The sequence below is a fragment of the Alteromonas marina genome, from assembly GCF_000808575.1.
Lineage (GTDB): Bacteria > Pseudomonadota > Gammaproteobacteria > Enterobacterales > Alteromonadaceae > Alteromonas > Alteromonas marina_A.
On the sequence record NZ_JWLW01000015.1, the window covers coordinates 1 to 57,671 of the forward strand.

Annotated in this window: 43 protein-coding genes (1 of these 43 running past the window's edge); 15 read left to right on the plus strand and 28 right to left on the minus strand. The window is 44.6% G+C overall.

Annotation, left to right across the window (positions count from 1 at the left end):
- Positions 1-63 precede the first annotated feature (63 nt).
- The 3 genes from RJ41_RS09430 to RJ41_RS09440 form a co-directional block, all read right to left on the minus strand.
- Positions 64-348 carry a hypothetical protein gene (locus RJ41_RS09430; RefSeq protein ID WP_039219774.1) on the minus strand — a complete coding sequence of 95 codons (285 nt, stop codon included), beginning with the start codon at positions 346-348 and terminating at the stop codon, positions 64-66.
- Between the two features lie 6 nt (positions 349-354).
- Positions 355-1,536: an alpha/beta hydrolase-fold protein gene (locus RJ41_RS09435; protein ID WP_039219778.1), complete on the minus strand. Its 1,182-nt coding sequence runs from the start codon at positions 1,534-1,536 to the stop codon at positions 355-357.
- Between the two features lie 140 nt (positions 1,537-1,676).
- Positions 1,677-3,380 (minus strand): ATP-binding protein, encoded by a 1,704-nt coding sequence (locus RJ41_RS09440; protein WP_039219780.1) that lies wholly within the window; start codon positions 3,378-3,380, stop codon positions 1,677-1,679.
- 236 nt (positions 3,381-3,616) lie between these two features.
- Here RJ41_RS09440 and RJ41_RS09445 point away from each other — a divergent pair, with 236 nt between their 5' ends.
- Positions 3,617-4,621: a 5'-methylthioadenosine/S-adenosylhomocysteine nucleosidase family protein gene (locus RJ41_RS09445; protein WP_039219783.1), complete on the plus strand. Its 1,005-nt coding sequence runs from the start codon at positions 3,617-3,619 to the stop codon at positions 4,619-4,621.
- Between the two features lie 207 nt (positions 4,622-4,828).
- Here the strand turns inward: RJ41_RS09445 and RJ41_RS09450 are convergent, their stop codons facing one another.
- Together RJ41_RS09450 and RJ41_RS09455 are read right to left on the minus strand one after the other, a co-directional pair.
- On the minus strand, positions 4,829-7,639 hold the full coding sequence (locus RJ41_RS09450; RefSeq protein WP_039219784.1) for a bifunctional aconitate hydratase 2/2-methylisocitrate dehydratase: 2,811 nt from the start codon (positions 7,637-7,639) through the stop codon (positions 4,829-4,831).
- Positions 7,640-8,030: 391 nt separating this feature from the next.
- A complete protein-coding gene (locus RJ41_RS09455; RefSeq protein WP_039219787.1) occupies positions 8,031-9,266 on the minus strand; it encodes a PQQ-dependent sugar dehydrogenase in 1,236 nt (411 codons plus the stop codon).
- Between the two features lie 146 nt (positions 9,267-9,412).
- Between RJ41_RS09455 and RJ41_RS09460 the strand changes: the two genes are divergently transcribed.
- The 5 genes from RJ41_RS09460 (at position 9,413) to RJ41_RS09480 (ending at position 17,236) form a co-directional block, all read left to right on the plus strand.
- On the plus strand, positions 9,413-9,889 hold the full coding sequence (locus tag RJ41_RS09460; protein WP_039219788.1) for a hypothetical protein: 477 nt from the start codon (positions 9,413-9,415) through the stop codon (positions 9,887-9,889).
- Positions 9,890-9,998: 109 nt separating this feature from the next.
- Positions 9,999-11,567, plus strand: a complete 1,569-nt coding sequence (locus tag RJ41_RS09465; protein ID WP_039219790.1) for an AMP-binding protein — start codon at positions 9,999-10,001, stop codon at positions 11,565-11,567.
- A 206-nt stretch (positions 11,568-11,773) separates the two neighbouring features.
- Positions 11,774-12,859, plus strand: coding sequence for an FIST signal transduction protein (locus tag RJ41_RS09470; protein ID WP_240485769.1), 1,086 nt, complete (start codon positions 11,774-11,776; stop codon positions 12,857-12,859).
- A complete protein-coding gene (locus tag RJ41_RS09475) occupies positions 12,856-16,161 on the plus strand; it encodes a PAS domain-containing hybrid sensor histidine kinase/response regulator (protein ID WP_039219796.1) in 3,306 nt (1,101 codons plus the stop codon). Before RJ41_RS09470 ends, RJ41_RS09475 begins: the two co-directional genes overlap by 4 nt.
- Positions 16,148-17,236, plus strand: a complete 1,089-nt coding sequence (locus RJ41_RS09480) for an HD domain-containing phosphohydrolase (RefSeq protein WP_039219799.1) — start codon at positions 16,148-16,150, stop codon at positions 17,234-17,236. The genes RJ41_RS09475 and RJ41_RS09480 overlap by 14 nt, the downstream gene beginning before the upstream one ends.
- A gap of 134 nt (positions 17,237-17,370) precedes the next feature.
- On the opposite strand, the gene RJ41_RS09485 is transcribed toward RJ41_RS09480, so the two are convergent.
- From RJ41_RS09485 to phoB, 11 genes are all read right to left on the minus strand, one after another.
- Positions 17,371-18,696, minus strand: coding sequence for a tetratricopeptide repeat protein (locus tag RJ41_RS09485; RefSeq protein WP_039219802.1), 1,326 nt, complete (start codon positions 18,694-18,696; stop codon positions 17,371-17,373).
- 6 nt (positions 18,697-18,702) lie between these two features.
- Entirely contained in the window at positions 18,703-19,311 is a 609-nt protein-coding gene (locus RJ41_RS09490) for an energy transducer TonB (RefSeq protein WP_014948290.1), read from the minus strand.
- Between the two features lie 3 nt (positions 19,312-19,314).
- On the minus strand, positions 19,315-19,722 hold the full coding sequence (locus RJ41_RS09495; protein WP_014948289.1) for an ExbD/TolR family protein: 408 nt from the start codon (positions 19,720-19,722) through the stop codon (positions 19,315-19,317).
- A 32-nt stretch (positions 19,723-19,754) separates the two neighbouring features.
- Positions 19,755-20,273 (minus strand): MotA/TolQ/ExbB proton channel family protein, encoded by a 519-nt coding sequence (locus tag RJ41_RS09500; protein WP_039219806.1) that lies wholly within the window; start codon positions 20,271-20,273, stop codon positions 19,755-19,757.
- 2 nt (positions 20,274-20,275) lie between these two features.
- On the minus strand, positions 20,276-21,640 hold the full coding sequence (locus RJ41_RS09505) for a MotA/TolQ/ExbB proton channel family protein (RefSeq protein ID WP_014948288.1): 1,365 nt from the start codon (positions 21,638-21,640) through the stop codon (positions 20,276-20,278).
- Between the two features lie 13 nt (positions 21,641-21,653).
- Positions 21,654-22,412, minus strand: coding sequence for a DUF3450 domain-containing protein (locus RJ41_RS09510; RefSeq protein WP_014997333.1), 759 nt, complete (start codon positions 22,410-22,412; stop codon positions 21,654-21,656).
- Positions 22,413-22,588: 176 nt separating this feature from the next.
- A complete protein-coding gene (locus RJ41_RS09515; protein ID WP_039219809.1) occupies positions 22,589-25,237 on the minus strand; it encodes a TonB-dependent receptor domain-containing protein in 2,649 nt (882 codons plus the stop codon).
- Between the two features lie 117 nt (positions 25,238-25,354).
- Positions 25,355-28,123, minus strand: coding sequence for a hypothetical protein (locus tag RJ41_RS09520; RefSeq protein ID WP_039219811.1), 2,769 nt, complete (start codon positions 28,121-28,123; stop codon positions 25,355-25,357).
- A 425-nt stretch (positions 28,124-28,548) separates the two neighbouring features.
- Entirely contained in the window at positions 28,549-29,580 is a 1,032-nt protein-coding gene (locus RJ41_RS09530) for a PstS family phosphate ABC transporter substrate-binding protein (protein ID WP_084081833.1), read from the minus strand.
- 16 nt (positions 29,581-29,596) lie between these two features.
- Positions 29,597-30,898, minus strand: a complete 1,302-nt coding sequence (phoR, locus tag RJ41_RS09535; protein ID WP_039219814.1) for a phosphate regulon sensor histidine kinase PhoR — start codon at positions 30,896-30,898, stop codon at positions 29,597-29,599.
- 100 nt (positions 30,899-30,998) lie between these two features.
- Entirely contained in the window at positions 30,999-31,688 is a 690-nt protein-coding gene (phoB, locus tag RJ41_RS09540; protein WP_014948281.1) for a phosphate regulon transcriptional regulator PhoB, read from the minus strand.
- Between the two features lie 265 nt (positions 31,689-31,953).
- Between phoB and RJ41_RS09545 the strand changes: the two genes are divergently transcribed.
- Positions 31,954-33,687 carry a sensor histidine kinase gene (locus tag RJ41_RS09545; RefSeq protein ID WP_039219818.1) on the plus strand — a complete coding sequence of 578 codons (1,734 nt, stop codon included), beginning with the start codon at positions 31,954-31,956 and terminating at the stop codon, positions 33,685-33,687.
- Between the two features lie 128 nt (positions 33,688-33,815).
- Positions 33,816-34,727 carry a recombination-associated protein RdgC gene (gene rdgC, locus RJ41_RS09550; RefSeq protein WP_014948279.1) on the plus strand — a complete coding sequence of 304 codons (912 nt, stop codon included), beginning with the start codon at positions 33,816-33,818 and terminating at the stop codon, positions 34,725-34,727.
- A 220-nt stretch (positions 34,728-34,947) separates the two neighbouring features.
- Here the strand turns inward: rdgC and RJ41_RS09555 are convergent, their stop codons facing one another.
- Entirely contained in the window at positions 34,948-35,511 is a 564-nt protein-coding gene (locus RJ41_RS09555) for a helix-turn-helix domain-containing protein (RefSeq protein ID WP_039219821.1), read from the minus strand.
- A 184-nt stretch (positions 35,512-35,695) separates the two neighbouring features.
- On the opposite strand from RJ41_RS09555, the gene RJ41_RS09560 reads away from it, so the two are divergent.
- Positions 35,696-36,886 carry a benzoate/H(+) symporter BenE family transporter gene (locus RJ41_RS09560; protein ID WP_039219822.1) on the plus strand — a complete coding sequence of 397 codons (1,191 nt, stop codon included), beginning with the start codon at positions 35,696-35,698 and terminating at the stop codon, positions 36,884-36,886.
- A 111-nt stretch (positions 36,887-36,997) separates the two neighbouring features.
- Here the strand turns inward: RJ41_RS09560 and RJ41_RS09565 are convergent, their stop codons facing one another.
- Entirely contained in the window at positions 36,998-37,834 is an 837-nt protein-coding gene (locus tag RJ41_RS09565; protein ID WP_039219824.1) for an HDOD domain-containing protein, read from the minus strand.
- A gap of 444 nt (positions 37,835-38,278) precedes the next feature.
- Between RJ41_RS09565 and RJ41_RS09570 the strand changes: the two genes are divergently transcribed.
- Positions 38,279-39,973 (plus strand): dipeptidyl-peptidase 3 family protein, encoded by a 1,695-nt coding sequence (locus RJ41_RS09570; RefSeq protein ID WP_039219825.1) that lies wholly within the window; start codon positions 38,279-38,281, stop codon positions 39,971-39,973.
- A gap of 83 nt (positions 39,974-40,056) precedes the next feature.
- Here RJ41_RS09570 and RJ41_RS09575 read toward each other — a convergent pair whose 3' ends face one another.
- The 4 genes from RJ41_RS09575 to folB all read right to left on the minus strand — a co-directional run bounded on the left by RJ41_RS09575 (position 40,057) and on the right by folB (position 42,259).
- Positions 40,057-40,428, minus strand: coding sequence for a histidine triad nucleotide-binding protein (locus RJ41_RS09575; RefSeq protein ID WP_014948274.1), 372 nt, complete (start codon positions 40,426-40,428; stop codon positions 40,057-40,059).
- A 174-nt stretch (positions 40,429-40,602) separates the two neighbouring features.
- A complete protein-coding gene (locus RJ41_RS09580; protein ID WP_039219828.1) occupies positions 40,603-41,403 on the minus strand; it encodes an undecaprenyl-diphosphate phosphatase in 801 nt (266 codons plus the stop codon).
- 8 nt (positions 41,404-41,411) lie between these two features.
- The gene (folK, locus tag RJ41_RS09585; protein ID WP_039219830.1) at positions 41,412-41,906 is read right to left on the minus strand and encodes a 2-amino-4-hydroxy-6-hydroxymethyldihydropteridine diphosphokinase; all 495 of its coding nucleotides are present in this window, start codon (positions 41,904-41,906) and stop codon (positions 41,412-41,414) included.
- Positions 41,906-42,259 carry a dihydroneopterin aldolase gene (folB, locus tag RJ41_RS09590; protein WP_039219834.1) on the minus strand — a complete coding sequence of 118 codons (354 nt, stop codon included), beginning with the start codon at positions 42,257-42,259 and terminating at the stop codon, positions 41,906-41,908. The genes folK and folB overlap by 1 nt, the downstream gene beginning before the upstream one ends.
- A gap of 285 nt (positions 42,260-42,544) precedes the next feature.
- On the opposite strand from folB, the gene plsY reads away from it, so the two are divergent.
- Complete coding sequence (gene plsY / locus RJ41_RS09595) at positions 42,545-43,147, plus strand: glycerol-3-phosphate 1-O-acyltransferase PlsY (protein WP_039219837.1); 603 nt, start codon at positions 42,545-42,547, stop codon at positions 43,145-43,147.
- Here plsY and RJ41_RS09600 read toward each other — a convergent pair.
- Together RJ41_RS09600 and tsaD are read right to left on the minus strand one after the other, a co-directional pair.
- Positions 43,137-44,453, minus strand: a complete 1,317-nt coding sequence (locus RJ41_RS09600; RefSeq protein WP_039219841.1) for an alkaline phosphatase family protein — start codon at positions 44,451-44,453, stop codon at positions 43,137-43,139. The genes plsY and RJ41_RS09600 overlap by 11 nt on opposite strands.
- A gap of 192 nt (positions 44,454-44,645) precedes the next feature.
- The gene (gene tsaD / locus RJ41_RS09605; RefSeq protein ID WP_039219843.1) at positions 44,646-45,671 is read right to left on the minus strand and encodes a tRNA (adenosine(37)-N6)-threonylcarbamoyltransferase complex transferase subunit TsaD; all 1,026 of its coding nucleotides are present in this window, start codon (positions 45,669-45,671) and stop codon (positions 44,646-44,648) included.
- A gap of 524 nt (positions 45,672-46,195) precedes the next feature.
- Here tsaD and rpsU point away from each other — a divergent pair.
- From rpsU to rpoD, 4 genes are all read left to right on the plus strand, one after another.
- Complete coding sequence (rpsU, locus tag RJ41_RS09610) at positions 46,196-46,411, plus strand: 30S ribosomal protein S21 (RefSeq protein ID WP_012517258.1); 216 nt, start codon at positions 46,196-46,198, stop codon at positions 46,409-46,411.
- A gap of 239 nt (positions 46,412-46,650) precedes the next feature.
- A complete protein-coding gene (locus tag RJ41_RS09615; protein WP_012517256.1) occupies positions 46,651-47,097 on the plus strand; it encodes a GatB/YqeY domain-containing protein in 447 nt (148 codons plus the stop codon).
- Between the two features lie 189 nt (positions 47,098-47,286).
- Positions 47,287-49,065 carry a DNA primase gene (gene dnaG / locus RJ41_RS09620; protein ID WP_039219851.1) on the plus strand — a complete coding sequence of 593 codons (1,779 nt, stop codon included), beginning with the start codon at positions 47,287-47,289 and terminating at the stop codon, positions 49,063-49,065.
- Positions 49,066-49,559: 494 nt separating this feature from the next.
- On the plus strand, positions 49,560-51,392 hold the full coding sequence (rpoD, locus tag RJ41_RS09625) for an RNA polymerase sigma factor RpoD (protein ID WP_039219853.1): 1,833 nt from the start codon (positions 49,560-49,562) through the stop codon (positions 51,390-51,392).
- A 168-nt stretch (positions 51,393-51,560) separates the two neighbouring features.
- On the opposite strand, the gene RJ41_RS09630 is transcribed toward rpoD, so the two are convergent.
- From RJ41_RS09630 to RJ41_RS09645, 4 genes are all read right to left on the minus strand, one after another.
- Entirely contained in the window at positions 51,561-53,180 is a 1,620-nt protein-coding gene (locus tag RJ41_RS09630; protein ID WP_039219856.1) for a methyl-accepting chemotaxis protein, read from the minus strand.
- Between the two features lie 143 nt (positions 53,181-53,323).
- Positions 53,324-54,505, minus strand: a complete 1,182-nt coding sequence (locus tag RJ41_RS09635) for a topoisomerase IV (RefSeq protein ID WP_039219859.1) — start codon at positions 54,503-54,505, stop codon at positions 53,324-53,326.
- Between the two features lie 34 nt (positions 54,506-54,539).
- The gene (locus RJ41_RS09640; RefSeq protein ID WP_039219861.1) at positions 54,540-54,944 is read right to left on the minus strand and encodes a type 2 periplasmic-binding domain-containing protein; all 405 of its coding nucleotides are present in this window, start codon (positions 54,942-54,944) and stop codon (positions 54,540-54,542) included.
- A gap of 500 nt (positions 54,945-55,444) precedes the next feature.
- Positions 55,445-57,671, minus strand: the 3' portion of a protein-coding gene (locus tag RJ41_RS09645; protein WP_039219863.1) for an efflux RND transporter permease subunit. The gene runs 881 nt beyond the window's last position; the window shows 2,227 of its 3,108 coding nt (coding positions 882-3,108); its start codon lies off the right edge, out of view — the gene reads right to left on this strand; its stop codon occupies positions 55,445-55,447.

Below are 57,671 nucleotides of genomic sequence, written 5' to 3' on the forward strand. Positions count from 1 at the left end.
ACTCTGCCTTCTTTGTTTTTATAACTGTACGTAGGAAGGTTTTTTCGCTTAATTGAAACTGCTCTAGTCGGTAATAATATCAATAACTGAGATCAGCACATCTTCAGCAAAGGCTTCACCTACCGTTTTTTCATTATCGCGTCGTAGTTTATAGGTTTCTAAGCAAGCATTTAGCTGCTCATCGGCGGTGTACACCCCATGAACATCTGCGTTATTAGCTTGCTCAATACAGTGATCGGTTTGTCCTGTCGTGACGGTACTGCACCCGCTCGTTCCCAAGGTAATTCCAACCATAAAAGCCGCAGGGGCGATCCAGTTTACGTGTTTAAATATTCTTTTGTGGTTCAAGATAACTTAATCCTTCAATAAAGACTGCAAGCGTTTTTGTCTATTAACATAGACCTGATGGCCATCGTGCTCAGACGTAGAAAGTGCTAAAGCTTGGTTCACGCTTTCCAGCGCTTTTTTGTACTCGCCCATCTGCTCATAACCATAAGCTAAGCCATTATATGCGTCTGGCGTTTGAGGATACTCAGCAATATCGTATTTAAACAAGGCGATGGCTTTGTCGTAGTTTTGTTTACCCACATAGTGATAACCTAACTCGCGAATAACCCATTCCGGCGCGTCGAGTTTCTCGCCTCGCTGCTTTGAAACACGGGCGTAATAATCTTTAATACTTTTAATATCTCCACTGAACTGCTGCGGCCTTAAATAAGCTGATAAGAACAAATGATGGTAAGCGCTGAAAGTTGACGCAGCTGAGACCAAATTGTGCGTAACCCCCTCGTAGGCTTCGTTCTCCCATCTTAATCCGGCAGGTTGATTTGCCCGCATTCCAGAAATCATATCGTTGTAATACGGGCGCATGGGCGCGCCTTCATTGCCGATAGACGTGTAAATGAAGTGGTCTAAATGATTGGCAGATTTTAAGAATGCAACCGTACTTTTTGCAGATGCGCCATAGTTCCACCACACCGCAGCACTGTAAGTCAGCGCGGCGTTAAAAAGCTCAGGCTTCTGGGTAAGTGCGTACAGCGCGAATACACCTCCGGCTGATGCACCCTCAATCACTCGAAAGTCATGCACGCGATATTTCTTCTCTACCATTGGCATAAGCTCAGTGGTTATAAAGGAAAGAAAGTTTGCACCGCCACCGCCGTAGCCTACAGGCCCGTTTGGATCTTCATTTGCTGTGGGATATAGATCGCGAAGTCGGTCGGTATTTTCAATGGCGACTATAATGACTTCAGGTGCAGCATTCTGAGATTGAAGCGATTCTAGTACTGCATTCATCATAGTAAGGTTTCCCGCACCATCTAGACGATAAATAACGGGGTATTTCTTGTCGGGGTTTTCGGCATAACCTTTTGGAAGCTGAACGACCACTTCTCGTTGCTCGTTTAGCACTTTAGATTTGAGTTTCTCTACCTTCAATTCGTAACGCTGGCTGTCGCTGTCTGTTTCGCTGTTAGCCGAAAGGCTCGTGAAAGCAAGAAATAGCAGGGCAATTATAATATGTATTTGTGACTTCAAACTTAAATCCTTTTATAATACGCTTTGCTTTTCGCAGTAATACTATCTACTTGATTGGACCAAGCGAACTTTTATTATTATCTATTGTATAACAGAGGCTTATCCGGATTAATGACACTTTCAGTGCCACATTACTCTGTCTATTCCCCTTTAGCAATACAGGAACTTTCTGTAGACATTTCTCCGCCCAAATGTTTAGTCAGCACAGCGTGTAGTTCCGTTTTATTGACTGGTTTTGTGAGATATCCATTCATCCCGGATGCTAACGCTTTATCTATTTCTTCGGCAACCACCGCAGCAGTGAACGCGATAATAGGAATAGTGATGTTAGCTTTTCGCAACGCCAAAGCGGCTTCAGAGCCGTTCATTTCAGGCATGTGTAAGTCCATCAATATAAGGTCGAAATGCTGCTTTAGTGCAATCTCTACTGCTTCTTTACCATTATTAGCAAGCGCAACTTTCAACCCTGTATCTTCTAACAAGGATTTTGCTACGACCTGATTAATGTCATTATCTTCTGCCACCAAAATAGTAAGGTTTGAGAACGACGGTGTGCTTTCCTGTTCTTTAGCGCCAATTACACTACCTGCAATTTCAAACGGTAGCTCGAAATAAAATTCACTCCCCTGACCTACCACGCTTTTCAGATAAACCGTGCCGCCCATAGCTTCAACCAAGCTTTTTACTATCTGTAAACCAAGTCCCGTTCCCCCGTGTATTCGATTAATGCTGCTGTTGGCTTGGGTAAATGCATCGAATACGCGCTCTTGTTTAGAAGCATCAATCCCGTCCCCCGTATCCTTAACTGAAAACCTGACAAATTGATGGGTCTTTGACGCTTCACCTTTCGATAGCCCTAAAGTGACACTGCCCTGATGCGTAAACTTTATCGCGTTGCTCACTAGGTTGTTTAACACTTGAGAGAGGCGCGTTGCGTCCCCTACAACACAAGTATTTAATGCTTTATCTACTTCTATTCTCAGTGAAATACCTTTGTTCTGTGCCAATTGTGCATAAAACGCCACGCAATCTTTAGCAGTACTTTTTAGATCAAAGGGAATGATCTCCAGCGCAAGTTTTCCCGCATTCAGTTTGGAGAGATCTAATATGTCGTTCAAAATGCGGTTTAGCGAGAGTCCTGAACGCTGAATCTTCTCTAGGTTAGGCCGTGCACTTTCCGAAATATCATGAGAAAGCACTACATCGGTCAATCCCAAAATACCGTTTAATGGCGTGCGTATCTCGTGTGACATAGTGGCAAGGAATCGTGATTGTGCAGCCGACGCTTGCTTTTCGCTCGCAAGTGCCCTGTTTAGTTCAAGAGTTTTGTTTTTACTCTCTACAAGGGCTTTCTCTAATTGGCTAGCTAGAGCATAGATAAGAAGGGACACAACAAGGTTGGTCACACAAAGCCTCAGCCAAAGGCCCTTGTCATAATCCCCTTCGTAAAGCGGCACAAGAAAAGTACAGCACGCGAGTACTACCATTGCACTTATTCGCCAACCATTAGAAAGCAGTAAAATGGGGAAAATAGTAGCAATTGGAACTAAGGTTGCAGGCATGAGACCATTGCTTATTACAAGGTAAGGCGCGACGGGAATGGTGAGTATTGCCCACAATTTCGCCAAAGGTTCTTTGTAGTTAGAAAAGATAATTCCCGCTACCGAAATTGCACACCAAGACAGGCCGAAAAATACTGCCACATACACATTTTGGGGTTGGGCTATGACGATTACCGCTAAGATGAGTAAAGAAAAAACCAGCAGAATTTTGAAACCAGCTTTTTGCAAGGCCGATGTGACTTCGCCAAATGATTCAGGTGCTGTGGTGTACTGCTGCGACATTCGCGCCCTAAAGATCAGTAAACAATTGATAAAACAGTATAAGTACTAAACAGCGATTTTGCATAACAATAATAGGGTCAGGGTCATGATTCTGCCCCTATTATTGGCCCGAACCTTGCGAATATATTAAATATTATTGCAGCTAGGCTTGCCTATAGGACGCCAAGGCTCTTAGACTCGTTCTTTTTTCATTGTCCGCACCTGTTTGGTGCATAAATAGATTAAATAAGGTCACTATGCGCTTAAGTAGTTTTGTTTTATTCGTGTGTATATCGTTTTCGTGTCTCGCCAAAGACGATAGCATCCAATATGGTCCAAAAGATTTTTCCAATGTTGTAAATAAATGGACAGCCGTGGTTGCTGCTTATGAGCCAGAAATTGAAGCCATTGACGCCGCATTTGCAACTATGGACGACGCTCAAATTACGCAAACAGTTTATATTAAAGGGGTTAAGTATCAGTTAGGCACTTATAAAGGTGAGCCCATTGTTGTATTTAGCACGGGCGTCAGCATTACCAACGCAGCAATGACCGTACAGATGGCACTGGATTATTTCCCTATTGATAAGCTGGTTATGATGGGTATTGCTGGGGCCATAAACCCCAAATACACACCTGGCGATATCGCAGTACCTGAACGTTGGTATTTTCACGACGAGTCAGTCTATATCAACCCGAAAAAAGATGACGCCAGCGCCTACGAGCTTCCAGACTATTACGCTAAACAGCTTGAGTATTACAAAGCACGACGCGATACAGATAAGCACGCACCCAACTACAAAAACATTGGTTTTATTCATCCTACCGAGGTGGCAGTAGTTAAAGAGGGTTGGGACACTCGCAGAAGAATGCCCTATTTTACTGCCGACAAAACGTTATTGGAAATGGCAAAACGCGCGCTCACAAAGATCCCACCTATCACGATGCCGTCAGGTAAAGAAATTTTGGTAGACATCGGCGGTAACGGTGTTACAGGCTCAGTATTCGTAGACAACGCTAAATACCGCGAGTGGCTGCGCGACGTCTACACCGCTGATGTAGCAGAAATGGAATCAGCAACCGTCGCACAGGTGAGTTTTGTTAACGACGTAGATTGGTTAATTATCCGCTCAATTAGCGACTTAGCGGGCGGTCAGCACGGTAAAAATGTGGAGAATGTATTTGACGCAATAGCTTCTGGCACCGGCACCAACCTGCTACTTGGCATACTCGACGAACTCGTAGCAACCGACCCCAAATAACAAATAAGTGGGGTCAGAGTACATTTCTTCGAGTCAATGAGTAAATAGGGTCAGAGTACATTTTTCGGCTATTAAGCAGAGTAGGTTTCAAAGAAATGTACTCTGCCCCCAATCTTCCTAGTTAATGTACTCTGACCCCATTATTTCAGGTATAAAAAAGCCCCAACCTAGGTTGGGGCTTTTTAATGTTTATTTGGCGTTAAATGCTTAAACGCGCTTAACAGCTACGTCCGCTTCGAACTTAGGCTTAACTGCCAAGTCTTCTGAAGGTGGGGCAAACTTAGTTAGATCAATGCCTGCAACGGCTTGCTTGTACTCTTCAGTTGTTGGGAAACGACCAAGCACGGTTGAAAGTACTACTAGCGGCGTAGAGCCTAGTAGTGATTCACCTTTCTTCTCAGCAGAGTCAGCAACAACACGGCCTTGGAAAAGACGTGTAGACGTTGCAATAACTGTATCGCCTGGCTCCGCTTTTTCTTGGTTACCCATACATAGGTTACATCCAGGGCGCTCTAGGTAAAGAATGTTGTCGTACTTAGTACGCGCCGCTTCTTTAGGCTTAGCGTCGTCAAATTCAAAACCTGCGTACTTCTGAAGGATTTCCCAATCGCCTTCTGCTTTAAGCTCATCAACGATGTTGTATGTAGGTGGCGCAACAACTAGCGGCGCTTTGAACTCTACAGAGCCGTTAAGCTTCTCTAGGTTACGCAGCATTTGTGCGATAATTTGCATGTCGCCTTTGTGCACCATACAAGAACCTACGAAACCTAGGTCTACTGGCTTACCATCGTAGTAAGAAACCGGACGGATCACATCGTGGGTATAACGCTTAGATACGTCTTCGTTATTTACGTCTGGGTCAGCAATCATTGGCTCATCGATTTGGTCTAGGTCGATAACCACTTCTGCGTAGTACTTAGCGTTGTCATCTGGAGCAAGCGCTGGCTCTTCACCAGACTTGATTTCAGCAATACGCTTGTCAGCAAGGTCAAGTAGACCTTGAAGCATTTTCGCTTCGTTGTCCATGCCCTTGTCGATCATAATTTGGATACGGCTCTTAGCAAGCTCAAGTGACGCAATCATAGTCTCATCGTTAGAGATACAGATAGACGCTTTCGCTTTCATTTCCGCAGACCAGTCGGTAAAGGTAAACGCTTGGTCAGCTAGCAATGTACCAATTTGTACTTCGATAACACGGCCTTGGAACACGTTCTCGCCAGAGAATTGCTTAAGCATTTGTGCTTGAGTAGCATGAACCACATCACGGAAGTCCATGTGCTCTTTCATTTTACCTTTAAAGGTAACTTTCACAGACTCTGGAATTGGCATTGCCGCTTCACCTGTCGCAAGCGCTAGCGCTACCGTACCTGAGTCAGCACCGAATGCTACTCCTTTTGACATACGCGTGTGCGAGTCACCACCAATGATGATGGCACGGTCGTCTACCGTGATGTCGTTAAGCACTTTGTGGATAACGTCAGTCATTGAGTGGTAAACGCCTTTAGGATCACGTGCTGTGATTACGCCAAAGTTGTTCATGAATGACATTAGCTTAGGAATGTTAGCCTGTGCTTTCTTATCCCATACAGATGCCGTGTGACAACCCGACTGGTAAGCACCATCAACTGTTGGAGAAATTGTTGAAGCCGCCATAGACTCTAGCTCTTGGCAAGTCATTGGGCCGGTAGTGTCCTGAGAACCTACAATGTTAACTTTAACGCGAACGTCAGAACCAGCGTGAAGCGGTGCATCTGAGTTTACGCCTACTGCATTACGGTTAAAGATTTTCTCAACAGCAGTAAGGCCTTGACCTTCGTGTGATACTTCTTTTGAAGGTGCGTAAACGGCTGGCGCTTTAACGCCTAATGTACGCGCTGCGAAAGACTGAAGCTGCTTACCGAATACTACAGCGTAAGAACCACCCGCTTTCATGAACTCCATTTTCTGAGGAGTAAATGAGGCAGATACGTCAGCTAGCTCTTCTGAACCATTGAAAAGCTTCTTCGCTTTGGTATCGATAGTAAGTACCGTACCTGTTGCAACAGAGTAAGCTTCTTCTAGCACTGGGTCGCCGTTTGCATCGCGAACGACTTCGCCGTTCTCGTCTGTTTTCTTAACCCAGTTTTTAAGGTCAAGACCAATACCACCGGTTACATCTACGGTAGTAAGGAAGATGGGTGCGATACCGTTAGTACCAGCAACAATTGGCGCTTTGTTTACAAACGGAATGTAAGGGCTTGTTGGCTCACCAGCCCAAAGTGCAACGTTGTTCACACCAGACATACGTGAAGAACCTACACCCATTGTGCCTTTTTCAGCAATAAGCATAACTTTTGCGTTAGGGTGCTTTTTACCTAGCTCAACAATTTCCTGCTGCGCTTCAGGAGAAATCATGCACTGGCCGTGAAGTTCACGGTCTGCACGAGAGTGCGCTTGGTTACCTGGAGAAAGAAGGTCAGTTGAGATATCACCTTCAGCGGCAATGTAAGTTACAACTTCAATCTTTTCTGGAACGTCAGGAAGCTTTGTAAAGAATTCAGCTTTTGCGTAGCTTTCTAGTACGTCTTTAGCAATGGCGTTACCCGCTTTAAATGCTGTTTCAAGACGCTCAGTATCGGCTTCGTATAGGTAAACCTGAGTCTTCAACACTTCGCCTGCAGGCTTGGCAACTGCTTCATCATCAGAAAGTGCAAGGTCTAGAAGTACTTCTACAGACGGACCACCTTTCATGTGTGAAAGTAGCTCAAGTGCAAACTCTGGCGTGATTTCTTCTACTTTTTCTTCGCCAAGTACAATTTCTTTCAAAAATTGTGCTTTAACACCAGCAGCAGGCGTAGTTCCTGGCAAAGTGTTATAGATAAAGAATTTTAGAGAGTCTTCGCGGTGCTCGTTTGTTGTATCTTTAATTTGAGCAATAATTTCAGACAGCAGTTCTGCACTGTCAATTGGCTTAGGGTTAAGACCTAATTCCGTTTTACGGGTTTCGATCTCTGCCAGATATTCTGAATACAAACTCATATAGTTCTCTCGGTCTTAGTTTTACTTGGGCGTAGTGTTAAGTCGGTCTTAGCTATACGCATATATAAATGAGGGATATTTTAACTGATTTTTAGCAGTTACGTAATGACTGAAAGTGATCAGTTGGCTATACAGCCGCTTAAACCAAAGCTGAATAAACAGCATAGAGCATAGGCGAAAAAAATGACATTTTGACCAAAATAAGCTTTAAGTATTAAATTCAGCCACTTACAGAAATATAGGCGGAGATAAAAAAGCATTTTTAATACGAATGGTTTGACCAATAAAGATAAATAATAGTGTTGCACTTATGACAAAGATTCATTCTATTTATGGTGCTACCAGTACAAATTACCATCAACTTTGAAGCAAGATTTAAGTTTAATGGTTTTTATTGTGCTATTTTCTGTTTAGGTGAAACTTTTACCACCTTGGCATTCTCACCGTCTGTCAGAAGAATTAAGTTACCTTGGTGATCAACCGCTATATCTCTCAACCGCATTTCTAGTTCGTCAAAAACCTTCGTAGAAACATACTTACTCGAAGTTTTATTGACCGCATATAAGGCTTTAGCTTTCAAACTGGTAACAAGCAAGGTGTCGGTCAACATTGGATATTGATCATGTGAGTAGTAAATCATAGATGATGGCGCGATGGATGGCGTCCAATCCACAATGGGGTCTGTCATGCCAGGATAGGTTGAAAAAGGTGATATTCTGGCGCCTGAATAGTCTTTTCCTAAGGTGACGACAGGCCAACCATAGTTCGCCCCCTTTTGAAGCAGGTTCACTTCGTCGCCGCCGTCTGGACCGTGCTCATGCAAAAATACTTGTCCTTGTGGCCCTTTAACCAAACCTTGCGGATTGCGATGTCCCGACGTATATACGTAGGGGCTATCAGGATATGTAGGATTCACTAGCGGCTCGCCGTTTATGTTGAAGCCCAGTACCTTTCCCAATTGTGAATTAACAACCTGTGCTTGCTCGCGATAATCAAACCCGTCACCGGTAGTGACTAGAAAGCTCGGAGCTTGACTTGCGTCACTACTTTCCAACTGAAGAAGCTTCCCGCCATAGTGTACAGGCGTATCTTTCGTTTGCGCCACTTCAATTACGGGTTCAATGTTACTAATGCCTGAAGTGAAAGAAAGCTCACCTTTTACTACAGCAAGACGGTTAGCATCATCACTCCCCTTAGAGTAACTAAGTAATACAGCGGGATTCGCGGGGAATTCAGAAGGGATAAGAATGTCTAGCACGCCTCCCTGTCCTTTTGTATACAAGTCATTAAGCGCTAAAGAAAATCTAGATATTTTTCCACTGTCATCAAGAATAACGAGTTCACCATCTCTTGTTATTACCAATATATGCGTGGTTGCTTTCTCTTGGTCTATAAGGGTTGTTAACGCCTTCGGGTACGCTAAAGAGGTGACCAAATCTTCTGTCATTACATTATTAGCAAAGCTTTCTATCGCTGGCGATACAATCTTCAACACTGCATGGTTATCAATCTTAGAGTTAGGTTTAACAGAGTTGTCAGAAACCAGACTTAAGGCAAGAGCTTGCGTAAATGCCCCGCTAACAAACGCGAAAGCCAATAAACCTCTTATCATACGCCCTGATTTCATTGTGATTGTCCTCGTTAATCAAACCTGACTCTAGCTACAATGGTACACTTCTTATGGAAGCTCAATATAACTACATTCATTGTTTTTGTTGCGCTTTGATGAAGGTTAATCCATGGTATTGGCCGATAAAATTTGGAATCTGAAACATGAAAAACCTTACTCGCCGCGCTATTTTTCATTTTGTCCCATCTTGGGCTGTGGGTTTTCTACTTGCAAGTGTGTTCCACTCAACTTCCGTTTTAATGGCTCTTGTGGGTATTAACGTTGAATTAAACGTCAATGATTGGCTCTCCATGCTGTGGCAGGATGCGTTAGGCCTTTTGCCAAGTTACGGCGTCATTATTGCAATAACGCTGTTGCTTGCATTTTTAACTACGCACTTTGCTATAAAACGCTTTAATTTTAATAACGTAAACACCGATATGCATAGCAAACGACTTATTCTCTTCGCGTTAGCCGGCGGCTTGTCTTTTCTTTTAATGTTATTAGCCATGCAACCTATACTAAACGTAACCCTTATTGCGGGCGCTCGCTCCACTCTTGGCCTACTCGCGCAGTGCACTGCAGGCATGTGTGCAGGTGCCGTTTACAGCAAATTAAGTAATAGTTTCAACAATTATTGATAACTACGGCTTATACTATTAAATAAGCCAACACTGATGTAAATAAAAAGTTAAGTTTGCTAATGTAAGTTATAGACTCAACTTTCTTGCCTTACTAGGAAAAAGCAACATGATAACTTATCCAGATAATGTGACGTGTCTCGCCGACTATATTGAAAGTGTTTTGCACAAGTTCGCAGACAAACCTGCATATACGGCACTTGGGCAAACTCTCACGTTTGCCGAAATTGACAATAAGTCATCAGCACTAGCACGCTATTTCGTGCATGAGGCAAAACTTTCTCCTGGTACCAAGGTCGCAATCCAGCTTCCCAATCTAATTCAAAACCCTATCGTTGTTTACGCCGCTCTGCGCGCTGGACTCGTTGTGGTAAACACAAACCCTCTGTATACCGAGCGTGAGATGAAACACCAGTTTACCGATAGCGGTGCAAAAGCATTGGTTATCTTAAACGACTTACTTCCCAAGTTCGCCAGCATAAAAGATGACACAGGTATCGAAACAGTGATTGCCACTTCAGCGACAGAGCTGCTAGACCCTAATACAGCGCCAACGCTAGACGGGACGGTTTCTTTTAGCAAAGCAATTGAAATGGGAAGTGCACTGCCCACATTCTCTCGCCCTTCAATAAAATTAGACGAACTCGCCATGCTGCAATACACCGGCGGCACTACTGGAGTTTCTAAAGGGGCTGCGCTCAGCAACAAAAACGTATTGGCTAACTGTATTCAGATGCTTGACCGCATAGGTAAAGGTTTCAAGGACGGTGAAGAAGTGCTGGTGTGCCCGTTGCCACTTTATCATATCTATGCGTTTACGGTCGGTATGATGGCGCTATTTGCAAAAGGCACGCACATTATTCTTATTCCTAATCCAAGGGACATAGACGGTTTCATTCAAACTCTCAAGCCTCATAAAATATCGGCCTTTATGGGTATAAATACGCTATTTGTCGGACTTGGACGACATCCAGAATTTGCAAAACTCGACTTTTCTCAACTACACCTCACTATGTCTGGCGGTACTGCGCTCACCCAAGCTGCAGTATCAATTTGGCGAGACATCACAGGGAATACTATTACCGAAGGCTATGGGTTATCAGAAACTGCCCCCGTTGTCTCATTTAATATTCCAGGCAAAGAAGAAATTGGTACTGTTGGGCATGAGCTAGAAGACACAGAGGTAGCACTTCTTGATAGTTATGATAAATCTGTAGCTGAAGGAGAGTCTGGACAAATAGCAGTGCGTGGTCCACAAGTGATGCTGGGCTATTGGAACCGCGATGACGAAACCGCAAAAGTGATGACCGAAGACGGCTTCTTCAAAACCGGGGATATTGGTATTCGTACAGAATCTGGTGCAATTAAAATTGTAGACCGCTTAAAAGACATGATTATTGTCTCTGGGTTTAACGTGTATCCCAATGAGATTGAGGAAGTGCTAACGTCTCATCCTGACATAATGGAAGCGGCTGTTGTGGGTCAACCAGACGACAAAACTGGTGAGCGCGTTTGTGCCTTTATTACTGTTGCAAACGACATAAGTATCGATAAGGTAACAGCATATTGTAAGCAGCACCTTACTAACTACAAAATCCCTAAATCGATTACCGTTCTTGAAGAGCTACCTAAATCTACAGTGGGCAAAATTCTCCGTAGAGAACTACGTAGCGCGTGACACCACGGAAACGGCTGATCTTTATAAAGGTTGGCCGTTTTTACTTATAAATCAGTTTATTGCTACCAAAGAATAACATCCTAATATTGTAAATTGGCGCGCCTCTTACTATAAATAAAGAACGCTACTATTAATCTTTGCCGATAATGCTTTCAAAGACGTTCTTTTTTCATAGTTTAGATGAGTTAAAACAAGAAAGTGACGCTTTGAAAGCGTTCGCCCCATCTCTGCTAATAATGTACGCATCGTCTCCATTTCTCAGTTCACCCGAGCTATTTCCGATAGTGAGTCATATTTGTCCTGACTGCGTTGGATGCAGTACCGCAGGTGAGATTTCCGCTAACCGAGTAACCTCCAATAGTATCTCTGTCGTTCTTTTGCGTTTCGAATCTTCGTCATACGCCAAAATACACCACACAACGTTAAGCGACATGCCGTCTTCTTATGAAACCGGTCAGTCACTTGCAAACCGTATCGAACAGAATGGCCTGAAAGGTGTTTACGTATTGGCGCCTGGTGTCGAAATAAATGGCTCAGCCTTGCTAAAAGGCATTTCGACTCACTTACCGCAGAATATAGGAATAAGTGGCGGTCTTGCCGGCGATGATGGCGCATTCGAACAAACATACGTACTGCACCCTAATGGCATTGATAGCCGCAGTGTTGTTGCCGTTGCGTTTTACGGTCAATCACTTAGTTTTGACTACAGCGCACGCGGCGGATGGCGGTCATTTGGCCCAGCGCGAAGAGTCGCTTCGGCAAAAGAAAACCTGCTGTTAGAACTCGACGATAAGCCGGCATTGGATATCTACAAATCGTATTTGGGTGAATACGCGGAAGACTTACCAGCGAGCGGGCTTCTGTTCCCTTTTGAAGTACTAAATGAAAACGGCGAGCCGACGGGAATTATCAGAACTATTCTTGGCATTGACGAGCAAACTAAGGCCTTAGTATTAGCGGGTGAGGTTAACGAAAATCAGTACCTGCGCCTTATGAATGCGTCAACGGAAGACCTTATCAGTGGCGCACTTGAAGCGATTGCCCCTATTGCCAGCAAAAACAGAGATGAAGATTTGCACTGTTTAGCTTTGGTGACAAGCTGTGTAGGTAGAAAACTAGTTATGGGTGATCGGGTCGAGGAGGAGATTGAAGAGTTAGCTCTGCAGTTAAGCAGTAATACCAATATTGCTGGATTCTATTCTTACGGAGAAATAAGCCCTTCATGCAATGAAGCTCCGTGTGAACTGCACAATCAAACGCTAACCCTCATGCTGATGAGGGAAACACATTGAATTCCCTATTAGAACGTCAGTTACGCCGAGCGTTTCAGCTTGACGATACAGAATCACTCGCGCAGTGGCTCAAGGGACTTGATGACGATAGTACAGAACATACGAGCCTAAATCTGCAGACGCTTAAACGGGGACTCGCTGCTCTTATACCGAGAATTGACGAATCTTACACGTTTAATGAAAGGGACATCAAATTAAGAGATAGAAGTTTACATATCAGCTCGGAAGAACTTATTGCTGTAAATAGAAAAGTTCGTGAAGAGTTTAACGAACAAAAGGCCGTTATCGAAACCTTACGATTAGCAGTAAACCAACTTTTAGAAGAGCGAAATAAGCCGCTGATAGATGAGAAATTTACCAACCTATCAGATCTTTCTTCACTCATGTACGAGCTTATATGTGAACAGAAAAATGCAAATAATGAGCTGCTATTACAGCGCAAAGCTATGGACAAGCACGGCATAGTCGCAACTATCGATCTCAAAGGTACGTTATTATCAGCGAACGATAAATGCTGTCAGCTTTCTGGCTATTCTCGCGAAGAATTAATAGGACAAAGTACCGCTATTTTCCGCGTGGAAAATATTTCGCTCACTGAACAAGTCGAAATATTGGGAGCACTTGTTAAAGGTGAGATTTGGCAAGGAGAACTAAATAGCTTTACGAAAGACGATAAGCCTTGGACGGTCTTTGCAACCGTTGTCCCTATTGTTGAATACAACCAACGGGTAAATCGTCTTGTGGTAATTTGTACTGACATGTCAGAACAAAAGCGTCTAGCCAGTAGACTTACGGAAGATAGGGCTTTTCATGAAAGCATTACCAATAGCATCGGTGAAGGCGTTTATGCGGTTAACGGTGAAGGCACAACACAATTCCTTAACCCCACGGCTTCTCGTCTACTTGGGTGGACCTTAGAAGAGTTACAAAACAGACGCTTTCACGACACGGTTCACTACCAAAAAGGGGATGGAACACTACTTCGCAGAGAACAATGCCCTGTAAACAAAACAATTAAAAGCGGGGCGTCGTACACCTCTTATGAGGATTTTTTCACTGATAAACGAGGGCGCTTATTCCCTATTTCTATCGTTGCCGTACCGCTTTTTGATAAAGAAGGTAAGCCGGATGGGCATGTAGGTGTTTTTAACGATATTAGCAACCAAAAAGCCATTGAGCACAAGCTTCAGAAAGCCTACGACGAGGCTCAAAGCGCCAATAAAGCCAAAAGCGACTTTCTCGCGACCATGAGCCATGAAATTAGAACACCAATGAATGCCATCATTGGGTTAACTCATCTGGCATTAGAGTCACAGGATAGCGACCAACAGCAACAGTATTTGGAAAAAGTTCAAAACAGTGCAAATGCATTGCTCGAACTCGTCGACAGCATCTTAGATTTCTCAAAAGTAGAAGCAAACAAAATCGATATTCTCGATGAACCTTTCACCCTAACAAGGACCATTGAAAAACTGGCGCAAGTATTTCAAGTTAAAGCGCAACAAAAGCAACTTCAGCTTCTTTTCGACATTCGCTGTAGTACTAGTATCCCCTGCCATGGCGATAGCGAGAAAATTTATCAGGTGCTTCTGAACCTTTTAAGTAATGCCATAAAGTTTACTGATAAAGGAACCGTAACACTTATAGTCGAACAGAAAGGTTCTATGCTGGTGTTTTCCGTATCCGATACTGGGATGGGAATAAGCGTTGAAGGACAATCTAAGCTATTTAATGCATTTGTTCAGGCTGATGCCTCTATTTCAAGAAAGTTCGGTGGCACGGGGTTGGGCTTGGCCATATGTAAACGGCTTGTTGACTTAATGGGTGGAAACTTAACCTTAGAAAGCAAAGTTAATGAAGGTAGCTGCTTTTCATTTTCATTGCCGGTGTGCCACAACGAGAAAGGTGAAACCAAGCCTACATTACCAGCTTCTCTTCCTAAAAACATTGTATGTATTCAAACACATGAAAGCGTAAGGCAAGGCTGTAAGGTGTTCAGCAACACACTAAAGCGGCTCGGTATTAAGTGTCATGTTGTAGATGACGTCAACAATACGCTTCCAGACAGTGCTGAGCGAAGCATAGCGTTTATGTCCAATGATGAGGGAAGTTGGAGGGCGCTGTCTAATAACTTGGAAGCTGGAAAATATAACAACATTAACTTGTGTGCTTTGGTAAGTTTATTCAGCCGCCAAGAGGTTCAGAAAAAATTGGGGCATTTATTGCCTGGCGACCTTAAAATTGTTGAGCTTCCGTTCACCGATAGCGACATCATTTCTGCCCTTGCGCCGCTTCAAGCCTCTGAAAAGAAACAATCGATGGACAGTTTAGAAAGTAAGAAGTGGCGAACTGTACGGTTAGCTGAAAAACAGGTTTTAGTGGTGGATGACGACCCGATAAGTGTAGAGATTAGTCAGCAAATACTTGTCGATTTAGGTATGAAAGTAGTAACTGCAACGACAGGAAAACAAACCTTAGCACTTTGTGAAACAGAAAAATTTGACGCACTTTTACTTGATTGTCATCTGCCTGACATTTCCGGATATGACATCGCCGAAATACTTTCACAACAGCATGGCTGGACAGTACCCATCATTGCACTGAGTGCGGATGAAACACATGAAGCTTCAGAAAAAGCATTGGCTTCGGGCATGTGTTTTCATTTAGTCAAACCAGCTAAGGCAGATGAGATCATTCACACTATAGATACGAATATTCACGCAGGCTACATTGAAGTAACTATTCCCGATGATCCCAGCCCTTTCATTTCTTCATTGGTAGCTTTCTACAATAAATACAGTCAGCAGAGTGTAATGTCAGATTTACTCAACATTTTCCACTCGCCCTCTGTCGATAATCTACTATTAAAAGAATTGTACGATGATGCTCAGAGCATTGGTGCCACTACCTTAGCACAATGTTTACAAGTACTTATTGAAACAGGTGAAAGACCCGAAGCTATCATTGCAAAAGATGTTGCAACTCTGTCCTTTGAGCTAGATGCAGCACTTCGCCTCATTGCACATACGATAAACAAAGGCACGCGTAAAACCGATATGCACTCGAATGAAAACCTGGATGACGCGGCAATTCTCTCAAGCTTAGACACTATACAGAATGCGTTAGAAGCTTACGATGCAAAAGCCCTTGAGTACATATCCAGTTTTGCTGCCCAACATTCAGAATCTCGCTTTACAATTGAAATTAATCGGCTTAAGCAGCTTGCCTCTATTTATGATTTTGAAGGGGCTTTAGTCCTAATTAAACAGTTGATAGACACTATTAGTAATGAACAACGTTAAACCCCAAAATAATAGATTCAGCGTACTTGTTGTCGATGATGAACCAGCCAATATTGATATATTGCTTGGAATACTTAGTCCTTATTATGACGTCAAGGTTGCGCCCTCTGGTGCCATAGCTCTCAAAATAGTGCAGCAGTTTACGCCAGACCTAATACTGCTTGATATTATGATGCCGGGTATGGATGGGTTTGAAGTATGCAAACAATTAAAAACTGACAGATTGCTAAGCCAGATTCCGGTCATTTTTGTCACAGCGTTGACACAAGGCGAAAGCGAAGAAAAGGGCTTTAAACTGGGTGGTGTCGATTACATAACCAAGCCAGTATCGCCCAGCATTACATTAGCGCGCGTGAAAACACATATTAGTCTTGCCCATCAAATGCGTATGACAGAAAACCTAGTGGCCAAACGCACTGAAGAACTCAGCAAAAGTCAGCAAAGTGCCATTACCATGTTAGCTGCTGCTGGGCATTATAATGATACAGACACAGGGCATCATATCTGGCGAATGGCGGCCTACAGCAAATGTTTAGCTATTGCCTGCGGCTGGTCCTATGACGATGCCTGCTTGTTAGCGCAAGCGGCGCCTATGCACGACACAGGAAAAATTGGTATTCCCGACGCTATTTTGAAAGCACCTCGTAGGCTAATAAACAGTGAAATGGAAGTGATGCGAACTCATGCACAAATTGGTCATAAAATTCTTTCGCAGTGCGATACGCCTTTGTTTAACCTTGCAGCGGAGATTGCGCTATGTCATCACGAAAAATGGAACGGCACAGGCTATCCTGAAGGCTTAGCCGGTGAGGACATTCCTGAGAGCGCTCGTATTGTCGCAATTGCAGACGTATTCGATGCTCTTACGATGAAACGCCCGTACAAAAAAGCATGGTCTGATGACGATGCTTTTAATTACTTACTAGAGGGCGCAGGCAAGCATTTCGACCCCAATTTAGTGGCGTGTTTTATCTCTATAAAACAGGAAATATTAGACACCAAAGCATATTGGAACCAGTTAGAAGCCGAAGGGAAGATGGCATCAGTAAGCGACTTGCTTCCTCAAAATTCTTAATTAGGGCATGATGCCTTATTCAACTCAACGAAGAAGGTGAGCCACATTTTAGTCAATGCAAGAGTGAATAAATGGCATAAAAAAAGGTCGATATTATCGACCTTTTCAAAAAGAATACGTGTTGAGCGCAGGGCTTAACTTGCGCCAAGCTCGGCAGCAATAGCATCTGCTTGACGTTTTTCGCCCTGCACAAACTGCTTCCACTGCTGTGCCATAGCACGACTTTTTTGGTGCTTTTCTGCTTCAGCTAGCTGATTAAGCGCAAGGGCATATTGCTTCTTGTTGTAAAGTGCCATGCCTTTAATCAGGTAAACCAAACCAGGGTTTCTCAAATTGCCCTTTTCAACCGCGCGGTCTGCTGCAGCAATTGCATCGTCAAAACGCTCTTCATTAAGAAGAATTTGCGCCAACTGTGCATCTAACTCTCCGTCTTCAGACAGTTCAGCCGCTTGCATCATCACTGGTATGGCTTTGTCTTGCTCTTTGGCTAGCGACCAGCTTTGGCCTAAGAACTTAAGATTGCGCAAGTTTTTCTCTAGCACACCGTCGTTCATCGCCTGCTCCATCAACTTGGCACCTTTGTATGGCACGCGATGATAGTAATAAAGCTGCGCCATATTGAACACATCAGCGGATGTATTAACGAACCCGCGCTGATAAGCGGTTTCCATAATAGCCAACTGCTTGCGCTCTTCGCCTAGCTCACCGTACATACCGGCCAGCTGGATCCAATACTTAGGTTCGTCAAAAAGCTTCACCATTTTAATAAGAACGTCTTTAACCTTTTGAGGCTGTTTGAGTTCATAGAAAATAGCACGCTGAAGTATTAACCAACCTTCATCAGGGATCATGCCTTCAGCTTCGTGATCGGCAACGGCTTCAGAAATCCACATTGCAGCTTCGTCGTACTGTTTATTTTGGTAGTACGCCTGGGCTTTGATGACTTTATTTTTAACCGGTACAGGGCCTGTATTTAGACTTTCCCAACGCTCTAAATAAGTGATGGTGTCGTCGTAATTACCTTGCATAAGGTTAAGCTGAGCCAAACTGAAAAGTGTGGTCATTTCGAACTTTTCAGGAATAGGCTGTTGCTCTACCACCTTGGCAAACGACTCCAACGCTTTTGCATAGTCTTCGTTGTTGTAATAAATGAAGCCGAAAAAGTTGTACATCATCGCTTTTTCGTAGGCATTCATAGAATGAGACTTATCTTCCACTTCTTTCAAAATGGAAATAGCTTCTTCTACATTGCCCGCTTCATCAGCTGCCGTTTGGGCACGGGCTAGCTGCTCGTAGACTTTACCGCGAAGCGTAGGCACACGACGAGTTTTCTTTTCGCTCGCTTTTTGCTCTTGCGCAACAGCGTCACTCGCAACCAATATAGTAGGTAAAGATACTGTGGCCGATGCAAATGCAAACGCCAGTGCACTAAGCAATGTATTCGTCTGTTTTCTCATCATGTTCTGTTACCCGTCTATTTGGAACGTAATACGGTTTTGTACACCAGACACTTCCGTTGCTTCGCCATTTACCACTCGAGGCTTATATTTAAACTTCATTGCCGCATCAATAGCCGCTTGTTCAAAAATACCTGAAGGGTTAGCTTCAACAACAATTGGGTCGCGTACTGCGCCTTGCTTAGTTACTGTAAATTCAACAATAACGAAACCTTCAATACCCCGCTGAAGTGCACGTCTCGGATAAACCGGCGCAACCTTAACGATAGGAAGATATTCACCGTCACCAGATTCAAGGGCCAAGCCGCCTTCTAGCGAGATGTCGTCTCCGACTTCAGCACCAAAGTCCATCGACGTACCTTCTGCATCTGGAGAAGGCGAGTCCATTTGAGGCTGCTCCATTTGCGGTGGCGGCTCTTCAGGCTTAGGTGGCTTCTTCGGCTTACGATCTTTTTTCTCAACCTGTTCATCCTGCTTAACCCTTACGAAGTCAAGCACGCTTCCCTTGGGCGGCTCAGTTAGTGCGCTGCCACCCATCTTGATAAGCGATTGCATCAAGAAGAACAGGCCTAACGTGATCGCAAGGGAAATAACAAATGCGATTAAATATCGTGGCATGATTTATTGCTCTTGGGCTGCAATCGAAACATCGTAAACGCCAGCGGCTCGCGACGCGTCCATAACCTTAATCAGTGTTTCTGTTGTGGCTTTTTTGTCAGCCTGAATTACAACAGAACCCTGTGGGTTTTCTGCGCGAAGACGCTCAATGTTCGCTTGTACTGCGCGAACGTCGATACGGCGTTTGTTAATCCAAATTTCGCCTTTATCTGAAATAGCGATAAGGATATTGGCGCGGTCCTTTTTCACAGCAGTTGCTGCTTCTGGACGGTTAACATCGATACCCGCTTCTTTCACAAATGACGCAGTCACAATGAAGAAGATCAACATGATAAATACAACGTCCAGCATGGGCGTCATGTCGATGGCTGCTTCTTCTTCATCGACTAAGTTTTGAAAGTGCTGCTTCATAATAAATACCTTACCTTAACGCTTAACTAGCATTAACGTTGAATAATCAATGCATCCTCAAGATGCGTGCGTTCTGATTTCACCATACGAGTTAACCAGGTAGCGGCGAATACGCCTGAAAGTGCGCCAACCATGCCCGCCATTGTGGGGATAGTGGCTTTCGATACACCTGACGCCATTGAACGAGCATTACCTGAGCCCGCAATCGCCATTACATCGAACACTTCAATCATACCGGTAACCGTTCCCATCAAGCCTAGCAGCGGACAAAGCGCAACCAGTGACTGGATAATTGGGATGCTGCCGTTTAGGCGCATGGTTAACTGTGAAATTGTTTTCTGACGAACCTGCTCTGCGAACCAAGAAGAGCGATCGGCACGTGCTGTCCACATGGCTATCGCGTCTTTCTTGGCTTGCTTGTGCCAAACCATCAGATACATCGCACGCTCGAGGATCAAAAGCCACATAACGAATATCAGCAGACCGATGACCAGGAGAACCTGGCCACCTGTTTCTGTGAAATCGCGAATTGCTTCTAGAAACTCGATCATGATTAGCCTCGCTCAGCGCGCTCTGCAATTACGCCAGACGCCTGTTCTTGTAGGATGTACACAATGTTCTTAGAACGTGTGTTAAGCATTGCATAAAGCAGTGTCATTGGAATCGCTACAACTAGACCGAGTACTGTTGTTACAAGTGCTGTTGAAATACCACCTGCCATCAGTTTCGGGTCACCCGTACCAAACAACGTGATAGCCTGGAAGGTGTTGATCATACCGGTTACCGTGCCTAGTAGACCCATAAGCGGTGCTACAACAGAGATAATCTTAATGATAGTTAGGTTACGACCTAACTTAGGCACTTCGCCCAAAATCGCTTCTGTAAGGTGAAGTTCAAGTGCTTCAACGTCGGCGTCTGGGTGCTCGTCACGTACTTTAAGTACACGGCCAAGCGGGTTGTTAGTGTTTACTTCTTTGCTCTTAAGCTGTTTGTTCACTTTCATGCGAATAAGCGTCAGCGTTACAAGACGCTCAAGGGCAAGTAGAAGACCAAATGCACCAACGATAAGAATGATATAACCTACTACACCGCCCTGCTCTACACGCTCTTGAAGGTTAGGCGCTTGAACAAGAAGACCTAGGATTGAACCACCCGTTGGGTCGATACCGAACTGCACTAATTCACCGCTTGATGCTTGTAGTTCAGCAGCAGAATCCATGTAACGGTCAGCAGGCTGACGTACAAGCTCAGATACTGTACCTGTTACACCGTTGTACTCTAGGTATTTACCATCGGCAACAAGTGCAAAAGGACCTACGCGAACAACAGACTTATTCACTTTTTCACCGCCCGCTTCAACAACGTCTGTCTTGAACGTAGTGACTTTGCCGGCTTCAGTCATTTCACGCTGCATTTCAAACCAAACGCGCTCAATTTCTTCAATTGATGCAAGTTTTGAGCTTGAACCCATGTCTTGTGCCATCTTATCAAGGAAGTCAGCACGGCCAGGGATTTGCGCAGAAACCACTGAGTTATAGAATTTGTTTTTGGTGTCGCCAGCGATTTGTTGAAGCACACCGAATAGCTCTTTAAGCGAACCAAGACGTGTGTCTAGTGCACCGTTTAAGTCAGCCAGTTTGAATTCGTTTTCTTCGAACTGAGTTTCAAGCTGCTCTGATTGTGCAAGCATTTGGTCGCGCTTTTCACGGGTTTCGCGAAGAATGCGATCTTGCTCTGCACGTTGCGCTTGGAAATCGCGCTCGCGCTGTTTGTTTTGCTGAGACTGTGCGAACTGACCTTCTTCTAGTTGCTTAAGAAGTGCGTCTAAGTCCATGGCACGGTCGCTTTGTGCGAAAGCACCAACGCTGATGCTAAGGGCTGCTAGACCAACAGCGATACGTTTTACTGTGTTAAACATTCTCATCAACCTCTTAGTCTGTAATTGCCACTGGCAGCATTAGCAAGTCTGGTGCAAGTTGCTTCTTCGCCATGCGCAGACCTTTTGTAATTTGTGTACGGTAGCTGCTATCAAGCTCTTCCCACTGACGAGTTTGCTTGTTCCAAACACCCTGCATGCTTGCATCACGTGTTTGATAAATTAGCGCTGTACGACCAAGGCGTAGGAACTCAACGTCACGCTCTTGACCGTTAATTGTGTGAATACCGCTGTACGCTTCCATAGTGCGGCCGTAGTCCATCTCTACCTGATACGCTTCCATTACGCGACGGAATTTTTCAGACGCAGCAACGTCGGCACGATCCATCATAGCGCGAAGGTCAGCTACGCGATTTGCGCGCTCTTCAGGAAGGAAAGGTACGTCTAGCGCAACAAACTGCTCTAGGCCGTCAATCATACGCATCATAAGTGGTGTGATTTGACGCTCAACAACAGATACTTCATCGATAGCAGCGTTTAAGTCTGCCATTTCTTGTTCTTGGTTATTGATTTGCTTACGAAGCTGAGTGTTATAAACCTCAAGGCCTTCGATTTCTTTCATCAATGTTTTGAACTGTTGAAGTTTGCTGTCGATTTGATCGGTAATACCGTTAATCTTTTCTTGCGATTTCGCCGCTGACTCGTTTATTTTCGCTGCCTCATCGACAACGGGTTTTAAGACTTCATCGTCTTGTGCAAGCACGGGTGTCGCTGCTAGCGCACCTGCTACAAGCAAAGCATTGATAAGCTTCATACATTCAAACCTTTAAAGTTAAAAGAAATCGGTTGTATCCGACTATAAATTTCTGCGCGTAGGATAGGAGTTTTCTGTGACAGTTTTATTACGGAACTGTCATAAATAGACCAAAAGTGTCATCTTCATCGCATAAAAAAGGCCGCTGAATAGCGGCCTTGGCAATAAGTTCAGGTTTAGAAGTCGTATTTAAATGACAACCTAATACCTGTCCCCCTTGTCTCTGACCTAAGCAGCGTATCGTTGAACTCAATTTCACGATCTTCACCTAGGATATTCTGAACACGTAATGTGACAGTGCTATTAAAGTCTGGGTAGTACTTGTAAACCATATCAAGTGAATGGAATGGTTGTTCGAAGTTATCATCGAAACCATCGATACCCGCGATCAGGATACGCTCACCGAATACGTTGTAAACAAGTGACGCAGAGTGTTCACCGTTGTCTGAGTCATAGCCTAATTGCATGTTTAACACATACTGAGAATGACCTGTCATACGACGCTCTACATTTGTAATTGCCGCAGACACACCGGTTTGCTCAACGATATTCTGACGGTCTAATACAATTTCAGAGTCACTCACAGTAATGTTTCCAGTGGTAAACAAGTTGTCCCAAATACCGTCGCCAATGAAGGCTAAGTCCTGTAGGAATTCAACTTCAACCCCGTACACCTCGCCAGATTCAGCGTTAGCAATACGAATTAGCGGTGGACCATCCTGAGCTGGAGACTGTACCGATTCAATTGGCGCCTCCATGTCTTTATAGAATAGGCCTACAGACACGTTGTTACCCGCTTCTCGGTACCATTCCCAACGTAAATCATAATTAATGATATCTGTTGTGCTTACACCAGGTGTACCCGCAATCGGGAAGTTAGTTAACGGGTCTAAGTAAGTCGCCGAAGAAACCTCACGAAGATCAGGGCGAACTACCGTTTGACCGATACTTGCACGTAGCTGCATATCGTCTTCTAAGAAGTAAGTCACAGCAAGCGCTGGATAGAAACCGTCTTCTTGGAACGCAAGCTGCGAACGATCCGCTTCATCACTCAAATCAAACTGGTTTGTGCGCGGATCTAGCGGCGCCACTACCTGACGGAAGTCTTCCCAGCGTACGCCACCAGTGAAACGCCATTTGTTGTCATAGAAGAAGTCAGCTTCAAGGTAGTACGCATCAATTTTTTGACCTGCTACGTAGTCATCACCAGCAATAGTCGTATCACGAATAATTGGTCGGCTAGACAAAGATAGGGTGTCTAAAACGCTGTCGCTGAAGATTTCGCTAAAGTCGTTACCGTCCAGAATTGAACGGTCTTCAACACCAAGCGTATTGATGTCGAAACGACGGTTTTCAGCATTACGTGTTTTTGTGACGAAGCTTGCACCTACCTTGTACTCTGTTTCCCACTTACCCAATGACATCGGATAAGTCACGTTATAGCCAAAGTTTTCCAAGCGATCGTGAAGATCCTGGAAAGTATAGCGAGCCGCAGTTTGCGCATCTGACAAAAAGATTTCGTTCTCGTCGTCGAAGATACCGTCTTGATTCACATCTTCCATGACGAAACGAGCATTGAAGTTACCTGGCGCATGGCGCACAGAGCGGCCTAATGAGTACGTCCAGTCAATCCCCATGAAGTTTAGCTCTGGGATTGTATGCTGACCTTTAATCTGATTGGTATACAGCGAGCGCTCTTCATACTGAACGTCAATATCTCGAATACGCAAGCCTTCTGCTTGGTTCAAGTTTTCTGTGTTACCAAACATCTCGCGAATTTCATCACGCGTATCGTTTAATACGATAAGGCTGTAATCAATACGATGTTGACGGTTATAGTCTACACCTAGTGTCAATAGAGAAGACCAAGTCACCGTTTGCTCAGTACCTTGGATATCATCAAAGAAGCGAACATTAATAATGTCATCACCCACTAAGTCAGGGTCTTGAAGTTCGTATTCTTCTGATGAACGGGTTTGCGCTGAATATCGCGAAGTTACTAGAAAGCCAAAACGCCAATCATCATCGTAGTCGTAGCTATCACCATAAGTGACGTTCACACGCATATCGGGGTCAGCCGACGTTCTCTCAAGACCGTATTCCCTGTTGACGCCTTTGAATAACTCTAATGCTTCTTCTGGCTCTAGATCATCCAAGAAGTTCTTTGAATCCCAACGCTCTTGAATAGCAGCGGAGGCTGCACGTGTTCCATCATCTTCACCGGTCCAGTCGCGACCACCACCAGCATAATCTAATACGTCGCCTGAGTTTTCTGTATCAATACCAAGTGCAGCAGATACGTTGAAAACACGCTGTGTAGGTATAGATTTCAATCGAATATTTACGTTACCACCACCGAAAGCCGCGGGCATAGATGGTGAATACGATTTCTGAACCGCAAGGCTTTCGATAATGCTCGACGGGAACAAGTCGAGAGGTATTACGTTACGCGTTGGATCTGGGCTTGGCACGATTGCGCCGTTTAATTGTGTTGATGAGTAACGCTCACCAAGGCCACGAACATAGATGAAACGACCATCTACAAGTGTTAGACCAGTTACACGGCGAAGTGCGCCCGCAGCATCACTGTCACCAGTACGAGCGATCTGCTCTGCACCCATTATATCAGCTACGAAGGCTTGATTTTTACGTTCTTCCATTACTGCCGTTGCCGTGCCTTTAAGGCGTGTACCGGTCGCGACAACTTCCTCAATCACTTCTTCTTCATTCGATTGAGCGAAAGCCATAGACGTTGGAAGCACAATGCTCGCAGCAACGGCTAAGCTGATGGGTTTTAGAAGAAACCTGTTAGCAGGTCTGTTCATGATGAACCTCTTTAGAAAGGAATACATTCACGAAAATAATTCGTGTCTTACAAACTTAAAAGCAAGTGCGTCACTGTTGCAACGCACTTGCTTGTCTTTAGCTATGCGAACTGGGTCTTATTCAAGACCAACAGTCCATCCCGCTGTCCAGTCGTTATCAGCGTCTTTAACTGCGCCAATAAAGTCTACTGAAGAGAAGAAGCTGTCTAGCGTCGATACGTCAGTCGCTTCTGTTGCGTCTACTGTGTAGATACCGTTAAGTACCGTTGCAGTATTATCTAGTAGGCTGTTACCTGTTTGAGCAGTGAACCAAGCTTCTTGGCTGAAGTCGCCAGAATCTTTGATATTTTCCGCACACGCTAGTACAGATGTTTCAAAAGTAAGCTGAGGCGTGTTGGTACCATCCATGTTAGCAAGTAGCGTGGTATCGCCATCGCTTAAGTCGGCTTCAAAACACTCACCCATACCCGCTGGACCAGTTACAACAAAGTTGAAAAGTTGTGCATTGGTTTGGTCACGCAGTAGAACACCTTCCGAGTCAGCATTAGCAGTGTCAAACTCGTTGCCAATAATCGTCATGTTAGCGACCATAGGATTTGAGAACGCTGTGCCGTCACCGCCGTCACCGTCACCTTCTATAGCACGGTTAGCGTCCGAATTATCTTCTGCCTGCTTAACAAGAACAAACTGTAGCTTACCTACGTAACCGTTATCCCAGTCAACAGAGTCATCTTGGATACCAGTTAGCGTAAGATATTTAACGTTTACTGCACCGCCGAAGAACTCAACGCCGTCATCGGCATTTTTATGAACTTGTACGTACTCAACAGTAGTACCAGAACCTACGCCACCAAATGTGATACCGTTAAGTTCGTTGTCTGGCGCAATCTCAAAACCGCCGTGCATTACGCGAACGTAGCGAAGTGTACCAGAACTGTCAGTATTGTCTGTACCGCCAAATACTGCACCTTCTTGCGCACCTTCAACTTGTAGTGAGCACGAAGTGCCATCTTGTGGGCATTTAGTCGATTCACCGTTACCTAGAACAATCATACCACCCCATTGGCCCGCTTCACCTGCTTCAAGACCGCCAACAACGTGGTCGCGTGAAGTGAAAGTGATTGGGTCAGCAGCCGTACCGTTTGCGTTGATTTCAGAATCTCGGCTAATTACTAGGTAGTCGTTACCTGAGGCACCGTAAACCGTTACACCTGGCTCAACAGTAAGGGTTGCGCTGTTTTCTTTATCACCACCTACGAATACTGCACCTGAAAGCGCGTAAAAGTTACCTGCAGTAAGCGTTAGGTCTGAAGTGATAGTACCTGACACTTCACACGTAGTAGTCGTTCCGTCTACTGGCGTAATTGAAGTAGTACCTGATGGGCAGCCAGACGCAGATTGTACTAGTTCGATGTTGCCGCCACCAAAACCAAATGCCCAACCTTGACGCCAGTCATCTTCACCAACAGCACCAACGAACGTGTTCGCTTCAAAGAAAGTATCAAGCAATGTAGATGCGTCGCCACCTGCGGTAAGAAGTTCGCTTTGCGCAGTTAGTGTACCATCAGGGTTAAGACCAAGGTTTGCACGGTCTTCAAACGCGATTAGCTGATTGCCTTCTTGACCAGTAAACCATGCTTCTAGGTCAACTGCACCTTCAGGTGTGTTGAACGGCTCAGAACAAGCAATGGCTGAGTAAGTCATAGTTAGATCACCGTCAGAAAGGTTAGCTTGAACCGTTTCGTCTGTGTCCATTTCTAAACACTCGCCCATACCTTCTGGACCAGTGATAAGGAAGTTCATTAGGTTTGCGCCTGTTTGGTCGCGAAGTAGAAGACCTTCAGAGTCAGCATCTGCCGTGTCAAAAGAATTACCGATAACAGTCATGTTTGCGATCATTGGCTTAGAGAACTCTAGGCCGTCACCGCCATCGCCGTCACCTTCGATACCACGGTTGGCATCAGAGTTGTCAGCAGCGTGCTGCACGTAAACATACTGAAGCTTACCTTTATAACCGTTGTCCCAATCAACTGAGTCATCTTGGTTAGCTGTCAAAACTAAGTGTTTCGCGTTTACCGCGCCACCGAAAAACTCCACACCGTCATCTGCGTTGCTGTGAACCTGAACATAATCCACTTCTGTGCCTGAACCAACACCACCAAAAGTAATACCGTTAAGTTCGTTGTCTGGCGCAATTTCAAAACCCGCATATTTAACAACAACATATTTAAGGATACCAGAACTGTCTGTATCGTCAGTACCACCGAATACTGCACCTTCTTCAGCGCCTTCTACTTGAAGTGCACAATCAGAACCGTCTTGTGGGCACTTTGTTGACGTGCCGTTACCAAGAATCACTACGCCACCCCATTGACCAGCGCCAACTTCGTCGCCAACAACGTCGTTGAATGAAGTCATGATAATAGGAGCAGATGCTGTACCCTCAGCTTCAATTTTTGAGTCACGGCTTATAACAAGATAGTCAGCACCGGTACGACCAAAGATCACTGTGCCTTCTTCAATGGCAAGTGTTACGCTGTCTGCTTTGTCGTTACCAATAAACACTGGACCTTCAAGCGCCCATACTTTGTCGTTAGTTAACGTGATAACGCCTTGATCGTCAGCATCGTCAGCTGTCAAGCGACCAGAAAGAACACGCACTTCAACCGTTTGGCCAAACGCATCAGAAACTTCACCACTTAGGAAAGAGCTTACTTCACCTGGAGCTGTGTCAGTAGAACCAGTATCGCCACCAGTAGAGCCACCGTTGTTGTTAGTTACACTGTTATCAATATCGCCTTCGCTGATATTGATGTCGCCACCACAGCCCGCTAGCACAAGTGCAGTAGCGATAGCTGAAGCCTTGAAAAGTTGCTTAAGTTCCATGTGTTTCTCCAGGTACGGTATAGTTATGGATTTTGAAAACGCGAAAACTTTAACTGAGGTAGATGACACATTTGTTACATTAAGTCGCTGTAACAAAAGTTTCATAGAAAAAGTTCAATTTTGGGCTAGAAAATACGCTTGCAAGACTCTCTCTGGCAACTGGAAATTTGTTTTTCGTATAGTTTTCAAAGCTTAATTGGTAAACGTTTGAATTTTTTGGCCGGACGTGAACTTTATTTATTACCGACACCATCTCTCATTCAATCGTAATTATTTTGCCGATTGGTAATGCACCTTTCTGATTTATGACGTAATTATGACATTATGGGTAAAGAAAAACGGACTTTTAAAGAGACTTTAGCCAAAAACTCGTTGATTCATGTAGCGGCATTAGATTGGTTTGCGTTGTTTTGAAAGGGCATTTATTATTCATCAAGCAATCGGCGTTGGCGTACCAATACATCTTCACGGATGGGGAAATAGCCGTCTCTTAACACCTGCTGCTGCCCTTCCTGTGACAGTATATAGCGCAAAAACTCCCTTTCCAAAGTAGGTAACGGCTCACCGGGTTTTTTATTTATCACTAAATAAAGAAAACGGGCAAACGGATACGTTTCGTTGCGCACCGTATCAATTGAAAGAGGGATTAAGCTGTCTAGCGCATTACCTAATGGCAGAGCGCGAACTCCTGCGGTTTTATAACCGTAAGCGGCATAGCCAATCGCGCCTGTACCGCTGGCCACAGACAATACTACAGATGCAGAGCCAGGTTGCTCGTTTACCGTATTCTTAAAGTCACCATCGCACAGCGCCATCACTTTAAACAAGCCGTAAGTACCCGATACTGAATTTCGACCGTACAGCCTGATAGGAGAACGATAGTCTATATCGTCAACGCCGAGCTGAGACCAATTGGTAATGGCTGTATCGCTGCCACAAAACTGGGTTTCAGAAAACACCGCGTCAACTTGCTCAAGGGTCATACCCGGCAGCGGATTTCGTCTATCCACAAAAATGGCGATGGCATCCATTGCCACCTTTAATACCGTAGGCGGGTAACCGTGGGTTCGTGTAAAATCCCGTATTTCACTGGGTTTTAGTTCTCTGCTCATAGGGCCTATGGTGGCAGTACCTTCAATAAGTGCCGGTGGAGCGGTAGATGAACCGGACGCCTGTATTTGAAAGCCGACCTGAGGATATAGGGTTTTGAATTCCTGTGACCAAAAGGTCATTAAGTTTGCCAGCGTGTCTGAGCCAACAGAGGATATTTTTCCTGCCACCCCAGGCTTGCGTTCATAGGCAGGTACTTGATAGCGACCAGAAGCAGCTGACGAACTTTGAGTATTTTGAGAATTAGCCAGGGTTCCAAGTGGTAACAATAAGCCTATTACTAAAAGTAACGTTGAAAGGCGATAGCGTTGCCCTTTCATCTTGTCATGCTTTTTGCTCACCAACACTTCTCGCCTCTTAGGGTTACAGTTGCTCTGCAATCAACTCGTTATCCAGCACAAACGAGAAATTGCTGCCCTCACCCAATGTACTGGTTATATCTAAACGGGAATTATGATGACTTAGTACATGTTTTACAATGGAAAGACCTAAGCCTGAACCGCCTGTCTTACGTGAACGTGCTTTATCCACGCGATAAAAGCGTTCGGTAAGGCGGTTAAGGTGATTTGGCTCAATACCATCACCGTTATCTACCACAGAAAATTGCGCGCCATTTGGTTTACGTTGCCAATACACATTAATTTCACCACCTGCTGGGGTGTAGTGAACCGCATTGAAAACCAGGTTTGAACACGCGCTTCGAAGCTCAGTTTCCACGCCAAAAACATAGAGTTCTTTATCGATGTGGAAGTTTATTGTGTGGTTTTTCTCTTTGTTAAGCGCCTGCGCTTCTCTTTCCACTTGCGCAAGGACCACAGGAATATTCACAACATTTTCGTAGATGCGCTCCGAACTTGCTTCAATGCGCGACAACACCAGCAAATCTTCTATCAAGTTTTGCATACGGTGGGTTTGCGATGTCATTTCTTTCATCGCTTTTTGCATGAATGGATCGGAGTCTTCATCAATAGGAAGAATTTCAAGGTATCCGTTAATGACCGTTAGCGGCGTACGCAATTCATGAGACACATTTGCCACAAAGTCCTTACGCATTTCTTCAAGCTGGGACACCCGCGTTATGTCACGGGCAATCAGCAATAGATGCTCATCGCCATAAGGCATAATCCGGTATTCAAAGGTTTTGTTGGGGTTAGTAGGCGACGGTACTTCAATGGGGTATTTATAATTCCCTGCATGAAAGTACTGAATAAACTCCGGATGGCGCAACAAGTTGTCGATTCGACGCCCTGAGTCTTGCGGCCATTTAAGCCCTAAATCCAAGCGAGCAAGGCGGTTACACCAAATAATGCAGGCCTTAGCATCAACCACTACCGCCGCATCAGGCAAGGCTTCAGACCCCTCTCTAAAGCGCTTTACCAATTCACCAAGTTCTTTACGCTTATTGCGGTTACGACGCTGAAGGTAATAAATCCCTTCATAAATATGTTCCCACACGCCACGCACGGTTGGTGGAGACATTTTACGACTATGCCATAACCAGCGATTTAGCTTGTAAAGATGCCAGTAGTTAAATAGCAGTAGCAGCGTTGCGCCAATAGCAACGGCAAACAGCATATCATCCAAATACCACCCTACCAGCGCAAAAACCACAAGGAATAGCACTAAGCGCAATGTACTTCTCAACCAGGAGAACGGGTAATACATGAAATAGCTCGCGTTGTTAAAGGTGGAATTGGGCGCATGCCCAGATGGCGCTGCGGCATCAAGGGAATAACACCATGTTACTCCCTAAACACTACATTTATTACAGCTTAGTAGAAAAACGGTAACCCGCGCCGCGTACTGTCTGGATCATAGCATCATGTCCGTGGCGAGAGATAGCTTTGCGTAGACGTCGAATATGTACATCTACCGTTCTGTCTTCTACATACACATTGGTTCCCCAAACATTATCTAGCAGTAACTCTCGGCTATAAACACGTTCTGGGTGCGTCATAAAGAAGTGCAACAACTTAAATTCAGTTGGCCCCATGTCTAACGGCTCTTCATTCGCCATTACGCGATGTGATACCGGCTCAAGTTTTAGGCCATTAAATTCAATGGGCTCCTCGCTTGATGTAGGCGTTACTCTTCGCATCACTGCTTTTATTCTTGCCACAAGCTCTTTCGGCGAGAATGGTTTAGTCACGTAGTCATCAGCACCAGCATCTAACCCACGAATTTTGTCTTCTTCTTCGCCACGGGCCGTAAGCATGATAACGGGAATGTCACGAGTAAACTCGTGCTGCTTTAAACTTTTAGCTAGCTGTACACCGCTTCCTCCCGGCAACATCCAATCTAATAAGATTAAATCTGGGTAAGGTTCGCAAATTTTTTCTTGCGCGATGTCGAAATCTTCGGCTTCAATTATGTTAAAACCAGACTGCTCAAGCACAAACTTAAGCATTTCACGGATAGGCGCTTCGTCCTCAACCACCAACACTGTACGAGACATCGTAATATTCCTGCTCATTTTTAAACGCCGTTATTATTAATGTGGTCTGTGACAGTTTTATTAAAACGATTACATTAATGTGTCAAGTTTAATACGTTTATAAAACACGCGACGCACAAAGTTTGAGCATAGAATCTTGTTTATTCATACGATTGCGCATATTCTTGGTTTGTCTTAAATTTCAACGTGTATGTAATTTATAACGACTATCTCGCCATGGTGTGGGTATCATCAAAAGTCTGAAGTAACAGGGGTATGTTTTTCTATGGCTGCGGTCAAGACGGGGTTATCGAGGAAGCTTTTAGCAAGGGTACTGTCTGTATACTTTGCCCTCACACTGCTTGTGACAATAGGACAAATCTTTACTGAATATCTCAGCACAAAAAATCACGTTGAAGGCGAGCTGCAAACCCTGAAAAACACCTTTTCTTCAAGCCTGACTCGCGCCTTGTGGGAGTTAAATAATGATCAGGTCCGCGCTATTGCTGAAGGATTAATGTCACTGCCTATTGTTGAAGGACTTCAAGTACGCGGTGAGAATGGCAACTACATTGCAGAGTATGGCATTCGTGCGCAACGCTCACCCGCACCTGTTGATCAAGAACTCATAGAAGATCACGCCGGCGGCGTTTTTAGCTATAGCTTTCCATTGGTGTTTAAATTCTCTGGGCGCGAATCTACCGTTGGCGATGTCACCTTGTATTCGAGCTTCGACACTATTTTTAGTCGTATTGAAGTGGGCGTGTTTTTTCTCATCGGTAACGCATTGGTAAAAACCACTTTTCTTGTCTTCTTATTCATGACCGCATTTCGCACCATGCTTTCTGAACCGCTGCAAACCATTACTGAGCAAATGGGTAACTTCGATCCGCAACATCCAGAGGAGAGTAAACTCAGCATAAAACTCGATGATGACAACGAGCTATTACAGCTTAAGGAATCTTACAACCACGTTATTGACGACCTTATTATTTCAAACAATAAGCTGAAAGACGCGCAGAATGAACTTACCCTCGCCAACAAGAAGCTAGACGACCAAAACCTTATATTAGAACAAGAAGTGGCAAAGAAGACCGCATCTTTGTCTCAAATCATGCTCGACTTAGAGCAGCAAAAAGACGAACTTATTGCCCATCAACGAGAGCTTCGCCAGGAAAACGAAAACCGCCAGTACATAGAAGCTGAACTTCGCAAACGCAACCAAGAACTCGCCAGTTCAATGGATACGCTTCATCAAGCACAAGAACAATTGGTTGAATCAGAGCGCATGGCCTCACTAGGCGGCCTTGTTGCGGGTATAGCGCATGACGTTAACACGCCCCTAGGGGTGAGCGTTACCGCAGCCAGTTTTCTTCAAGAGCGACTGAACAACTTAAAGACCGACTTTCAAGATAAAAGCCTGACCAGTAAGAATATGGCAAGCTTTATTGACGAGGCTGAGCAAACTGCACTCTTACTTTTGAGTAATTTAGAGCGGGCATCCGACCTTATTGCTAGCTTTAAACAAGTGGCCGTTGACCAAACTAGTGAAACCGAACGCGAGTTTGTTTTAGGTGATTACATTAACGAGATCATTCAGTCGTTAAAACCAAGCTTCAAGCATACTGAACATCAAATTAACGTATCCTGCCCCGACAATTTAGTTGTAACCTGTGCACCCGGCGCCATCGCGCAAATTGTCACCAATATGGTTGTTAACTCAATCACACATGGATTTGAAGATAAGACAGCCGGAACTATAACATTGGATGTGAAAGAAGCTGGCGAAAACGTTGTGGTTCAATACAGCGACGACGGTAGGGGCTTAGGTGAAGAAGAGCTAGGAAAATTGTTTGATGCGTTCTTTACCACCAAACGTGCGGAAGGTGGCAGTGGTCTGGGCACACATATTATGTATAACCTGGTTACCCAGTCACTTCAAGGCCATATCGAAGCTGACAGCCCCCCCGGCAACGGCTTGCATTACACTATCCGGTTTCCTAAGAAAACGCACGCTTAGCTCTCCTATTTATTTTCAATCTGTAAAGCGTGCGGTAGGCGCACTTTTTAGAGCCAGTTATTCAATTGCATCGCAAGTATTCCGTTGGTACGCTTGCGCCCTATTTTTATCAAGAGAATGCTTACACTATGTGGTTTAAAAATGTAAAAGCCTATCAAATAACTCAGCCGTTATCGCTAGACGAGGGTGATTTAGAACGTGCGCTTAACGAACACGCTTTTCGCCCATGCGGCAGCCAGGATTTAGCAACCATGGGGTTCGCCTCTCCGTTTTCTCAGGCGGGTAAGCAAGGCACAATGTTCCATGTTGTTCAACAGCGTTTTTGGATAACCCTAAAAAAACAAGAAAAGATTTTGCCCGGTGCAGTGGTAAATGCCGAGCTTGATGAAATGGTGGCTAAGATTGAAATGGAAACGGGCTCGCCCGTTGGTAAAAAAGCCAAAGCAGATCTTAAACAAGAAATTCAAACACGTCTGTTACCTCAGGCATTTACAAAAAATACCTATACCCACGGTTTTATTTCGCTTGCTGACAACTTAGTTGTGGTTGACGCTTCATCTGATGGCAAAGCAGAAGCCTTTTTGGCCATGGTAAGAAAAGCCATAGGCTCACTTCCAGTAGTGCCATTTACGCGCAGAAGCCTTCAAAGCGAGCTTACGCACTGGGTTACTGAGTCAACGCCTGAAGGTGTAGGGCTGCTTGAAGAAGCTGAACTTAAATCTACCGATGACACCGGCAGCGTTATTCGCTGTAAGAACCAGCCGCTTGATAGCGAAGAAATCAGTATTCACCTTGATGCAGGTAAGCTGGTCCAAAAGGTCGCATTCGAATATGCAGAGACGTTAACGGCTATTATGTGTGAGGATGGCGCCATCAAACGTGTTAAGTTCACCGATCGCATTAAAGAAGAAACTGACGATGTACCAAAAGATCAGGTTGAAGCGCGCCTTGATGCAGAGTTCGCGCTTATGTCAGCTGAAATTTGTACACTGCTTAACTTCCTTCGCGGAGCGCTTAATCTTAACGACGATAGTTTATAAGCGAGCGACAAGTAAGTAACAAGTAAAGCAAGAAAGGTAGCCTAGCACTATCGAAAAAGCCTAATTACCTTAGGGTAGTTAGGCTTTTTATTAGGCCCTGTTAATTAACTTACTTGTTTGAACTGGCAACTGTCATGTAGCACAAATAATTCCAAGCTTTTTTTCTGGGCCTTTTTCCTAACTTTTGCAAGAAAGTTTGCAAGAAAGTTGCCCAATCGCTTTAAGTGGGATAGTGAATAACCACAATAAAGCGCGTTTCTCCTTCTTCATCTCGATAACCATGAGGCTGATCTGCATGCAATAGACACTGTTCTTGCGCCTTAAAGGTTTGCCATTCACCGTCTTGCAAAACCCCTAACTGTCCTTCTAATACATGAATATGTTCGGTAACACCTATTTGATGCGCCGAAGAGTGCTGCTCATGAAAGTCCGTTAAGCATAGTTCAAACATTTCAAACTGGGTGGCTGGATTAAACGGAAATAGCGTTTTAATGGTTACGTTCGGGTCATTAGCGAATTTGTTATCGACGTCTTGAGACGAAGGCTCGATGCTTTCGTTTGACAAAAAGGAAGAAAACGAGCACTCAAGACCTGTGGCTATCTTCCACAAGGTGGCGATTGTGGGACTAGACTCGCCTCGTTCTATTTGCCCCAACATGGCTTTAGACACGCCCGTCAACTGTGCTGTTTTATCAAGTGAAAGCCCCCTAACCTTGCGAATAGACTTCATGTGCTGTGCAATACTTTTTGAGATAGCAGAAGGCTGCGCATTCGCTTTTGTCATTTAATGAAGGCCTTTTTTCGTCGCTTATGTTAATAAAGTAGTTGTGCGCTATAACGCACAAATGTTAAGTTGTTTAGTGTACGTTATAGCGCACAAAAAGGTAGAGTAGCACATTCGATAGACACTAAAAGCGTGTTTCATCGCTCAGCCGATTCCAAATCGAAATTCCATCACGAGGGTTTTCATGAGTAAATGGAAGTTAAGTCATATCAGCGCAGGGCTAACCGCGGTTACAGTAGGTTACAGTAGTTCTGTTGTCATTATCATTGATGTAGCGCGTAAAGCCGGCGCCAGTGATAACATGGTAATAAGCTGGTTATTCGCGCTTGGGCTCGGTATGGGCATTACCTGCATTCTGTTCTCGTGGCTATCCAAACTGCCCGTTGTTACCGCTTGGTCTACCCCTGGCGCGGCTTTTTTGTTAACCAGTATCGGTGACTACCGTTTAAGTGAAGCCATTGGTGCATTTATACTATGTGCCTTGCTTTCTCTTGTAACTGCGCAAAGCCGTAGCCTGCTCAAACAAATAAGTCGGATTCCCCCTGCAATCTCATCGGCGCTTTTGGCCGGCATTCTCTTACCTATATGCCTTGCGATATTCAGTGATGTTAATGACGCACCCTACTTAGTTGCGTTATTTATCGCGGCTTATTTAGTAGGAAGCCGACTATTTCCCCGCTATCTTATGCTGTTGTTGCTGGTCATGTCGGTGACCATTAGCTTTTTTATGAGTAGTGCAGATGGTGTGGTTGCTCTATCAAGCGACTCACCAGGGCTGACATCAATATTCACCCTGCCCGAGCCTATTTGGGTAACGCCCACTTTCTCACTGAGTGCTGCCATTGGATTAGCATTTCCCCTTTTTCTTATCACCACGCTTTCTCAAAACTTGCCAGGCATAGCTATTCATCACGCCCATGGCTATACGCCCGACCACAAACCCATTTTGTCAGGCATTGCCATTGTTCAAGCCTTATTAGCACCTTTCGGTGGTTTTACCTTTAACTTAGCGGCGATAACGGCAGCGCTATGCATGGGCGAGCAAGCGGATGATGAAAAGTCACAGCGCTATAAAGCCGCTATAGCAGCGGGGGTGGCGTATTTGTTCATGGGGTTATTAGCGTCTGTGGTCGTTGCGCTATTTGTGAGTATGCCCAGTATCATTATTCATCTGCTTGCTGGACTAGCCCTATTAGCTACGCTGCAAGGAGCAGTGGTTCGCGCTATGGAAGTAGAGCATCACAGGGCTGCTGCTCTGCTTACCATGCTGTGTACGGCGTCTGGATTTAGTTTATATTCCATGACTTCAGCGGTGTGGGGATTAGGGTTAGGTTTATTGCTGCTTTACGTTCAAAAGAAGCCTGTTAGCGCGTAGCAGCATTTGTTTGCTTTGTGCCGTTTCATTGTCAGCTTTTCATAACGAAAAGGCCGGTACTGAAGTTATGCTTCAGTACCGGCCTTTGCAGTATTTTTTAGCTTAAAACACTTACAAGAAGATCTGCTTCGCTGCGCTTGCAAGCTCTTCAAACTCATCAGAGTGAAGTTCGCCCATATCTTCAACCACACCGCGCTGCATCGCTAAGTTTAACATAGCGTCTTTTTGACTGCCTGCAGCACCTGAAACTGCCGCGCCCACACGTACAAAATCAATATAACCTAGTTCATCAGGCAAGTAGCTTAAATCTTTCCAGTTTTTAGCCACGTTGACAAAGCTATCGCCGAAGCCCCATTCTCTCATTATGCTTGCACCAATGCGGCCAGCTAATTTATCTATAGCAACTTCAAGGAATGAAGGGTTAGCAAAGATTTCAGGATGACGTTCAGCTTCAGTCAAAATAGGTAAAACGCCAATGTTGTGAACCAGTGCCGCTAGCGTCATGGTATCCATGCTCATTTCACGCTTTTTCGTACGAGCGATATATAGCTGAAGTACTGCCATAGAGTTAGCAACAATATTTACAGTGTTTGCCCACTCTTGCTGTAAATAGCGTGCAACTACATCGTTTTTAGAAACGAATAGCTGCTCCATTGCTAACGCTGTAGAGATATTCTTAATTTGGCGCAAACCAATTCGTGTTACCGCTTGGCTGATAGAAGTCACTTTTACACTGCGGCCCATGTAAGCGCTGTTCGCAATTTTGATCATTCTTGCGCTGAGTGATGGATCTTGACCGATAACATCACCCATTGCGTTCAGGTTAATATCGGGATCGTCTGCCGCTTTACGGACTTTCAATGCAATAGCAGGAAGTGTAGGAAGGACCAGTGTGTCATTATTTATTTTTTCAACCAAGATGGTTGAAAGCGCGTTCTGTGTAGACATATTTCTACCCTTAGAAAGTTCCAAATAGCCTTGATAAGGCGATAGTTTGCGTTACCCGTTGTTCATCTAGGCATCATTAATTCTGACGCACTAAACAAATTGAATGTTCATGCGTTGCATTCCCTGCGTTCATTCACATAGGCCTCTATGTTTCACGCTAAAATACAAACCGTTTATTGTTTTATTATGGTATTTCTATCACCATACTATAGTAGCTCTTTGGTTTCGACCAACTAAAAAAGGCTGCTTCAGTACGAATAATTAATAACCGCAGAAGCACCAGAGCTCATTTAAAGTATAGACAACTAGTAGCAAACCACTATTGATATTGAGCAAATAATTTTCATACTTTTGTATAAAATCAAAAGCATAGCTATAGTGAACTACTTTATCACCGCACCAACTACTGTTTAATGACAGTGTAACGACACGGTAAACTTCATTATGAAAAAAACGATTTCAACATACTCTCCTATCGCTGCGGCTGTAGCAGGGTTATTCATGCTGACAGCGTGCAGCAAAAGCGCCGACATAACACAAACTCAAACGGCAAAGCCTGACACCACTACAGAGCAAACCTTACTTGTTGATGAGTCTCGCTTGTCTATTTATCACGGCGTAGATCTTACCAGCGATTTGTCACACCTTAGTGACAATCAACACAAAATGCTTTCACTGTTAATTGATGCATCGAAAATCATGGACGACTTATTCTGGAAGCAAGCGTTCTTTGAAGATAAAGATGCATTTCTTTCGTCAATTAGTGACGAAAAAGTTCGCCACTTTGCAGCGATAAACTATGGACCTTGGGATCGCTTAAATGGCGATACACCTTTTTTAAGTGGCTATGAAGACAAAGCGCTGGGCGCTGAGTTCTACCCCCATGATATGGAAAAAGAGGAATTTGCCACGGCAGATTTTGGCGACAAACAAGGCCTTTATTCCATGGTGAAGCGCGATGAAGCGGGCAACCTTTATTCGGTGCCTTATTCTGAAGCCTTTAAAAGCGAATTAATGAAGGCGTCTGACTTACTTAAAAAAGCGTCAGAGCTTGCTGAAGATGAAAGCTTTAAACAATATTTGCAGCTGCGTTCTGAAGCCCTACTATCAAACGACTACCTGGCTTCTGACATGGCGTGGATGGATATGAAAACCAACCCTGTTGAGCTAGTTATCGGTCCTATTGAAAGCTACGAAGATCAACTCTTTGGCTATCGCGCAGCGTTTGAAGCCTATGTACTCATTAAAGACTTAGCATGGAGTGAAAAGCTAGCTAAATACGCGGCCTTCTTACCTGAATTACAGCAAGGCCTTCCGGTTGCTGAGGCATATAAAGCGGAAATGCCAGGTTCTGATGCAGACCTTAACGCTTATGATGTTATTTATTATGCCGGCCACTCTAATGCAGGCAGTAAGACCATTGCAATTAACTTGCCCAATGACGAGCGAGTACAGCTAGAAAAAGGCACCCGCCGCCTTCAGCTTAAAAACGCGATGCGCGCTAAGTTCGATACTATTTTGGTGCCTATTGCGGATACGTTAATTGTACCAGAGCAACGTGAACACATTACGTTCGACGCCTTTTTCGCGAACACCATGTTTCATGAAGTAGCACACGGTTTAGGGATTAAAAATACCCTAGATGGTTCAGGGACTGTGCGAGGAGCACTTAAAGAGCATGCGTCAGCGCTTGAAGAAGGCAAAGCGGATATTCTAGGTTTGTACATGGTACAAAGTCTTCTTGAAAAAGGTGAAATCACTGAAGGTACACTAGAAGATTATTACGTTACCTTTATGGCTGGCATTTTCCGTTCTGTACGTTTCGGCGCAAGTTCTGCACACGGAAAAGCGAACATGATCCGCTTTAACTTTTTTGCCCAACAAGGCGCCTTCGAGAAAACAGAAGACGGCATGTATCGCGTAAATATGGAGAAGATGGGCGCCGCAGTAGAAGCACTATCTGAACTAATCCTTACGTTACAAGGTGATGGCGATTACGATGGCGTAGCGAAGCTAGTAGAAACTATGGGTGTAATTAAACCCGATCTTGCTTCAGATTTAGCGCGCCTAGAGGCAGCGAGCATTCCAGTTGATATTCACTTCAACCAAGGTAAGAAAGTGCTAGGACTTGCTGACTAAGTAAGCACTGGACTTATCAAATAAAAAATGCCGCCCTGAGATAACTATCAAGGGCGGCATTTTTGTATCGCTAATTACACACGCTACTCTACATGCTGCTTCATGTTTTCGGTATATGGAGGCCAGCCTAACGGTTTACCCGCTAATACATGCAGATGAATGTGATACACCGTTTGACCACCGTATTCATTACAGTTCATTACCGTACGAAAGCCTTGGTCAGCAAACCCTTGCTCCTTTGCAATTTTTGCTGCAACAAATGACAAGTGCCCCACCACTTCGCGATCTTCTTCGGCTATATCGTTTACCGTTGCAATTTGCTTTTTCGGAATAACCAGAAAGTGAGTCGGTGCCTGAGGGTTTATATCTTTAAACGCCAGCGCCAATTCATCTTCGTACAATATGTCCGCTGGAATTTCCTTGCTGATGATTTTATCAAATATTGTTTCTGCCATATCTCACTTCCCTTACCAATTAGGTGATTACCAATTATGTTAGCGGTGTTAAACATTTGCCTGCGAACATAATTAAAATTAAGTGCTATTGTGCGGCGCTGGGGCACATTCTCATGCGAATAACCCCCTCATACGAAAACCCCTCATACGAAGAATAGCGCCCTTTTTCTTTACTTAAGCGAAAACAAACCACAGTAGTATTACGCCCAACGCCAAGCGATAGATAACAAAAGGCAGCATGCCGATACGCGATATCCAGCTTAGGAACAAATAGATACAAAGGTAGGCGCTTACGAATGAAAACGCCGCGCCATAAAGCAACGCATACCAGTCTACCGCTTCGTTGGCATTAAGCAGGTCGAGAGTGGCTAAAAGCCCCGCGCCTAAAATAACTGGGATAGACAGCAAAAAGGAAAAGCGTGCACACGCTTCGCGCTTAAGGCCTAACATCAAACCTGCGGTCATCGTAATACCTGAGCGAGATGTGCCAGGAATGAGTGCCAATACTTGGGCTAACCCGATATAGATGACTTGCTTAAGTGTCAGTCCTTCTAGCTCTTGTTCGCGTTTTGCAGTGGCATCGGCGTACCATAGCAGCAAACCAAAAATAATAGTGGTACCCGCTATTACCAGCGCCGTACGTGCGTTTTCTTCTATCCAGCCTTTCATTAAAAAGCCAATAATAACCGCTGGAATAGTCGCCACAATTACGTACCAAGCAAGTTTGCTGTCGGTAGATTGTTGCTTGCTAAACCCTTGTGTTACCCATGCCACGGTCATCTGCCCTATTTCTTGGCGAAAATAAATCATTACCGCTAGAAGGCTTCCCACATGTACAGCAACGTCAAACGCTAAGCCCTGACTTACCCACCCAAAAAGTTCAGCGGGCAACAATAAATGCCCAGAGCTACTAATGGGAAGAAACTCAGTAACGCCCTGAATAATTGCTAGAATAATAATTTCGAAAAGTGTCATTCCTTTGCTTAACTCCAAGTAAAGTCAATTGGCCATAATTGCTGTTTCTGTTTATCAAAGTTTTGCCACATTTGGGCATAGGTTTCTTGCGTTTCGGGGTGAATGTCGTCGGGAACAAGTTCAGCTAACGGCCACAGCACAAACGCGTTGTAGCAAATCTCTTCGCGAGGTAAAACCACAGGGGTTGTAGTTACCTTACTATCATAGGTAAGCAAGTCGAGATCAAGGGTTCTGGCACAGAATTTTTTGTCTGTATGCACCCTGCCATTGTCTTTTTCAATGGCTTTAAGAATTGCGCACACCTCTTCTATACTTTTTGACGTCGTCGCACGGGCAGCAGCATTATAAAAAGGGCTGCCGTTAAAGCCCACCGCTTCGCTTTCGTAGACCGAAGACACTGCAACATCTGAGAAGTGTTGTTTTAGGGCAACCAAAGATTGCCTTGTGTAATGCTCGCGCTCAATATTAGAGCCAATGCTGATTAAAATGGTGTGTTGTGACATTAATTGCGCTCTTTACGCATTTCAACGGCAACGGTTTGCGCATTGGGAAGAATATTAGGTTTAACTATTTTTAGGGTTATCGATGCAACGGAGAAGTTTGCAAGTACCGTCTCCATAACCTTGCTTCCGAAAGCCTCAAGTAATTCGAACGTACTTTCTTTACCTACTTTTACGATGCACTCGGCTACTTTGGCATAGTCTACCGTATCAGCAACATCATCACTTTGCATCGCTGCGCTTAAGTCAACATCAAGTGTTATATCAAGAAGTAGCTGGGTGGTTCTTACTCGCTCCCAATCATAAACACCAATCAGGGTATCTACTTCAAGCCCTGTTATATAAATTTTTCCCATGGAATTTCATCTTGTCTGTTATCAAACCAGTTTATTGCCCTACTTTCCGGCTCCAATACTGGTCTTACTACTGCGCTTTCAACCACATATTGCTGGTAAACGGTGGTATATCGCGTTTGGATGGAGTAGCTTTACGCTTGTGTGGCACAACTATACCGCTGTATGACAACTGGGGGCAACCAAGGTTTTGTAATTTAATGGGACAAAAGCCTTTAACCTCCTACAAAAGAAGTGAAACCTGAAAGGTCTTGCTTCTAAAACGCTTTTGATAATTAGAATGAAAAAATGATTTCGCTAACGCTTTTAATGGCTGCTGTTGCCTACCTCTTCGGTTCACTATCAAGTGCAGTGGTTATAAGCCAATTATTTGGTTTACCGGACCCGAGAACCGCCGGCTCTAAAAACCCAGGTGCCACTAACGTATATCGCTTGGGTGGCCGTATTCCTGCGCTACTGGTACTTGTTATGGATATACTAAAAGGCACTATTCCCGTTTACGGCAGTTACTTTCTGGGCATAGAGCCAATCATGTTAGGCGTCATTGCTATTTTCGCGTGCTTGGGGCATATTTTTCCGCTCTATTTTGGTTTCAAAGGTGGAAAAGCCGTCGCCACTGCGTTTGGCGCTATGCTCCCTATAGGCCTCGATTTAGCAGGTTTGCTTATTTTGAGTTGGGTAGTAGTGGTGTTTCTTACGGGCTATTCTTCATTAGGCGCGCTTATCGCAGTATCTCTTGCGCCGTTATTTACATTTTTGATTAAGCCTTTATATACCGTGCCCGTGGCAATGCTTTCGCTGCTTATCATTCTACGCCACAAAGACAACATTGCCCGTCTTTTAGCGGGCAATGAAAGTAAAGTATGGGATAAGGGAAAAGTTAAAGAGTAAGCGCCTTTTCCAGCACATCTAACTTACCATCTATTGGCGTAACCGGCGCAATGCCAAGTATTTTGGCCAACGCAGGATAAACCTCCAGATTGCTAAACACAGGTAGGGTGGTATTCGTTTTAAACGCAGGTCCCACTGCTACAAACGTCGCCCCCATATCAGGCAGCGTGTTCATGTAGCCATGCCCACCTTTACTAATATGCATGCTGTTGGCGTTTTTAAAGCGTGCTGGCGGGGCTATCTCAATAATGATGTCACCGGTTCTATTTCCCACTTCCATATGTCGCTCAGCGCGCTGGGTATCGTTAAGCACAATGTAACGGTTTTCGGCTATATGGGTAAGACGTTCTGTTTCTTCGGTGATTTGTTTATCGTTCACGCCCACTTTGGCGTAAAGATGAACTTGCGCTCCCTCATTTTCAATAATGAAGCTATCAGGTATAGATAAAGACTCAACTTCTATAAGCTGACTTTCATCAATGGGTGTCATGCCGTGGTCCGACACCACCACCAAGTTTACCGGCAAATCTAATGCGTTAATGCGTTCATAAAGTTGACCAATAAGTGCATCCACTTCCTGCACCGCATCATTGGTTTTGTCGGCAAAAGGTCCTTCATCGTGTCCTACCGAATCGGTAAGCGAGAAATAACCCGCAATAAAGCGAGGGCGCGACACCTCAGGCAGTTTCAACCAAGTTATGATCTGATCTACTCGCTGTTGGTAATCGGCGTATTTAGAGTAGTGATAGAAGTAGCTAGGCAAGGTACCTGATATGCGTGAATCAGACTCTGGCCAGAAGAAGGTAGCTGCCTTCATGCCATGATATTCCACTAAGTTCCATAGCGGCGTTGCCGTAATCCACGTGCTGTCCATGCCGCCGTAACCCAGCTTGTACTGCGCGTAGCCTTCTTTCGTTGGGCGAGACTTATCAAAAAATCGATTGTTCACGATGCCGTGGTGTTTCGGTAATAACCCAGTGATAAGTGAAATATGGTTGGGAAAGGTATTTGAAGGATAAACAGGGGTCATAGACGACGCTCTTACCCCTTTCTTTGCAATAGCACCAAGGTGTTGCGCGTTGTGTAATTCGATATAGTCGTGGCGAAATCCATCAAGAGAAATGAGCACGACATACTGATCTTGCTGCTCTTGCTTCAGGCCTTTTACAAAGTCATTCAAGGGTGCTTTGCTTGATGCAAATGCATTAGACGCAGTGAGCGCTGCAAATGTAAGCAAAATAAATAACGACAATGCTAAATAGAATAGCGGTGCATTTTGTTTTGTTCCGTCTTTTGCTAAGCGCATGGTGTTTAACGTCCTTACTCAAGGTTCATTTTAGTAAAACAAAAGGCAATGGAATGCGCTCCCATTGCCTTTTATTTATGCTTTTTTATTTTACCTGCTTGCTATGCTCAATATTTTCCCAGTGAACGTAGAGAAGACATAGTAGCGTTTACAACGAGGTGTGGCGCCTAATTACCGGTTTTTTATGAATACCTAAATCGCCGATAAAGTATCAAGGGGCCAGCGCGGCTTGGCTTGTGAAGACAAGGCCAAGGTTTCCCCAGCTTTCAAACGCTGCATGCCCGCATAGGCAATCATGGCACCATTGTCTGTACAATACGCTAAGCTAGGATAAAACACCTCACCTTTTAGCTCTTGCATCAGGGCTTTCATCTCACTGCGCAACATTGTATTTGCACTTACGCCGCCAGCAATAACCAAACGCTTCATACCAGTCTGCTTTAATGCTCGCTTACATTTTATAATAAGCGTATCAACAACGGCTTCTTGAAACGCGTAGGCAATATTGGCTTTAATTTGCTCAGCATCACCACCGGTTAGGTCAGCATCGCGAATGGTGTTTGCCGCAAAGGTTTTAAGACCGCTGAAGCTGAAATCTAGTCCTGGTCTGTCGGTCATCGGGCGAGGAAACTTATAGTGTCCCGCTTCTCCCTTTTCAGCCAATTTTGCTAAAAGAGGGCCGCCTGGGTAATCAAGGCCAAGTAACTTGGCGGTTTTATCAAAGGCTTCACCAGCGGCATCATCAATAGACTCACCAAGTACTTCATATTGACCAATGCCTTCGACTTTCACTAGCATTGAGTGGCCACCTGAAACCAATAACGCAACAAAAGGAAATTCAGGTGCGTCGTCTTCAAGCATAGGCGCTAATAAATGCCCTTCCATATGATGAACGCCCACTGCTGGCACATTCCACGCATAGGCCAATGAACGCCCGACAGACGAACCCACTAACAATGCCCCTACTAAACCTGGGCCTTGGGTAAAAGCAACACCGTCAATGTCCGACGGTTGTGTGTCGGCGTCTTCCATAGCCTTTTCAATTAAAGGAATGATCTTTCTCACGTGGTCCCGTGAGGCAAGTTCAGGTACTACGCCACCATAGTCGGCGTGCAGCTTAACTTGGCTGTATAGCTCGTGCGACAGCAACCCTTTTTCATCGTCGTAAACGGCGATGCCAGTTTCGTCACAAGATGTTTCTATTCCTAAAATACGCATGGGGAGTAACCCTTTTACTACTAACTTCAATGCCTAGTTTTTGGATCTGCTACCGTCTGCTTAATACAAAAGGTCTTCGTACCGTTGTTGCAAACCACATTGTTAACGCGAATACCAAAAACTGACTAAATAATTCTGGCGATCTGGCGCGATCATCTTTATGATCCCGCCGCGATCATAATACTACCCTAGTCAGGATTACCCAATTTCACACTTTTGATCACAATCGTCTTTCAAAAGGAAATTGAACAAGAAAACATTCTGAAAAGGGCGCTTACTACGAGCCGAGTTAAACAACCCGGTGCTTAACGAGCGCAGAGTTTACCTTTAATCCTGCATTCATGGAATGCCAGTGAACAGGTAAATGAACGGTAAATGCACAATATTGGCTATTTTTTGGCAATTCATCCTTTACTTTCTCTGTAGATATGATTAGAATTTCGCACCATTTTTAACCCGGGTGGCCTTTTTAGCGCACAATTTTACCCGGATTTACACAGTAAAAGTTTTGAGGTGAGTGTTTAATGCCTATCGTTAAAGTTAGAGAAAACGAGCCGTTTGATGTGGCGCTGCGTCGTTTTAAGCGTTCTTGTGAAAAAGCAGGTGTTCTTTCTGAAGTTCGTCGTCGTGAATTCTTCGAAAAGCCAACTTGGGAACGCAAGCGCAAGAAAGCTGCCGCTAAGAAGCGTCATCTTAAGAAGCTAGCTCGTGAAAACGCACGTCGCGTAAAACTCTACTAATATAGGGTTAAGTAACGAGTCTGAAAGGTGTTGCAATTGCAGCACCTTTCGCGTTTCTGGGCCTCTATTTTTTGGCCTTATTCTTATCGACTCCATTTTTTCCTTTTCAAATGGTTGCATTTGATTTTCAACCTGGGGCTTAATAATACCAGTCCGCATAGATTATTACCTTCTGGGTGGGCAATGACCTATGCGTATTGGTATCAGCTCAATCTACTAATAAAAAATCAGGAAACATCATGGCACTAATTGATGATTTAAAAGCAGCGCAAAAAGATGCGATGCGTGCAAAAGAAAAAGTACGTCTTGGTACTATTCGTATGGCAATGGCTGCCATTAAGCAAAAAGAAATCGATGAACAAATTACGCTAGACGATAGCGCAATCTTAGCGGTACTAACCAAAATGGTTAAGCAGCGCCAAGACGCGGCTGCACAATATGACGCAGCAAACCGCGACGACCTAGCTAGCAAAGAACGTGAAGAAATCACTTACATTGAAGATTTCTTACCTCAGCCTTTGACTGACGATGAGCTAAATGCACTTATCGACGAAACCATGGCTGCGACTGGAGCATCGGGTATGCAGGATATGGGTAAAGTCATGGGCGCCTTGAAACCTAAGGTTCAAGGCCGCACCGACATGGGTGCTTTGAGTGCAAAAATTAAGGCGCGTTTGAACGCTTAAACTCTGCCCTTTCGTAAAAGTGAAGCGTGTAGAAGGTGTGCATTGTCACACCTTCATTGTTCTCATTTTTACACTTCCCTGTTAAAGTAGATTACTGTTTTCATAATGTTGTAGCTTGTCGCTTGAAGCGTAGTTACGACTTGTGCTTTTCTCATTCTTTTTTAACTAACCCTTTTTGAAAGTACCCTCATGGCTGGAAAGATACCTCGCGATTTTATAGACGACTTGCTGTCACGTACCGATGTGGTAGAAGTGGTAGATAGCCGAGTTAAACTTAAAAAAGCAGGTAAAAACTACCAAGCGTGCTGCCCTTTTCATAACGAAAAGTCGCCATCTTTCACTGTTAGTCAAGACAAACAGTTTTACCACTGTTTCGGCTGTGGCGCTCACGGTAACGCTATCTCGTTTATTATGGAATTCGACCGCTTAGAATTTGTCGAGGCCATTGAAGAGCTAGCGCGCTATCACGGGCTTGAAGTCCCCCGTGAAAAAGGCAGTCGCCCTGCCATGAGCGAAGAGAAAAAGCAGCAACAGCAAGACGATTATGCAGTCATGGAGCAAGTTGCGCGCTTCTTCCAGCATCAGTTACGCCAAAATGGTAATAGCAAAAAAGCCATCGACTATTTGAAAAACCGTGGGTTAAGCGGCGATATCGTTAAGCTATGGGAAATTGGCTACGCGCCAGACAGTTGGGACGCACTGCTAAATACCTTTGGCAAAGATCCACAGCGCGTCAAACAGCTGGTCGATTTAAAGCTAGTCAATAAGAATGACCAAGGACGTACCTACGACTTCTTCCGCGACCGCATTATGTTTCCTATCAGGGACAAACGGGGTCGTGTGGTGGGTTTTGGTGGCCGAGTATTAGATGACGGCGGCCCTAAATACTTAAACTCGCCAGAAACCCGCATTTTCCACAAAGGCAGTGAGCTCTTTGGCTTTTATTCTGCCAGACAAAAAAATCGTAGCCTGGATACCGTCGTGATTGTAGAAGGCTACATGGACGTAGTGGCACTCAGTCAGTTCGATATTAATATTGCTACTGCTGCGCTAGGTACAGCTACCACGCCTGAACATATTCAAATGCTGGTTCGCGCTACGTCTCACATTGTGTGTTGTTACGACGGTGACCGCGCTGGTCGTGAGGCCGCATGGCGCGCGTTAGAAAACGCCCTACCCGCACTAAAAGACGGCGTACGTATTTCGTTTTTATTCTTACCCGATGGCGAAGACCCTGACACTATGGTGCGTCAGGTGGGGAAAGATGCGTTTATGGAGATGCTAAATGACGCCATGCCTTTATCCCGCTTTTTCTTTGAAAACTTATTAAAGACGCACAATGTGGGCACGCCGGAAGGTAAAATTGCCCTTAAGAAAGCGGCAATGCCGCTTATCGAGAGCACATTAGGTGATGATCAAAAGCAAATGCTGCTGGAAGAATTAGCCAAGCACACTGGCGAGTTCGATCGGTTTAAACTTCAGCAAGATATCACCAAAGCCAATCAAGGTTCGAAGCAAGCTTATTCTCCGAATCGCAATCAAGTAAACAAGCCTAAACTGTCACCGCTTCGTATGCTGATACGCTTGCTGCTTGATAAACCTGAATTAGCCACACTATGTGAAGACGTTCAAATTGATATTTTTGCGGGCAGCAACGCTGCTGGTATGGATTTATTACGCGATGTTCATCGCTATTGCGTAAGTCATCCTCAAGCAAAAACCGCGCAGCTTGTTGAAAATTTCCGCGACCATCCCCATTCTTCTACTATCGCGAAATTATTGTTACAAGAACACTTGGTTAAAGACGAGGATGCTGAACGGGTTTATAACGACAGCTTCGCTCGCTTACTGGACGGGCATTTCGATAGCCGCATTGAAACCTTAATTTCACGCTCGCGGGTTCAGCCGCTGACACAGGCGGAAAAACAGGAATTGAACCTGCTTATGAGGGAAAGACAGAAAAGTTAACCTTGGGCAAACTGACCTAGAGGTTATCCTGTTCTTCTGTAGGCTTTTGCATAAGGCTTTTTTAAACGCCTATGTTAGTGAGATTAAGTTAACAAGATTGGTTTAGCTAGAATACGCGCTGTCTGGAATACGCGCTGTAAGTATGCGCTGTTTTATAGCTTAAAAACACTGGCTAAAAAATCGGCCATCAATCTGGTAAAACCACCGTTTATTCTGCTATACTGGCTAATTCGCTGTGGGCACATATAAACGTGTCTCATTCACTATAAAGTGAACAAAAATACAGCAGCACGAGTAGCAAAGATATAGCCGAACATAACGGGCAGATCCGAACCCGAGCAGATGTGCATCGCAAAATAATGGTTTACACCAGCGTGGCATCGAGCATTAACGGCCTTGATACAAAAGCAGTACTACAGCAGAACGGGGAACATACCTAGACGTATGTTGTCTTTTCTATTGCAAACTAATTGAATGTGAGAAGTGTAGGTTATATGGCGCAAAGCAAGCAGTCTCAGATTAAACTCCTGATTGCAAAAGGTAAAGAGCAAGGTTACTTAACCTTTGCAGAAGTAAACGACCACCTGCCGCAAGATATTGTCGATTCTGATCAAATCGAAGACATAATCCGCATGATTAACGACATGGGAATTCAAGTTTCTGAATCAGCTCCTGATGCAGACGAACTTCTCATGCAAGAAGCGAATGCTGATGAAGATGCTGCAGAAGCGGCAGCTCAGGCACTAGCTACTGTAGAAAGTGAAATTGGCCGTACGACTGACCCAGTTCGCATGTACATGCGTGAAATGGGTACGGTTGAACTTCTTACTCGTGAAGGCGAAATTGAAATCGCTAAACGAATTGAAGATGGTATCAACCAGGTACAATGTTCAGTTGCTGAATACCCAGAAGCTATCACTTATCTATTAGACCAGTGGGATCTTTACGAAGCAGAAGAAATTCGCTTGAGCGACATCATCTCTGGCTTTGTTGATCCTAACGATGAGCAAGACCTTGCTCCAACGGCTACTCACGTTGGTTCTGAATTATCTGAAGAAGAGTTAGATGATGAAGACGACGATGAAGATGATGAAGACAGCGATGAAGACGATAGCGGTGTAGACCCAGAGCTAGCCCGTGAACGCTTCACTGAGCTACGTGAACAATACCTAAAAACTCGTGAAGTCATCGAGAAGAAAGGTCGTGCTCATGCTGACTCTCGCGCACAAATCAACGCATTGAGTGATGTATTCAAAGAATTCCGTCTGGTTCCAAAGCAATTCGATCGCATGGTTAAAAACATGCGCGAGATGATGGATAAAGTGCGTATTCAAGAGCGCCTTGTGATGAAGTTCTGCGTGGTTAACGCCAAAATGCCTAAGAAAGACTTCATCAAAGCATTTGCGGGCAACGAAACGTCTAATGCATGGTTACATGAAGCAGTTAAATCAGGTGCACCATACGCCGCTGACCTTGCTGTAAATCAGGAAGAAATTGAGCGCTGTATTAGCAAGATGAACCAAGTTGAACAGGAAACTGGCTTGGTGATCGCAGATATCAAAGACATCAACCGTCGCATGTCAATCGGCGAAGCGAAAGCACGCCGCGCGAAGAAAGAAATGGTTGAAGCTAACTTACGTCTTGTAATCTCAATTGCTAAGAAGTACACCAACCGTGGTCTTCAATTCCTAGACCTTATTCAAGAGGGTAACATTGGTCTAATGAAGGCGGTGGATAAGTTCGAATACCGTCGTGGTTATAAGTTCTCAACTTATGCAACGTGGTGGATTCGTCAGGCAATTACCCGTTCAATTGCTGACCAGGCGCGTACTATCCGTATCCCTGTTCACATGATTGAGACGATCAACAAGCTTAACCGTATCTCTCGTCAAATGCTTCAGGAAATGGGTCGAGAGCCTACTCCTGAAGAGTTGTCAGAGCGCATGTTAATGCCTGAAGACAAAATTCGTAAGGTACTTAAAATTGCTAAAGAGCCAATCTCGATGGAAACCCCTATCGGTGATGATGAAGATTCACATCTTGGCGACTTTATCGAGGACAGCACGATTATTCAGCCCCTCGACTCAGCAACTGGCGGTAGCTTGAAAGATGCAACGCAGGAAGTATTAGCAGGCCTTACTGCCCGTGAAGCAAAAGTACTTCGTATGCGTTTCGGTATTGACATGAATACCGACCACACGCTTGAAGAAGTAGGCAAGCAGTTTGACGTAACCCGTGAGCGTATTCGTCAAATTGAAGCGAAAGCACTGCGCAAACTTCGCCACCCTAGCCGCTCTGAGCAGCTACGTAGCTTCTTAGACGAATAGTAAAAGCATTACTTTAATAAAATCCCCGGCCTTGGCTGGGGATTTTTTTATGCCTTTGTTTTATCCTAATTCCGCTTTACTAGCGCTAGTAACAATGACTTTTGAAATGTAATTGGCGCCTACAAAAAAGCCTCCTTGCGGAGGCCCTAAATAGCATTTGATAAGGTGTTACACTCTGAATTGCTTCGCAATTGACTCAAGGTGCTGCGCCAGGTCAGCAAGCTCATTACACATGCTGCCTAATTCACCTGAACGGCTCGCTGTTTGCTCGGTACGCTCATGAATTTCATCAACGTGACGAACTATGTCAACCGCTACGGTGCGCTGGTCTTCGGTATTGTGCGCAATTTGCTCGTTCATTTGGTTAATGCGCCCAATCGTACTGGTAATGGTTTCTAGACTGCTTCCCGCTTTATTAGCCGTCTCTACACTGCTAGTTGCTTGTTCGGTACCACGAGACATTACCTCTACCGCTGAGTGAGCAGCATTTTGAAGCTGTTCAATAGTACTTTGAATTTCTTCCGTAGACTGCTGTGTGCGCGATGCTAGCGTTCTCACTTCATCTGCGACTACCGCAAAGCCTCTACCCTGTTCACCCGCTCTTGCGGCTTCAATGGCGGCATTTAGTGCTAACAGGTTGGTCTGCTCTGCAATACCTTTGATCACATCCAGCACCGAGCCAACTTTATTAGAATCAGACTCTAGACGTGCAATAACGTCTGCTGTTTCACGTACGTTCTCAGCAAGCTGCTGTATACTTGTAACGGTTTGCTGAACGATTTGACGACCTTCGCTGGCTGCTGTAGTGGCTTCGTTAGCGTCGCTTGCCGCTTGCGCAGCACTATGTGCCACCCCATCAACAGAACCGCTCATGGTGTCTACCGCTTGCTTAGCATTGGTTGCAGACCTTTGCTGCACATCGATAGTACGCTGGGTTTCTTCCGTTACACCGCGTAAGTTCTGCGCTAAATTAGATAGCGGCAAACTCGCTTCTACCACATCACGCACTACGCCTTGAAGCTTGTCCATAAACTGATTGAACCAGTATACCAGATCGCCAATTTCATCCTCGCTTTTGGTTTCTATACGAACCGTTAGGTCGCCATTTTCTTGGGCAATATCTTTAAGCGAACGAACCACGTCATCAATGCTTTGTTTAATGCCGCGAACAATAGGAACTGCGGTTCCAAACAGCAATATAGTCACAACTACGGCTAGAATTACACCCGTGCTAATTAACGAGGTATTGGCACTGTCTGTGTTTTTAAATGCTTCTTCAAATGCCGCCTGTTGAGCATCACGAAATTTAGACATAGAGGCTATGGCACCATCGTAAGACTGATTCATTTGAGCTGAGAGTTCGCCTAAACGACTGAAGTCGGCAGTGCCGTTGACCATGGACTGTGATACGTCGTAGGCAACATCGAAATAATTATCAAAGCCTGAGGAGATGCGGGAAATTTCACTACGAAACTCAGGGCTAATAGAAGCAATTTGGTTTAGGCCGCTTTTTGCTTCTTCAGCAAGTTCTTGCGCCATAGTCAGGGTATCTTGATCGCCCGTTGTCACTGCACTTGCAAGGGTATCGCGAACCTTTTGCATATCAACTAACGTTGATGCTGATAATTGAAGAGCTGGAAATTGAACTTTCTGAACTTTCTCTAGCGTTGCACCGTTATTGAGTGCGGTATAAACAGTGATAAGCAAGTAAATAACAAAACTTAGCGCTGCGATCCCTGGTATAAGGAAAATCTTAGTCGCAATTGGCATTTTTTTTAGAAAGTTCATCAGCTATCCCACTGTTTTTTATAATCGCTTAACTACGTTTCAGTGTTACCTGAAAACACGTCATATCCTAATTTATCTACCTGATAGCGAAAATCTTTAATGAAATTATGGCCTCGCACCTAGTGCGAGGCCATAACAGGTAGTTAGAACGTATAGTTTACGCCTACTTTAAGCAGTGTTGCATCATTTAGATCATTTAGATCATCTGAGTACCAAGTTACATCTGTTTTCAGAGCAAAGCCCGGTTCAACATCGTAGCGAAGGCCAACAGTTACTGCAGATACATCTAGCTTCTGCTGCGCCGCGATACCAGCAGCACCTTGGTAAATTGCAGCCCATGTTCCATCCGTTACCGCATCACCCGTAGAGATTGATGAAGGTAGTGAAGCAACCAGACCTAATTGAGTGGCGTTATCTGCTTCTTCAACTTCATAAGTAATGTGTGGAGTAAACTTACCAAAGCGCATACCAGCAGTTACATACCACGCTTTGTTATCAGCAATTACAGAACCATCTACTTCTGTTTGAGTAAACTCCGCACCAACAAACCAATCATATTTGTCGATATCAACGGCTACTTCAAAGAAAGTACCTGTATCTTCGTTTACATTAAAATCGTCAGCAACTGAAGCTGCAGTTGGAATGATAGGCCCGAACTGCGCCATGCCAGCTAGGAAGTTATCAAAGTCAGCGTTGGCAGCGCTGGTTTTACTACGCCCTAACAGAGTACGCGCACTGAACCAATCGCGCGTGGCTTCGAAAGAAACAGCAACAACGTTCTCTAACTCTAGCGCAGCTGGCGTACCAGAAATGGTAGTATCAGCCTCTACACGCCCTACAGTAAGCTGTGCGCCGTATTCCCAGTCACCTGAGTAATTCATATAGTCAACGCGCACACCGTCAATGTTGTTAAAGTCAATACCGTAAACAGCATCTGGAGGTGTTAGCCAGTGGTATGAATAACCGATATCTAATGACGCAGAGTATTTAAATAGCGGCATACGAAGACGACCCGCACTAATGTTGAAATTATTGTTCAACGCGTAGGTCATGTACGCCCATTCGAAATCAGCGTCGTAATCTTCACTGCCACGGCCAACTAGCTGAGCAGTAGCAGAAAGCTTGTCGCTTACATCGCCGCGCACCTGAAGTCCAAATACACTAGCAGGGTCGAAGTTAAAGTCGCTGTCGTAGTCGTATACTGACTCGTCATCGTCTAGTGTCATACCACCAATAAGATTTGCAAAGCCGTTAATTTGAATATCAGCCAGTGCCGGAGTAGCTAACAGGCCGGCTATAGATAAGATAGCAAGTTTGGTTTTCATGCGTGTTCCTTAAATTCTTTGTATAAACGGTCAGTTAAAAGGTAGCGACTACTCGTACGCTGTCGTTAACAGCGCCTGCGTCGACGTAACCAATAGCGCCAGGATTACCTGCTACAGCAGATATCACTTCTGCGTCGCTACCTAATGCTTTTGGTGGTTGACCTTTACCGGTAAATACGAGCTTTGACCAAAACGCAGTAAGCTGTGCTGCAGTTTTGTTTAATACTTTTCCGTTAAATTCATCAGTGGCGGCTTGCCCTTCTGCTAGCGCAACAGGTTCAGCTTGTGTACCGCTAGGAAAAGCTTTTGCTTTATTTAAGAAAAGTCGGCTAATGCTATCTTTGTCTAGCGCATCTCCATTGCTGGGATGCACGATGACTGCTACATCAGCAATCGCAACGTTGCAGCAAAGTCCTGCTGCAAGTATCCATTTTTTCATCATATGTCCTCTGGAGTCTGTGTGAATGCTAGCTCATCGCTCTTTGCTATTTATGAAGGCGCTAAAAACGACTTTTGCGTATTTGAGCGATTAAAAGCAAGCATGTACTTGAGTGTCCAAACATTTACAACGAAGTAAGTATTGGTCACAAATACAATATTCGCCACTTTAAGCTTTAAATTTTTACCTTATGTAAATTAATAACTTATATATGCATTTGGGAATGGCGCGCAGTGTAGTGAAAGTAGAAAGTTAAACAACTATACAATTGTCTAATGTATACCTTTGAAACTTATAGTTACCTATAAGCAAGTTAAATAGATGACCCAATTGGGATTATAATCATCTAAAATCAATAACTTGAAATCAGGAAGACAGGCATTACAAGTGATGGAAACCTATATTTCAGTATGAAAATGCATACCTTAAGGTTATCCAGTTTGCGCCAACGAATGTTGGCGACTGAGTGAAATTCAAACAAAAAACAGTGGGGCGAGCCGTTAAGACTCGCCTTTTTTATAGGACATCGCTTTCTCCAGCTCGTCAATTTTATTGGTTCGCTGCATTGGAGAGCCTGTATTTCTTGCTAGCCAACTGTACGCAGTTGGAACCACGTAGAGGGTCATAAATATTGATAGAAGCACACCCGAAAAAATAACCATACCGATCACCATTCTGCTCTCAGCGCCTGGCCCAGAGGCAAGTACAAGAGGCAGCGAGCTAAATACCGTGGTAAAGCCAGTCATCACTATGGGTCTTAAACGCTGGGCGGCTGCTCGCTTAAGTGCTTGTTCAAACTCCATACCAGCGTCGCGAAGTTGATTAGCAAACTCCACAATCAGAATACCGTTTTTGGCAGCAAGTCCAATAAGCATAACCAAACCAATTTGACTGTAGATATTAATCGTCATATTGCTGAAAAACAGCCCAATGTAGGCACCAACCAAGGCCAGCGGCACGGTGAGCATAATAACCAATGGGTGTACCCAGCTTTCAAACTGCGCTGCTAATATTAAATAAGTCACAGCAAGCGCCAACATGAAAACATAAACAAATGAGTTACCCGCCTCTTGATAAAGTTGAGACTCACCTTTGTAATCAATAGAAACATTGTCTGGCAATTCAGTGGCAACAATATCTTCTAAGTATGTAAGCGCTTCTCCCAATGTATAGCCATCTGCCAGATTCGCCGAAATAGTCACAGCACGCATTCGGTTGTAACGATTAAGCTGCGCTGACGTAGCTTGCTCTTCAAACGTTAACAAGTTATCCATGGGAATCAGTTCACCGGTTCGAGAAGAGCGCACATATAAATTCTCAATGCTGTTAGGGCTTCGAAAATCTTCCTCTATACCTTCCATGATGACATCGTATTCTTCCCCTCTATCGAGGAAAGTCGACACCCTACGCTGCCCAAGCATGACCTCTAACGTACCACCAATATCACTAATTGATACGCCCAAGTCTGCTGCCCGGTCACGATTTATATTTACTAACAGCTGGGGTGACGTCTCCTTGTAGTCAGAGTCTAGTCGAATCAGCCCTGGGTTTTGCGCGGCTTTTTGTATTACCGTGTCGCGCCACTCAACTAGGTTTTCGTAGGTGTCCCCTTGAAGAACAAACTGAACAGGGCGGCCTAGTCCACCTCCCGATATACCGCTACGCATAATTGCAAAAGCACGGACGTCAGGTACATTGTTTAGCTTGGCACTAATTTCATCCATTAAAGAAAATGTACTGAAATCTCGTTTGTCCCAGTCTGCAGAGCCAACTATCGCAATCCCCGCATTTCCTCCGAAACCAGGTGTTCTAACCAACAGACGATTAATTTTACCGCTTTCTCGATAGGGCATTAGAATGCTCTCGATTTGTTCGAGGTTTCTTGCATTACTCTCAAAACTTGCGCCCTCTTGCGCATTCATTAAGATAAAAAAGTTGCCTCTGTCTTCTTTAGGCACAAACTCACTTGGCACTTTCTCTGAAAGCTGAACTAACGCTACAACCGCAATTGCTAGTAAAAGTAACATTAGAATGGGTTGATGGAGTGTTTTGCCTAACGTATTAAAATAGCCTGTTTCTAGCTGTGTAAACCGCTTGTCCATCCAACTACCAAAGCCAGAAGAACGGGGGCGCTTTTTGAGTATTTTTGACGCCATCATGGGGGATAGCGTGAGAGCCGTGAAACTTGAAAATGCCACTGCTGCAGCAATGGCCAACGCAAATTCGGTAAATAACCGTCCAATATTTCCTTCAAGAAATACCAATGGAACAAACACAGAAATCAACACTAACGTTGTGGCAATTACGGCAAAACCTACCTCTCTGGCCCCTCGATAGGCAGCCAAAATAGGCGGCTCTCCCATTTCTATGCGTCGATAGATGTTCTCAAGCACAACAATAGCGTCATCCACTACAAGGCCAATGGCTAATACCATAGCAAGTAGCGTAAGTAGGTTAATTGAGAAGCCCAGCGCATACATCACAATAAATGCGGCGATAATAGAGACAGGGACAGTGACCGCGGGGATAAGCGTTGCGCGAATATTCCCCAGGAAAAGGTAAATCACGATCACTACCATTAGCATTGCGATAGCCAGTGTCTCATACACTTCGTCAATCGACGCTTCGATAAACACCGACGAATCGTAGCTTGGCACAATAAAGATATTATCTGGCAAGGTAGCTTCTATTCTTTCAATTTGCGCTTTCGCTGCGCGGGCTACTTCA

Bases quoted from the DNA above. Each gene is read 5' to 3' on its own strand.
- RJ41_RS09440 (WP_039219780.1), bottom strand. From the start codon at position 3,380: ATGTCGCAGCAGTACACCACAGCACCTGAATCATTTGGCGAAGTCACA.
- RJ41_RS09445 (WP_039219783.1), top strand. From the start codon at position 3,617: ATGCGCTTAAGTAGTTTTGTTTTATTCGTGTGTATATCGTTTTCGTGT.
- RJ41_RS09450 (WP_039219784.1), bottom strand. From the start codon at position 7,639: ATGAGTTTGTATTCAGAATATCTGGCAGAGATCGAAACCCGTAAAACG.
- RJ41_RS09455 (WP_039219787.1), bottom strand. From the start codon at position 9,266: ATGAAATCAGGGCGTATGATAAGAGGTTTATTGGCTTTCGCGTTTGTT.
- RJ41_RS09460 (WP_039219788.1), top strand. From the start codon at position 9,413: ATGAAAAACCTTACTCGCCGCGCTATTTTTCATTTTGTCCCATCTTGG.
- RJ41_RS09465 (WP_039219790.1), top strand. From the start codon at position 9,999: ATGATAACTTATCCAGATAATGTGACGTGTCTCGCCGACTATATTGAA.
- RJ41_RS09480 (WP_039219799.1), top strand. From the start codon at position 16,148: ATGAACAACGTTAAACCCCAAAATAATAGATTCAGCGTACTTGTTGTC.
- RJ41_RS09485 (WP_039219802.1), bottom strand. From the start codon at position 18,696: ATGATGAGAAAACAGACGAATACATTGCTTAGTGCACTGGCGTTTGCA.
- RJ41_RS09490 (WP_014948290.1), bottom strand. From the start codon at position 19,311: ATGCCACGATATTTAATCGCATTTGTTATTTCCCTTGCGATCACGTTA.
- RJ41_RS09495 (WP_014948289.1), bottom strand. From the start codon at position 19,722: ATGAAGCAGCACTTTCAAAACTTAGTCGATGAAGAAGAAGCAGCCATC.
- RJ41_RS09500 (WP_039219806.1), bottom strand. From the start codon at position 20,273: ATGATCGAGTTTCTAGAAGCAATTCGCGATTTCACAGAAACAGGTGGC.
- RJ41_RS09505 (WP_014948288.1), bottom strand. From the start codon at position 21,640: ATGTTTAACACAGTAAAACGTATCGCTGTTGGTCTAGCAGCCCTTAGC.
- RJ41_RS09510 (WP_014997333.1), bottom strand. From the start codon at position 22,412: ATGAAGCTTATCAATGCTTTGCTTGTAGCAGGTGCGCTAGCAGCGACA.
- RJ41_RS09515 (WP_039219809.1), bottom strand. From the start codon at position 25,237: ATGAACAGACCTGCTAACAGGTTTCTTCTAAAACCCATCAGCTTAGCC.
- RJ41_RS09520 (WP_039219811.1), bottom strand. From the start codon at position 28,123: ATGGAACTTAAGCAACTTTTCAAGGCTTCAGCTATCGCTACTGCACTT.
- phoR (WP_039219814.1), bottom strand. From the start codon at position 30,898: ATGTATTACCCGTTCTCCTGGTTGAGAAGTACATTGCGCTTAGTGCTA.
- phoB (WP_014948281.1), bottom strand. From the start codon at position 31,688: ATGTCTCGTACAGTGTTGGTGGTTGAGGACGAAGCGCCTATCCGTGAA.
- RJ41_RS09545 (WP_039219818.1), top strand. From the start codon at position 31,954: ATGGCTGCGGTCAAGACGGGGTTATCGAGGAAGCTTTTAGCAAGGGTA.
- rdgC (WP_014948279.1), top strand. From the start codon at position 33,816: ATGTGGTTTAAAAATGTAAAAGCCTATCAAATAACTCAGCCGTTATCG.
- RJ41_RS09555 (WP_039219821.1), bottom strand. From the start codon at position 35,511: ATGACAAAAGCGAATGCGCAGCCTTCTGCTATCTCAAAAAGTATTGCA.
- RJ41_RS09560 (WP_039219822.1), top strand. From the start codon at position 35,696: ATGAGTAAATGGAAGTTAAGTCATATCAGCGCAGGGCTAACCGCGGTT.
- RJ41_RS09565 (WP_039219824.1), bottom strand. From the start codon at position 37,834: ATGTCTACACAGAACGCGCTTTCAACCATCTTGGTTGAAAAAATAAAT.
- RJ41_RS09570 (WP_039219825.1), top strand. From the start codon at position 38,279: ATGAAAAAAACGATTTCAACATACTCTCCTATCGCTGCGGCTGTAGCA.
- RJ41_RS09575 (WP_014948274.1), bottom strand. From the start codon at position 40,428: ATGGCAGAAACAATATTTGATAAAATCATCAGCAAGGAAATTCCAGCG.
- RJ41_RS09580 (WP_039219828.1), bottom strand. From the start codon at position 41,403: ATGACACTTTTCGAAATTATTATTCTAGCAATTATTCAGGGCGTTACT.
- folK (WP_039219830.1), bottom strand. From the start codon at position 41,906: ATGTCACAACACACCATTTTAATCAGCATTGGCTCTAATATTGAGCGC.
- folB (WP_039219834.1), bottom strand. From the start codon at position 42,259: ATGGGAAAAATTTATATAACAGGGCTTGAAGTAGATACCCTGATTGGT.
- plsY (WP_039219837.1), top strand. From the start codon at position 42,545: ATGATTTCGCTAACGCTTTTAATGGCTGCTGTTGCCTACCTCTTCGGT.
- RJ41_RS09600 (WP_039219841.1), bottom strand. From the start codon at position 44,453: ATGCGCTTAGCAAAAGACGGAACAAAACAAAATGCACCGCTATTCTAT.
- tsaD (WP_039219843.1), bottom strand. From the start codon at position 45,671: ATGCGTATTTTAGGAATAGAAACATCTTGTGACGAAACTGGCATCGCC.
- rpsU (WP_012517258.1), top strand. From the start codon at position 46,196: ATGCCTATCGTTAAAGTTAGAGAAAACGAGCCGTTTGATGTGGCGCTG.
- RJ41_RS09615 (WP_012517256.1), top strand. From the start codon at position 46,651: ATGGCACTAATTGATGATTTAAAAGCAGCGCAAAAAGATGCGATGCGT.
- dnaG (WP_039219851.1), top strand. From the start codon at position 47,287: ATGGCTGGAAAGATACCTCGCGATTTTATAGACGACTTGCTGTCACGT.
- rpoD (WP_039219853.1), top strand. From the start codon at position 49,560: ATGGCGCAAAGCAAGCAGTCTCAGATTAAACTCCTGATTGCAAAAGGT.
- RJ41_RS09630 (WP_039219856.1), bottom strand. From the start codon at position 53,180: ATGAACTTTCTAAAAAAAATGCCAATTGCGACTAAGATTTTCCTTATA.
- RJ41_RS09635 (WP_039219859.1), bottom strand. From the start codon at position 54,505: ATGAAAACCAAACTTGCTATCTTATCTATAGCCGGCCTGTTAGCTACT.
- RJ41_RS09640 (WP_039219861.1), bottom strand. From the start codon at position 54,944: ATGAAAAAATGGATACTTGCAGCAGGACTTTGCTGCAACGTTGCGATT.